The 56,497-nt window shown below is 64.9% G+C and carries 56 protein-coding genes and 4 pseudogenes (2 of these 60 only partly in view); 37 read left to right on the top strand and 23 right to left on the bottom strand.

Going from position 1 to position 56,497, the window contains the following annotated elements; all coding sequences use genetic code 11:
* The 4 genes from ACOOHC_RS18300 to ACOOHC_RS18285 form a co-directional block, all read left to right on the top strand.
* Positions 1-453, top strand: the 3' portion of a protein-coding gene (locus ACOOHC_RS18300) for a DUF3618 domain-containing protein (RefSeq protein ID WP_420451798.1). It extends 165 nt beyond the left edge of the window; 453 of the gene's 618 nt are visible here — the last part of the coding sequence; its start codon lies off the left edge, out of view; the stop codon is at positions 451-453.
* Positions 454-858: 405 nt separating this feature from the next.
* Complete coding sequence (locus ACOOHC_RS18295) at positions 859-1,263, top strand: helix-turn-helix domain-containing protein (protein WP_420451797.1); 405 nt, start codon at positions 859-861, stop codon at positions 1,261-1,263.
* Between the two features lie 80 nt (positions 1,264-1,343).
* Positions 1,344-2,483, top strand: a complete 1,140-nt coding sequence (locus ACOOHC_RS18290; protein WP_420451796.1) for a tyrosine-type recombinase/integrase — start codon at positions 1,344-1,346, stop codon at positions 2,481-2,483.
* A 612-nt stretch (positions 2,484-3,095) separates the two neighbouring features.
* Positions 3,096-3,272, top strand: coding sequence for a hypothetical protein (locus ACOOHC_RS18285; protein ID WP_420451795.1), 177 nt, complete (start codon positions 3,096-3,098; stop codon positions 3,270-3,272).
* Positions 3,273-3,840: 568 nt separating this feature from the next.
* Here the strand turns inward: ACOOHC_RS18285 and ACOOHC_RS18280 are convergent.
* Positions 3,841-4,320, bottom strand: a complete 480-nt coding sequence (locus ACOOHC_RS18280) for a hypothetical protein (RefSeq protein WP_420451794.1) — start codon at positions 4,318-4,320, stop codon at positions 3,841-3,843.
* A 310-nt stretch (positions 4,321-4,630) separates the two neighbouring features.
* Here ACOOHC_RS18280 and ACOOHC_RS18275 point away from each other — a divergent pair, with 310 nt between their 5' ends.
* The 5 genes and pseudogenes from ACOOHC_RS18275 to ACOOHC_RS18255 form a co-directional block, all read left to right on the top strand.
* Positions 4,631-5,050, top strand: a complete 420-nt coding sequence (locus ACOOHC_RS18275) for a hypothetical protein (protein ID WP_420451793.1) — start codon at positions 4,631-4,633, stop codon at positions 5,048-5,050.
* A 112-nt stretch (positions 5,051-5,162) separates the two neighbouring features.
* A complete protein-coding gene (locus ACOOHC_RS18270) occupies positions 5,163-6,458 on the top strand; it encodes a diguanylate cyclase (protein WP_420451792.1) in 1,296 nt (431 codons plus the stop codon).
* Entirely contained in the window at positions 6,352-6,594 is a 243-nt protein-coding gene (locus ACOOHC_RS18265) for a transposase (RefSeq protein ID WP_420451791.1), read from the top strand. The genes ACOOHC_RS18270 and ACOOHC_RS18265 overlap by 107 nt, the downstream gene beginning before the upstream one ends.
* A pseudogene (locus ACOOHC_RS18260) lies at positions 6,585-7,169 on the top strand (IS3 family transposase); the annotation flags it as partial. The gene ACOOHC_RS18265 and the pseudogene ACOOHC_RS18260, both read left to right, overlap by 10 nt.
* Before the next feature lie 59 nt (positions 7,170-7,228).
* Positions 7,229-7,399 (top strand): annotated as a pseudogene (locus ACOOHC_RS18255) (IS30 family transposase); the annotation flags it as partial.
* On the opposite strand, the gene ACOOHC_RS18250 reads toward ACOOHC_RS18255, so the two are convergent.
* Positions 7,374-8,506, bottom strand: a protein-coding gene (locus ACOOHC_RS18250) for an IS3 family transposase (RefSeq protein WP_420451790.1) whose coding sequence is annotated in 2 segments (ribosomal slippage) — positions 7,374-8,245 and positions 8,245-8,506 — 1,134 coding nt in all. Because the reading frame shifts where the segments join, the coding sequence is not laid out codon by codon here. The pseudogene ACOOHC_RS18255 and the gene ACOOHC_RS18250 sit on opposite strands and share 26 nt — an antisense overlap.
* Before the next feature lie 26 nt (positions 8,507-8,532).
* On the opposite strand from ACOOHC_RS18250, the gene ACOOHC_RS18245 reads away from it, so the two are divergent.
* The 6 genes and pseudogenes from ACOOHC_RS18245 to ACOOHC_RS18220 all read left to right on the top strand — a co-directional run bounded on the left by ACOOHC_RS18245 (position 8,533) and on the right by ACOOHC_RS18220 (position 16,516).
* The gene (locus tag ACOOHC_RS18245) at positions 8,533-10,056 is read left to right on the top strand and encodes a helicase-related protein (RefSeq protein ID WP_420451789.1); all 1,524 of its coding nucleotides are present in this window, start codon (positions 8,533-8,535) and stop codon (positions 10,054-10,056) included.
* A 60-nt stretch (positions 10,057-10,116) separates the two neighbouring features.
* Complete coding sequence (locus ACOOHC_RS18240) at positions 10,117-11,415, top strand: ISL3 family transposase (RefSeq protein WP_420450218.1); 1,299 nt, start codon at positions 10,117-10,119, stop codon at positions 11,413-11,415.
* 14 nt (positions 11,416-11,429) lie between these two features.
* Positions 11,430-12,935, top strand: a pseudogene (locus tag ACOOHC_RS18235) (type ISP restriction/modification enzyme); the annotation flags it as partial.
* A gap of 70 nt (positions 12,936-13,005) precedes the next feature.
* Positions 13,006-13,890 (top strand): type ISP restriction/modification enzyme, encoded by an 885-nt coding sequence (locus ACOOHC_RS18230; RefSeq protein WP_420451788.1) that lies wholly within the window; start codon positions 13,006-13,008, stop codon positions 13,888-13,890.
* A gap of 152 nt (positions 13,891-14,042) precedes the next feature.
* Positions 14,043-16,076 carry a GNAT family N-acetyltransferase gene (locus tag ACOOHC_RS18225; protein WP_420451787.1) on the top strand — a complete coding sequence of 678 codons (2,034 nt, stop codon included), beginning with the start codon at positions 14,043-14,045 and terminating at the stop codon, positions 16,074-16,076.
* Positions 16,073-16,516 (top strand): transcriptional regulator, encoded by a 444-nt coding sequence (locus ACOOHC_RS18220; RefSeq protein WP_420451786.1) that lies wholly within the window; start codon positions 16,073-16,075, stop codon positions 16,514-16,516. Before ACOOHC_RS18225 ends, ACOOHC_RS18220 begins: the two co-directional genes overlap by 4 nt.
* 11 nt (positions 16,517-16,527) lie before the next feature.
* Here the strand turns inward: ACOOHC_RS18220 and ACOOHC_RS18215 are convergent, their stop codons facing one another.
* Complete coding sequence (locus ACOOHC_RS18215) at positions 16,528-17,505, bottom strand: hypothetical protein (protein ID WP_420451785.1); 978 nt, start codon at positions 17,503-17,505, stop codon at positions 16,528-16,530.
* Between the two features lie 81 nt (positions 17,506-17,586).
* On the opposite strand from ACOOHC_RS18215, the gene ACOOHC_RS18210 reads away from it, so the two are divergent.
* The 14 genes from ACOOHC_RS18210 (at position 17,587) to ACOOHC_RS18145 (ending at position 29,582) form a co-directional block, all read left to right on the top strand.
* Complete coding sequence (locus ACOOHC_RS18210; RefSeq protein WP_420451784.1) at positions 17,587-17,919, top strand: hypothetical protein; 333 nt, start codon at positions 17,587-17,589, stop codon at positions 17,917-17,919.
* A 214-nt stretch (positions 17,920-18,133) separates the two neighbouring features.
* Complete coding sequence (locus tag ACOOHC_RS18205) at positions 18,134-19,342, top strand: GNAT family N-acetyltransferase (RefSeq protein ID WP_420451783.1); 1,209 nt, start codon at positions 18,134-18,136, stop codon at positions 19,340-19,342.
* On the top strand, positions 19,339-20,172 hold the full coding sequence (locus tag ACOOHC_RS18200; RefSeq protein WP_420451782.1) for a hypothetical protein: 834 nt from the start codon (positions 19,339-19,341) through the stop codon (positions 20,170-20,172). The genes ACOOHC_RS18205 and ACOOHC_RS18200 overlap by 4 nt, the downstream gene beginning before the upstream one ends.
* Positions 20,163-21,188: a hypothetical protein gene (locus ACOOHC_RS18195; protein ID WP_420451781.1), complete on the top strand. Its 1,026-nt coding sequence runs from the start codon at positions 20,163-20,165 to the stop codon at positions 21,186-21,188. Before ACOOHC_RS18200 ends, ACOOHC_RS18195 begins: the two co-directional genes overlap by 10 nt.
* 81 nt (positions 21,189-21,269) lie before the next feature.
* Positions 21,270-21,845 carry a hypothetical protein gene (locus ACOOHC_RS18190; protein WP_420451780.1) on the top strand — a complete coding sequence of 192 codons (576 nt, stop codon included), beginning with the start codon at positions 21,270-21,272 and terminating at the stop codon, positions 21,843-21,845.
* Positions 21,842-22,609: a MinD/ParA family ATP-binding protein gene (locus ACOOHC_RS18185; protein ID WP_420451779.1), complete on the top strand. Its 768-nt coding sequence runs from the start codon at positions 21,842-21,844 to the stop codon at positions 22,607-22,609. The genes ACOOHC_RS18190 and ACOOHC_RS18185 overlap by 4 nt, the downstream gene beginning before the upstream one ends.
* Positions 22,606-23,949, top strand: coding sequence for an ATPase, T2SS/T4P/T4SS family (locus ACOOHC_RS18180; protein WP_420451778.1), 1,344 nt, complete (start codon positions 22,606-22,608; stop codon positions 23,947-23,949). Before ACOOHC_RS18185 ends, ACOOHC_RS18180 begins: the two co-directional genes overlap by 4 nt.
* Positions 23,949-24,803: a type II secretion system F family protein gene (locus ACOOHC_RS18175; RefSeq protein ID WP_420451777.1), complete on the top strand. Its 855-nt coding sequence runs from the start codon at positions 23,949-23,951 to the stop codon at positions 24,801-24,803. Before ACOOHC_RS18180 ends, ACOOHC_RS18175 begins: the two co-directional genes overlap by 1 nt.
* Positions 24,800-25,690: a type II secretion system F family protein gene (locus ACOOHC_RS18170; RefSeq protein ID WP_420451776.1), complete on the top strand. Its 891-nt coding sequence runs from the start codon at positions 24,800-24,802 to the stop codon at positions 25,688-25,690. Before ACOOHC_RS18175 ends, ACOOHC_RS18170 begins: the two co-directional genes overlap by 4 nt.
* A gap of 72 nt (positions 25,691-25,762) precedes the next feature.
* Positions 25,763-26,023, top strand: coding sequence for a hypothetical protein (locus ACOOHC_RS18165; RefSeq protein ID WP_420451775.1), 261 nt, complete (start codon positions 25,763-25,765; stop codon positions 26,021-26,023).
* A 10-nt stretch (positions 26,024-26,033) separates the two neighbouring features.
* Positions 26,034-26,459 (top strand): hypothetical protein, encoded by a 426-nt coding sequence (locus ACOOHC_RS18160; RefSeq protein WP_420451774.1) that lies wholly within the window; start codon positions 26,034-26,036, stop codon positions 26,457-26,459.
* On the top strand, positions 26,456-26,884 hold the full coding sequence (locus ACOOHC_RS18155) for a hypothetical protein (protein ID WP_420451773.1): 429 nt from the start codon (positions 26,456-26,458) through the stop codon (positions 26,882-26,884). Before ACOOHC_RS18160 ends, ACOOHC_RS18155 begins: the two co-directional genes overlap by 4 nt.
* Positions 26,881-27,279: a pilus assembly protein TadG-related protein gene (locus ACOOHC_RS18150; RefSeq protein ID WP_420451772.1), complete on the top strand. Its 399-nt coding sequence runs from the start codon at positions 26,881-26,883 to the stop codon at positions 27,277-27,279. The genes ACOOHC_RS18155 and ACOOHC_RS18150 overlap by 4 nt, the downstream gene beginning before the upstream one ends.
* Entirely contained in the window at positions 27,276-29,582 is a 2,307-nt protein-coding gene (locus ACOOHC_RS18145) for a LysM peptidoglycan-binding domain-containing protein (RefSeq protein ID WP_420451771.1), read from the top strand. The genes ACOOHC_RS18150 and ACOOHC_RS18145 overlap by 4 nt, the downstream gene beginning before the upstream one ends.
* A 28-nt stretch (positions 29,583-29,610) precedes the next feature.
* Here ACOOHC_RS18145 and ACOOHC_RS18140 read toward each other — a convergent pair.
* Positions 29,611-30,857, bottom strand: a protein-coding gene (locus tag ACOOHC_RS18140; protein WP_420451160.1) for an IS3 family transposase whose coding sequence is annotated in 2 segments (ribosomal slippage) — positions 29,611-30,584 and positions 30,584-30,857 — 1,248 coding nt in all. Because the reading frame shifts where the segments join, the coding sequence is not laid out codon by codon here.
* Positions 30,858-30,979: 122 nt separating this feature from the next.
* Between ACOOHC_RS18140 and ACOOHC_RS18135 the strand changes: the two genes are divergently transcribed.
* The gene (locus ACOOHC_RS18135; protein WP_420451770.1) at positions 30,980-31,885 is read left to right on the top strand and encodes a hypothetical protein; all 906 of its coding nucleotides are present in this window, start codon (positions 30,980-30,982) and stop codon (positions 31,883-31,885) included.
* 280 nt (positions 31,886-32,165) lie between these two features.
* On the opposite strand, the gene ACOOHC_RS18130 is transcribed toward ACOOHC_RS18135, so the two are convergent.
* Positions 32,166-34,553 carry a patatin-like phospholipase family protein gene (locus ACOOHC_RS18130; RefSeq protein ID WP_420453828.1) on the bottom strand — a complete coding sequence of 796 codons (2,388 nt, stop codon included), beginning with the start codon at positions 34,551-34,553 and terminating at the stop codon, positions 32,166-32,168.
* A gap of 15 nt (positions 34,554-34,568) precedes the next feature.
* Here ACOOHC_RS18130 and ACOOHC_RS18125 point away from each other — a divergent pair, with 15 nt between their 5' ends.
* Positions 34,569-34,919 (top strand): hypothetical protein, encoded by a 351-nt coding sequence (locus tag ACOOHC_RS18125; protein ID WP_420453872.1) that lies wholly within the window; start codon positions 34,569-34,571, stop codon positions 34,917-34,919.
* Here the strand turns inward: ACOOHC_RS18125 and ACOOHC_RS18120 are convergent.
* From ACOOHC_RS18120 to ACOOHC_RS18095, 6 genes are all read right to left on the bottom strand, one after another.
* Positions 34,908-36,206 carry an ISL3 family transposase gene (locus ACOOHC_RS18120; RefSeq protein ID WP_420450218.1) on the bottom strand — a complete coding sequence of 433 codons (1,299 nt, stop codon included), beginning with the start codon at positions 36,204-36,206 and terminating at the stop codon, positions 34,908-34,910. The two genes, ACOOHC_RS18125 and ACOOHC_RS18120, sit on opposite strands and share 12 nt — an antisense overlap.
* A gap of 74 nt (positions 36,207-36,280) precedes the next feature.
* Positions 36,281-37,015 (bottom strand): hypothetical protein, encoded by a 735-nt coding sequence (locus ACOOHC_RS18115; RefSeq protein ID WP_420451769.1) that lies wholly within the window; start codon positions 37,013-37,015, stop codon positions 36,281-36,283.
* A complete protein-coding gene (locus ACOOHC_RS18110) occupies positions 37,012-38,088 on the bottom strand; it encodes a hypothetical protein (RefSeq protein WP_420451768.1) in 1,077 nt (358 codons plus the stop codon). Before ACOOHC_RS18110 ends, ACOOHC_RS18115 begins: the two co-directional genes overlap by 4 nt.
* A gap of 172 nt (positions 38,089-38,260) precedes the next feature.
* The gene (locus ACOOHC_RS18105; RefSeq protein WP_420451767.1) at positions 38,261-38,677 is read right to left on the bottom strand and encodes a hypothetical protein; all 417 of its coding nucleotides are present in this window, start codon (positions 38,675-38,677) and stop codon (positions 38,261-38,263) included.
* Between the two features lie 36 nt (positions 38,678-38,713).
* Positions 38,714-39,385, bottom strand: coding sequence for an MBL fold metallo-hydrolase (locus tag ACOOHC_RS18100; protein WP_420451766.1), 672 nt, complete (start codon positions 39,383-39,385; stop codon positions 38,714-38,716).
* Between the two features lie 3 nt (positions 39,386-39,388).
* Entirely contained in the window at positions 39,389-40,297 is a 909-nt protein-coding gene (locus tag ACOOHC_RS18095) for a hypothetical protein (RefSeq protein ID WP_420451765.1), read from the bottom strand.
* A gap of 56 nt (positions 40,298-40,353) precedes the next feature.
* On the opposite strand from ACOOHC_RS18095, the gene ACOOHC_RS18090 reads away from it, so the two are divergent.
* Positions 40,354-41,516 (top strand): IS3 family transposase gene (locus ACOOHC_RS18090; RefSeq protein ID WP_420451764.1). Its coding sequence is split into 2 segments (ribosomal slippage): positions 40,354-40,638 and positions 40,641-41,516, totalling 1,161 coding nucleotides; the frame shifts between segments, so codons are not numbered across the junction.
* Positions 41,517-41,565: 49 nt separating this feature from the next.
* Here the strand turns inward: ACOOHC_RS18090 and ACOOHC_RS18085 are convergent.
* The 8 genes and pseudogenes from ACOOHC_RS18085 to ACOOHC_RS18050 all read right to left on the bottom strand — a co-directional run bounded on the left by ACOOHC_RS18085 (position 41,566) and on the right by ACOOHC_RS18050 (position 48,495).
* Positions 41,566-41,874, bottom strand: coding sequence for an IS3 family transposase (locus ACOOHC_RS18085; protein WP_420451763.1), 309 nt, complete (start codon positions 41,872-41,874; stop codon positions 41,566-41,568).
* Complete coding sequence (locus ACOOHC_RS18080) at positions 41,858-43,255, bottom strand: IS30 family transposase (protein ID WP_420451762.1); 1,398 nt, start codon at positions 43,253-43,255, stop codon at positions 41,858-41,860. The genes ACOOHC_RS18085 and ACOOHC_RS18080 overlap by 17 nt, the downstream gene beginning before the upstream one ends.
* A 107-nt stretch (positions 43,256-43,362) precedes the next feature.
* Positions 43,363-43,893: pseudogene (locus ACOOHC_RS18075) on the bottom strand (IS3 family transposase); the annotation flags it as partial.
* The gene (locus ACOOHC_RS18070; protein ID WP_420451761.1) at positions 43,890-44,213 is read right to left on the bottom strand and encodes a transposase; all 324 of its coding nucleotides are present in this window, start codon (positions 44,211-44,213) and stop codon (positions 43,890-43,892) included. The gene ACOOHC_RS18070 and the pseudogene ACOOHC_RS18075, both read right to left, overlap by 4 nt.
* Before the next feature lie 24 nt (positions 44,214-44,237).
* Entirely contained in the window at positions 44,238-45,347 is a 1,110-nt protein-coding gene (locus tag ACOOHC_RS18065; protein ID WP_420451760.1) for a hypothetical protein, read from the bottom strand.
* Between the two features lie 134 nt (positions 45,348-45,481).
* On the bottom strand, positions 45,482-46,747 hold the full coding sequence (locus tag ACOOHC_RS18060; RefSeq protein ID WP_420451759.1) for an ISL3 family transposase: 1,266 nt from the start codon (positions 46,745-46,747) through the stop codon (positions 45,482-45,484).
* Between the two features lie 408 nt (positions 46,748-47,155).
* Positions 47,156-47,464, bottom strand: coding sequence for a hypothetical protein (locus ACOOHC_RS18055; RefSeq protein WP_420451758.1), 309 nt, complete (start codon positions 47,462-47,464; stop codon positions 47,156-47,158).
* Positions 47,464-48,495, bottom strand: coding sequence for a M23 family metallopeptidase (locus tag ACOOHC_RS18050; protein ID WP_420451757.1), 1,032 nt, complete (start codon positions 48,493-48,495; stop codon positions 47,464-47,466). The genes ACOOHC_RS18055 and ACOOHC_RS18050 overlap by 1 nt, the downstream gene beginning before the upstream one ends.
* Before the next feature lie 126 nt (positions 48,496-48,621).
* Between ACOOHC_RS18050 and ACOOHC_RS18045 the strand changes: the two genes are divergently transcribed.
* Genes ACOOHC_RS18045 through ACOOHC_RS18025 form a run of 5 tightly spaced genes read left to right on the top strand, consistent with a single transcriptional unit; the run spans position 48,622 to position 53,961 of the window.
* Positions 48,622-49,011, top strand: coding sequence for a hypothetical protein (locus tag ACOOHC_RS18045; RefSeq protein ID WP_420451756.1), 390 nt, complete (start codon positions 48,622-48,624; stop codon positions 49,009-49,011).
* A gap of 9 nt (positions 49,012-49,020) precedes the next feature.
* Positions 49,021-49,746 carry a hypothetical protein gene (locus ACOOHC_RS18040; RefSeq protein WP_420451755.1) on the top strand — a complete coding sequence of 242 codons (726 nt, stop codon included), beginning with the start codon at positions 49,021-49,023 and terminating at the stop codon, positions 49,744-49,746.
* On the top strand, positions 49,746-51,065 hold the full coding sequence (locus tag ACOOHC_RS18035) for a hypothetical protein (protein WP_420451754.1): 1,320 nt from the start codon (positions 49,746-49,748) through the stop codon (positions 51,063-51,065). Before ACOOHC_RS18040 ends, ACOOHC_RS18035 begins: the two co-directional genes overlap by 1 nt.
* A complete protein-coding gene (locus ACOOHC_RS18030) occupies positions 51,065-52,570 on the top strand; it encodes an SCO6880 family protein (protein WP_420451753.1) in 1,506 nt (501 codons plus the stop codon). Before ACOOHC_RS18035 ends, ACOOHC_RS18030 begins: the two co-directional genes overlap by 1 nt.
* Positions 52,570-53,961 carry a hypothetical protein gene (locus tag ACOOHC_RS18025; protein ID WP_420451752.1) on the top strand — a complete coding sequence of 464 codons (1,392 nt, stop codon included), beginning with the start codon at positions 52,570-52,572 and terminating at the stop codon, positions 53,959-53,961. Before ACOOHC_RS18030 ends, ACOOHC_RS18025 begins: the two co-directional genes overlap by 1 nt.
* A gap of 104 nt (positions 53,962-54,065) precedes the next feature.
* Here the strand turns inward: ACOOHC_RS18025 and ACOOHC_RS18020 are convergent, their stop codons facing one another.
* The 4 genes in view from ACOOHC_RS18020 to ACOOHC_RS18005 are tightly spaced (at most 57 nt apart) and all read right to left on the bottom strand, a layout consistent with a single transcriptional unit that may run on beyond the window.
* Positions 54,066-54,554, bottom strand: a complete 489-nt coding sequence (locus ACOOHC_RS18020) for a signal peptidase II (RefSeq protein ID WP_409923385.1) — start codon at positions 54,552-54,554, stop codon at positions 54,066-54,068.
* On the bottom strand, positions 54,551-55,339 hold the full coding sequence (locus tag ACOOHC_RS18015; protein WP_409923384.1) for a cation transporter: 789 nt from the start codon (positions 55,337-55,339) through the stop codon (positions 54,551-54,553). The genes ACOOHC_RS18020 and ACOOHC_RS18015 overlap by 4 nt, the downstream gene beginning before the upstream one ends.
* A complete protein-coding gene (locus ACOOHC_RS18010) occupies positions 55,336-55,788 on the bottom strand; it encodes an ArsR/SmtB family transcription factor (protein WP_420451751.1) in 453 nt (150 codons plus the stop codon). Before ACOOHC_RS18010 ends, ACOOHC_RS18015 begins: the two co-directional genes overlap by 4 nt.
* Before the next feature lie 57 nt (positions 55,789-55,845).
* Positions 55,846-56,497: the 3' end of a hypothetical protein gene (locus ACOOHC_RS18005; protein WP_420451750.1), read on the bottom strand. The gene runs 1,058 nt beyond the window's last position; 652 of the gene's 1,710 nt are visible here — the last part of the coding sequence; its start codon lies off the right edge, out of view — the gene reads right to left on this strand; its stop codon occupies positions 55,846-55,848.

The raw sequence follows: 56,497 nt of genomic DNA, 5'->3' as shown, positions 1-56,497 counted from the left end.
GTCTTCGGCACCCCCGACCGGCGGCGAGGGAGCGCCGAACCGTCGACGTCGGACGATTCGTCGATGTCGGCGCGAGCCGGTGGGGCGCTCGACTCGGTGAAGGACTCAGCGCCCGATTCGGTCGCGGACTTCACCGAGGGGAACCCGTTGGCCGCAGGACTGATCGGTCTGGGCGTCGGGCTGCTCGCCGCTGCGCTGATCCCCGAGACCCGAGAGGAGCAGCGCATCGCCCGCGAGGTGCAGACCAACATCGACGACGCCGCAGCTGAGCTTTCTCAGGCCGGCCAGCAAGTCGCCGAGAACGTACGCCCGGCCGCCGACGACGCCGTCGCGAACGTGAAGGGATCGGCGACCGATTCGGCCAAGAACGTCAAGGACGACGCCACCGGCGCAGCATCCGACGTCGCCGACACGGCCAAGAGCGAAGCAGACCGCGCGAAGCCATCCAGCTGACATCGGCGACACCCTGGGCCGGCTCCGGCATCGAGGCCGCGTCGTGAGCGAGGCGCGTGCTCGACTCGGGTCCGTCGACGATGGTGCACCCGTCCGCTCGGCGGCGCCGCCTCGGCGCCTCATGTTCGCCTGCCGTCGGGTCCCGCCGACGGGTCGGCGACCGACGCCTGCTCGAATCCTCTCCGTTGCGGAACGGGGGGATTCGAACCCTTTCGGGAGCGCTTCTGAGAGCCGCCGGTGACCGCTGAAACCCGTGGCGGCAAGCCCCTGAGCTGGTGTAATGTCCGCACATGGCTTCTCGTGACCACGACGCCCCAGAGCGGCTCGGACGAGAGATAGGCCAGGTTAGGCCACCTCCGAGAATCCTTGTAACGAGCCGCTCACTCGTGAGGCCTTCGTACAAGTATGGAGAAGTCGACCGTCTCGACTGCCGAGGCAGCGTTGCTGCTCGGGGTCAGTGAGCAGGTCGTGCGCCAGCAGATCAAAAATGACGCTTTGACCGGTGTAGAGATGCACGGAGGGTGCTGGCGAATCCCACGCAGCTCGCTCCGGCCGATCGGTGACGTTGAGCGATTGGAGAATCGTCCAACGCCACCGTATGTCCTGCGTCTGGTCGAGCGACTGGACTCGTACGACTCGGGCATGATCCCGTGTGCCGATGCCGCGAAGATCGCAGGGGTCGGGGTGAAGGCGATGCGAAACGGTCTGCGCTCCGGTCGGATTCCCGGTGGACGCTTGGTTGGTGGTTGCTGGCTTGTCACCGTCGCGGACCTTGGTCGCTGGTTGGGTGTGTCGGGAGCAGGGGCATGACGTCAAGGCGAGGACGAGCCGCCCGAGGAACCGGCGTTGTCGAGGAACGCGCGACCGGCTGGTTCGTGCGACGCTCGGAGATGGTTGACGGACATCGTCGTCGGTGGTTCGACGGACCGTTCGAGACCAAACGTGATGCGTTGCGATCGTCACCAGTGCTGGCATCGCACCGTCAGACCATCGACGCCGGCGAGTGGATCACCGACTGGGCGCGCACCCGATCAGAGCAGCTTCGATCGCGGGATCGGTACTCGTCGGCCAAAATCGTCGAGCGTCACGTGCGGCTCCACCTTGCGCCGCACCTCTCTGGAATCAAGCTGGGGGAACTCCGGCCGAGTCATGTCTCGGCGATCGCCGAGGCGCTGCACTCGACAGGACGCATTCATCGAGCGGGCGCAGCCCTCGGCGCCGGAGGCCGAGCGGCCACCCGATATCCGTCGACAGGTCGTAATGCCCGGACACTCTCGCCGAAGACTGTTCGGAACATCCTGTCGACGTTGTCGTCGGCGATGAAGACTGCTGTGAACGACGACCTGCTTCGCTCGAATCCGGTTCGTGATGCTGAGATCATCGCCCGCCCGCGCGACGAGGGCGTCGAGGAGCTTGTCGTGTTCGACACCGATCAGGCGGACGCCCTTGCAGATTGGTGCCTGTCGAACATCGAGGCCGAGCCGTGGGCCCTGCCGGTCTTGATCGGACTTGACTGCGGGTTGCGGCGCGGAGAGATCATGGCGGTGAAGTCGACCATGATCGACGAGCAGACGAATCGCCTCAGGGTGAATACCGGCATCACCGAAGAAGGAGATCTGCTCGTCGACAAGCGGCTCAAGACGAAGCGCTCCCGACGAACGGTGGTTATCCTCGATCGGACGATCGCGGCCGTGAAGCGCTACCGCCAGTACCATGGCGTGACGCCCATCAACGGTCTGCTGTTCGTGGGTCGAGACGGGGGACTCGCCAACCCGGACACGTTCACCCAGGCGGTCACACGCTACCTCCGCCCGCAACTTGCCGAACTGCTTGGCGAGATCGCGTGGACACCCCACACCCTCCGACATACCTTCGCGACGCGACTGCTGTCTGAGAACGTCGCCCCGCAGACCGTGAGCGGACTGCTCGGCCACGAGTCGACGGCCTTCACCCTGTCGCGATATTCGCACTGGGTGGACAGTGACCCGCCGCTGCTGACGAGCCAAGTCACTGCCGCATTGGGAGCCTGATCAAATCGAACTTAGCTTGGGAAGCTTCCGATCAGTTCGCGCCGGCAGGGCGCTGACCAGGTGAAACGGGCGTCGAACGACGTGGTGGAAGATGGCCGTGCGTCATTCATGCAACTACGGTGAGACGTGTCCGGGGGCTGACGCGCTCTGCTCGCTGACGGCTGTCTACCGTTGCCTGCAAGATGTCTTTCATTTACAGTTAAATATGCGATGCGTGCTCCCGCCCCCACCCTGGCGCCAATGTTCCGTTCCGGCGCGCAGCTCGCAATCCTCGGCGAGTTGTAGCAAAAGAGCTACACGCTGACCGAACTCGCTTCGGTCGCAGGTACGTCGGCGGCGACGGCCGGACGGGAAGTCGAGCGGCTCCGAGAGAACGGCATCGTCGTCGTATCATCTGGTCCCGGTCGCTCGAAGCGGGTGTCGGCGAATTGGGACCTGCCGTGGGCTGGAGACCTGCGCCGAATCCTCGCCCACACCGGAGGGCTCGTCCCAACGCTCGAGCGGGCACTCGGACGAGACCCACGGATTCTTGCCGCCTGCATCTCTGGGTCGTGGGCTCGCCGGTATCACGGCGAGCCCGGACACTTCCCCCGTGACATCGACCTCGTCGTAGTGACCGACGCCTCGCAGTTCGACCTCGAGATCTCGTGGCGGAACGTCGCCCGCAACCTGGGCATCGAGCTGAATCCGATCTACCGACCGAGCGGATTTGATCCGGCGACCGACAGTCTCGTCGCCGGATCACCGATCGTCGAGCTCTCGATCAAAGAGGGAACCGAGTCCTCATGACGGCGTCGGACGACGGGTGGCTTGATGACCTCGTCGACGTGGGAGTGGTTGCAGCGCCCGGTCGCCCGGACGCAACAGCGAGGGATTCGCTGAGGGCTGCAGCTCGAACGTCGCTCGAAGACGCAACTCGTGATCCGCAACGCACTCCCGGCGGCGTCATCCGCGACACCGAGAACGCAGTCCGCCAAGCGATCACGGCGCTCGCCGCCCACCACGAACCCGGATCGTCGGACCGAACAAGCACGCAGCCGTCGTCCGGTTCGCAGAAGCCCATCCCGGGTTCGACGACGCCACAGTCGACAGGATCGATCAGATCCGAGTTGCGCGGAACGCAGGGACGTACGGCGAAGGGCACCAAGACGCCCCCGCCGAGTACACCCTAACCGACGCCGAACATCTCTTCCGTTCCGGCACGGGAGTGGTGAATCGAGTCTCCACGCTGCTGAACGCAGGTCGGCCGATTCCCCGCCACCCTCAGCGGGATGAGGCCGTAGTAGTATGGTCCGGCGACGGTCTGCTGTCCCGTCCCACGTCTGCCCGGTCGGCGAGTCCGGGAGCAACGTAGACGTCATCCGCCCACGATGGTGGCGAGGTAGTCGGTCGGGTCGGGCGTCCAGCCGGGGTTTGAGCGGATCAGGCTGCGCGGGTCCGCCTCGAGGAGACCGACGGAGGTCTCGGCGACGATCCTCGCTCCCACTGGCCCGAGGTGGGCGCCCGCGGTCACGAGCTGGGCTTCGGCAAGGATCCACCTCCAGAGTGGAGTGATGGGAGGAGCGCCGGCGACGTCGTTCCAGAACGCGGCGCGGACCTGGTCCTTCACGGTCGCGAGGTCGGTGTTGTCGCCAAGGACGTTGTAGTCGTCGGCGGAAACGAGGTTGCGGGGCTCGGAGGCCATAGCGTTGAGGATCGCTTCGCCGCTGGGCAGACCCAGGACGACACCACGACGCAGATTTCGCGCAGCAAGGTTTGCTCCGACCTTGGCCGGGAGGTCCGGTGGCGTCGTTGCTTCGTCGCCGGTCCCGAACAGGTTGAACAGCGCGGGAGCCAACTCGAGGCCGATCCTTGAACGACGGGCTGCGGGCGGGATCGGTGAGCAGCGTCCAGTCGACAATGCGGTCGGCAGTCGTGTTGGGCTGGCCGCCGAAAAGGTCGTTGCCGGGCTCACCGAACACGGGTCGAGGTGTCTGGCCGTCGGCGATGACGTATTCGGAGCGGACCTGGCTGTGTCCGTACGGGCATGCGGCACCGGAGAACTCGACCGGGATGAATTGGCCGAACGGCCAGTGAAGGAGGACGAGTCGGCGGCCGTAGAGGACGTCGTCGCAGACGGCGTCGCGGCACTGCTTTCGCATTAGGTCGTGAACGACGACCCACTGATACTGGAAGCGGGTGATGCGCTGTGCCTCTTCGAAGGTCATGCCGGCTTCGACGTGGCGGTTGTGAAGGCGCATGATGCCAATTTGGACCTGGGAGACGAGCACGTTCTCGTCGTTGCGCGGATCCGGGATGATCGCAGTGCCGTCGGTAGCCCTCGGCGAATCGTCATCGACGATCCTGAGCGTCTTGCTGTCGGCTTCGTACAGGAACGGGTCCGAGTCTGGGCCACGCCCGTACACCGAGTCCAAGTCGAACCGTGGGGTGCGGAAGTTGAACGGAGCGACCGCAGGATCGACAGCGGAGCGATCAAGGCGGGAGCCGGGTCTGCTGACGATTCAAGTGGGCCCGGGAGGACACCCAGGAACGACTCTGTCTCCAGCGTGACCGGCCTCGCATCCTGAACAGCCGGCTCTTCGGACGAGTCGCTTCCCGGACCCACCCGGGACGCATCCCTCAGCCGCAAAGCGCCGCCAGTCCGATTCAAGATGCGTCGCTCGTTTCCGATGTACATCCATGGGAGCGGACGAGATCGAGGGCGTCGACGAACGACGCTTCGTCGAGATCGACGCTGCATTGAAGCGGTTGAATATGACGGTTGCCATTGCGGTGGCCGGAGCTGCCGTGCTGTTCCTTGGTCGTTTCGGTGCAGGATTCTTAGCCTTCGCATCCGTTCCTCTGCTGTGGTGGATTGGGCGGCGCTTCCTCCGGTTGCAACGCCGAATGGGATTGCGCAGGTGGAACGCTGCGTTGATCATTACGATCACCGTGTCGGTCGTGGGTGGCGCGGCGACGTCGGGCGGGCTTGGGAGTCCCGTCGTCTACTTCACCGGTCTGATCGGGCTGTTCGCGCAAGCCACGTTTCCCAATGTCCTGTTCTCCAAGGTCGGTGGTCTTGCGTCGTTGACGATCATCGCCTGTATCGACCTCGGCCGCGGCGAGGCGATCGAACCGTTCGGTTTCACTGCTGCAGTCGTGATCGCCGGATACCTGCCGCTGATGGTTCGGCAACTGGTCCAGGTCGAGCAGATCCAGCGTCGCAGCGCCGTACTGGACGTTCTCACTGGCTGTCTCAACCGGCGTTCATTCGAAGATCACGCGGCTGAGCTCGATGCGCAGGCGCGCCTGACCGGTGCAGCGGTGGCGATCATCAGCTTCGACATCGATCACTTCAAAGCGGTGAACGATGAATGGGGCCACGCTGCGGGCGATCAGGTTCTGGAGAACGTCGCGTACGTAGCTCGTAAACAACTTCGACGGTTCGAGCTGATGTTCAGGGTCGGCGGCGAGGAGTTCGTCGTTGTGCTGCCCGATATGGGGTCCGCCGCTGCACTGACGGTCGCGGAGAAGCTTCGGAGCAGCATTGAAACGACCTCGGCAGGTGGAATCAGCGTCACCGCTTCCTTTGGTGTTGCCGTCGGATCAGACGGGATCGATGAGGTGCTCGCCCGGGCCGACGCTTGGCTCTACAACGCCAAGAAGTTAGGTCGGAACCGTGTGATCGGACCGGACCCGAGGGAGCGAAGCGAAAGCATCGAGACCTTGAATCGGCCGCACGGGCGACGAATCAGCGACATTGGGCCGAGTGGAGTTGACCTGATTCGTTGGACACTTGATTCTGGGGGTGACCCCTCAGAGGAAGGAGGCCCGGATGGGTCGTCCAGCGAAGTATCCAGCAGAGTTCCGACGAGAAGCGTTGGCGCTCGTGAAGTCATCAGGTCGTCCTATCGCGGAGGTCGCGAGATCTCTGTCGATTGCGGAGGGCACCTTGTGGAACTGGGTGAGAGCCGATCGAGAACAGTCCGAGCGTGACGCCGACCCTGACGCTCTGTCGGAGTCCGAACGCGCCGAGCTGAAACGGCTCCGCAAGGAAAACGTGCAGCTCGCGACCGACATGGAGATCTTGCGCAAGGCTGCGGCGTTTTTCGCCAGGGAGACGAACAGGTGACCGGCTTCCGGTTCGTCGACGAGCACCAAGCCGAGCACCGCATCATCGACCTGTGTCGAGTCGCCGGGGTCGCGAGGTCGAGCTACTACGCGTGGCGCACCCGAACACCATGCGCACGCCAGCGAGCGAACGCGGCGCTGCTGGTCGAGATTCGCGAGATCCACGAACAATCCCGACGCACCTATGGGGCGCCTCGCGTCACCGGCCAGCTCCGTCGACGCGGACATCGTGTCGGCCACAACCGCGTTGCCCGGCTGATGGCCGACAACCACCTGGTCGGAGCACACGCACGCCGAAAGTTCCGGCGCGGCAGGCACCCCAAGATCGTGCCGGCACCGGATCTGTTGCAACGCAACTTCACCGCGGAGCGGCCCGACACCCGGTGGGTTGCGGACATCTCAGAGTTCAAGTGCTGGGACGGCAAGCTCTACCTCGCCGGCATACGAGACCTCCACGACCACAGCCTCGTGGGCTGGTCAATGGGCGAACGCCAGACCACCGACCTCGTCATCGCCGCGTTGGTGATGGCGCTCGGACGCCGCAACCCCAGCCGCGATCTGGTCCATCACGCCGATCACGGCACCCAAGGTGGATTCAACTGGTCGTCGCAACACCTCGTCCCCGGAGGTGTTTCATGGTTCGTCGACAGCAGGCATCAGATCGAGCGATTCGTCCGAAGTTGCGGTCGCCTGGTCATCCGAAGTTCCAACGTGGAGTCGAGGTCGTGTTCTGGGCTCAGATCGCCAAGGGTGAGCGGGTCCCGATGAGTGGTCCAGGTGTTACGCGGGTTGGGGTTGGTGTCGGCTGATCCAGGCCTTGGCGAACTCGCTCGGGGTGAGGTCGCCGTGGGCCGTGTGGGGTCGGTTGATGTTGTAGTCGATGCGCCAGTCCTCGATGATCACTCGGGCCTCGAGGAGGCTGTCGAACTGCCAGAGGTTCAACAGTTCGTCGCGTAGGCGGCTGTTGAAGCTCTCGATCCAGGCGTTCTGCCACGGTGAGCCGGGATCGATGAACACGCACTCGGTGCCGTTCGCTGCGCACCACTCGGCGACCACGACAGCGACGAACTCGGGGCCGTTATCGAAGCGCACGAACGCTGGCGGCCGCCCGCGTTCGATGGCGAGGCGGTCGAGGCAGGCAACGACGTCGTCGGCGGTGATCGAGTGCGCGACATCGATCGCAAGTGCTTCTCGGGTGTATTCGTCGATGACGTTGAGGATTTTGACTTGGCGGTGGTCGATGAGGTGATCGAACTGGAAGTCGAGCGCCCACAAGGCGTTCGGCGCGATCAGCGACATGGGCCCAACGTGCGCGCCGACTCCGGTGAGGCGCTTCTTGCGGGACTTGGTCGGCACCTGCAGGCCCTCGTCACGCCACAGGCGCCGAACCCGCTTGTTGTTGACCTTCCAGCCGCCCCGGCGGAGTTCCTTCGCGGCACGTCGCCACCCCCACCGGGGTCGCCGCTTCGCGAACGCCCGGAGGAACTCGCGTAGCTCGGCCTCGTCATCGGGGACCGGTGGCGGGTCGAGGCGCTGAGTTGAGCGGTGCTGACCCACGATCCGGCACGCCCGACGCTGCGAGACCCCGAACCGATCCTCCAGCTCGCGCACGGCGTCACGGCGGCGGTTCGGGGTCACCATTTTCCCTCGGCGAGATGCTTCAACATCTCCTTGTCCAGCTCCGCCTCGGCCAGCAGCTTCTTCAACCGGGCGTTCTCGGACTCGAGCTCACGAAGTCGTTTCGCGTCATCGGCTTTCATGCCGCCGTATTGGTTCAGCCAGCGCGCCCAGGTCGATTCGGCGATGCCGAAGTGTCGGCACACCTCCTCGACCGTCTGACCGCCAGCGAGGAGCTTGTGGCCCTCGGCGAGCTTGCGGATGATCTGTTCCGGCGTGTGTCGTCGTCGAGACATCGTCGGTCCTTTCTGCCCCGACCACCATGGCCGGGACGATCAGACCGCACAACTACTGGACCACTCCCAGGGGGTCACCGCACCACGACGATGCGATCGTCGGCAGCGACAAGCGGTTGTACATGACGGCGACACCGCGGATCTATGGCGATCAGACGAAGGCGAAGGGCAGGCAGCACGAAGTGGTGCTGTACTCGATGGACGACGAGACCCAGTTCGGGCCGGTGTTCCACGAGTTGCCGTTCGGAAAAGCGGTGGCGGACAAGTTGCTCACCGACTACAAGGTTCTCGTCCTCGCCGTGAACGAGGACGCGGTGTCCGATGCGTTCCAACGCCAGTTGGCGAGCGAGTCGGGCGGCGAACTGCAACTCAACGACGTTGCCCGCATGGTCGGCTGCTGGCACGGGCTGTCGAAGCGCGGTCCGCAGTTCAGGGATTCGGGCGACCTGAACCCGATGCGACGGGCGGTGGCGTTCTCGTCGACGATCAAGCGGTCGAAGCGGTTCACCGACGCACTCCCGAACGTGATCGCGGCAGCGTTGGAAGAACGCAGCGACAGGAACTCGGTGCGGGTCGAGGCCGATCACGTCGATGGCCAGACGAACGTCAAGTTGCGCCAGGAGTCGATTGCCTGGTTGGAGGAGTCGCCGGGGCAGGGCGTGTGCCGGGTGCTGTCGAATGCGAAGTGTCTCACCGAGGGCGTTGATGTGCCTGCGCTCGATGCAGTGATGTTCCTGAACCCGCGCAAGTCGATCGTCGACGTGGTGCAGGCCGTGGGGCGGGTGATGCGTCGAGCCGAGGGCAAGGACTTCGGCTACGTGATCCTCCCGATCGCCGTGCCCGGTGGTGTGTCACCCGAAGAAGCGCTGCGGGACAACGAGCGCTACGCCGTGGTGTGGGAAGTGCTCCAAGCGCTGCGGTCGCATGACGAACGTTTGCGGGCCGAGATCAACAAGATCGACATCAACAAGACGTCCTCGAAGGTGAACGTGATCGGGATCGGCCTGGCCGGTGGTGACGACGCCGACGAACCGGGTGTGACGACAACAGTCGAGGGTGGCGCGGGGCAGATGAGCCTCGACCTCCCGGACCTGACCGAGTGGCGTGACGCGCTCTATGCGCGCATCGTCGACAAGGTCGGTGACCGCCAGTACATGGAGCACTGGGCGAAGGACATCGCCGACATCGCCGCCGCGCAGGAGACCCGCATCCGATCGGTGCTCGATCATGCGGATCAGAACCCGGAGGCGGTGGAGCGGTTCGAGGTGTTCCATTCGGCGTTGAAGGACAACTTGAACGACGGGGTCACCGCCGATGATGCGATCGGAATGTTGTCCCAGCATCTGATCACTCGCCCGGTGTTCGAGGCGCTGTTCGGTGGTGACGACTTCACGAAGGCAAACCCGGTGAGCCAGGTGATGCAGGCGATGATCGACGAACTCGATGCCACGAACATCGGCTCGGAGACCGCGACGCTCGACGCGTTCTACGAACACATCCGGCTCTTCGCGCTTGAGCGTGGTGGTGGTTTCTTGAGCATCCACTGTTGAGGTCCCGTGGCCTCGCAAGTCTTGCGGTCTTCCACAACTGCGAGACGAGGAGACCACGGGATGATTGAAGGTAGCAACGCGGACGCGCTGCTCGGGCTGATTGGTGTGCGGATCTGCGCTGTCGAGGTCGGCGTCGAGGTGACGATCACGATCGAGACAACCAACGACCGGGTCGGGTGCCGCTCGTGCGGAGTGATCGCGAAAGCGCACGGCCGTCGGCGTGTCAGGGTGCGCGATCTGGCGACGTGGGGACGAGCGACGGTGCTCGTTTGGGTGAAGCGGATCTGGCGCTGCCGCGAGCCGCTGTGTGCGACGGTGACGTGGACCGAGACCCTCGACGCGATCGCGTCTCGGGCGTCGCTGACCGAGCGGGCCGGGTTCGAGATCTGTCGCCGGGTCGGCGAGGACGGCGACTCGGTCGCGGCGGTCGGCCGCGACTTCGGTGTCGGCTGGGCGTGCGCGATGAACGCCGTCAACGTGCACGGCCGACGCCTCGTCAACGACCCCGATCGAATCGGCCATGTCACCAAGCTCGGCCTGGACGAGACAGCGTTCCAGCGGCCATCGAAGCATCGCGGTCACACGAGCTACATCACTGGTTTCGTCGACCTCGCCCGACCGCGACTCCTCGACGTCGTGTTGGACCGGACCGGTGCTGCTGTTGATTCCTGGCTCGCACAACAACCCGCTGGTTGGCTGGCCGGGATCGACCAGGTCGCTCTCGATCCGCACCGCGGTTACGCCAACGGGCTCACCGCGACCTTGCCCGACGTGGTCGTCGTTGTCGACCGGTTCCATGCTGTCGGGCTCGCCAACCGCGCTGTTGACGACGTGCGCAGACGGGTGCAACAAGACACCCTCGGGCACCGAGGCCGCACCGGTGATCCGCTCTACGGCATTCGCCGACTGTTGCTACGCGGCTACGAACGCCTCACCGAACGCCAGCTCGAACGCGTCGAGGCGGGACTGGTCGGTGACCGCTACGGCGAGGTCGGAGCAGCCTGGCTGGGCAAGGAACTCGTTCGGGAGATCTACACCGCCGGCACCCTCGCTGAGGCCCGCCAACGACTCCACGTCTTCTACACGTTCGTGGCTGACGCCGAGGTCGGCGAACTCGTCCGCCTCGCCAAGACAATCAGTTCGTGGGAGACCGAGATCCTCGCGTTCCACACCACCGGCGGACTCTCCAACGGGCCGACCGAGGGCATCAACTTGCTGATCAAGAAGATCAAACGAGTCGGCCACGGCTTCGCCAGCTTCGACAACTACCGACTCCGCCTCTTGCTCCACGCAGGCGTCGACTGGCACACTCACCCCACCGCACGACTGCGAAGCCACCCACCACGCTCAGCCGCGTAGAGCCACACATCCGCATGCTCGTCGGCGGCATCAACTCCGCCGAGGGCCGCCAGAAGGTGATTGCGGAGCTGTACGAGAAGTTCTTCAAGAAGGTCGTCCCGAAGACCGCGTCGAGCTTGGGGATCGTCTACACGCCTGTCGAGATCGTCGACTTCATCAACCGTGCGGTCAACGACCTACTGCACGAGCATTTCGACGGTGCGTCACTGTCGGACGAGGGCGTGCACGTGCTCGACCCGTTCACGGGCACCGGAACGTTCATCGCTCGAATGATCCAGTCGGGTCTCATCGAGCCGGATGCGTTGGCCCGCAAGTTCCATCAGGAACTCCATGCGAACGAGATCATGCTGCTGGCGTACTACATCGCGGCGATCAACATCGAGACCGCATTCCGGGGTGCGATGGCCGATGCCGGCACGGAGCTCAAGTTCTACGAGTCGTTCCCCGGCATCGTGCTCACCGACACGTTCCAGATGACCGAAGAAGACGACTCGATGGACACCGTCTTCTTCCCCCGCAACAACGCACGAGCCGACCGCCAGAAGAACCTCGACATCCGCGTCATCGTCGGCAACCCGCCCTACTCCGTCGGCCAGTCCAGCCAGAACGACGACAACGCCAACCTTGCGTATCCCACCCTCGACAAGTCGATCGGCGACACCTACGCAGCTCGGTCGACGGCGACGCTGAAGAACTCGCTCTACGACTCCTACGTGCGTGCGCTCCGGTGGGCGAGCAACCGGGTAACTGAATCGCCTGACGGTGGGATCGTCGGCTTCGTCACCAATGGCGGATGGATCGACGGCAACACCGCCGACGGCATCCGCCACACCCTCGCCGACGAGTTCCATCACGTCTACGTCTTCAATCTCCGCGGCAATCAGCGGACCAGTGGCGAGGAGAGCCGAAAGGAAGGCGGCAAGGTCTTCGGGTCCGGCAGCCGCAACACCGTCGCCATCACCCTGCTGGTTCGCAATCCGGGCGCACCTTCGTTCGGCGGAGCCGAGATCCACTACCGAGACATCGGCGACTACCTCAGCCGCGACGAGAAACTCGCCATCGTGGACGTTGCAGCGGTCGAGACGGTGGCGTGGAAGAGCGTCGCGCCGAACGAACACGCCGACTGGGTCGATCAGCGCAGCGCTGCGTACGACGAACTCATCCCCCTTGTCGATGGGCCTGATGCCGTTTTCGGTCTCGGGTCGAATGGCCTGAAGACCAACAGAGATGCATGGGTCTACAGCGCGTCTTCGAGAACGCTCGGCACGAACGTGAGATCGATGTCGAGCTTCTTCAATTCCGAAATCGACCGCCTTGCTGCTCATAGCGGCGGCCTTGAGCGTGCGGTCGACGCAGATCCGACCAAGTTCAGTTGGGTGGCGATGGACTACAGGCGGCTTGAGCGCAGAGATCGTCTCGACGTATCCGAGGACTTATTCACCGAAGCGCTGTATCGGCCGTTCTTTCGGCAGGCTGTTGCGTTGTCGGCGCAGGTAGCTGCACGGACTAGCAATCTCCTGCAGATCTTCGGGCCTTCCCGCACGAACGTCAGACTCGCATTGGACAACAGGCCCCAACGACTTCTCGACAATGGCGTCGTTGGGCGTTCCCGACCTCAACCTGATGGGCGCCGGCAACGCTTCGGCCGTCCTCGCTCGCTGGAAGTATGTTCCCTGCGGGGCGGAGTCGCTGCTCGACGAAGGTCAGCGTGCGGGAGCGAGCGACCGAGTCTCCTATCTGAGTACTGCCGCGGTCACCAAGTTTCGCAATGCGCTTGGCGACGACGTCACGGACGACGACGTGTTCCACTACGTGTACGGGGTGCTGCACTCGCCGGAGTTCCGGTCGGAGTTCGAGGTCAACCTGAAGAAGGAGGCGACGCGGGTTCCATTCGTGACCGATCGGGCTGCGTTCGATGCGTTCGTCGCCGCCGGGGCTGAGTTGATGGAGATTCACATCGGCTACGACGACCATGACGTCGTCGAGCCGTACCCGCTCGTCGAGGAGTGGTCCGACGACGTCGGCCCCGACCATCCCAATTTCGACTCCGCCCGTCTCCTCGTCGGCGACAAGAAGATGAAGTACCCGAAGGTCACCGACACCGACCCCGAGTCGGAAACGCACGGCAAGAAGGTCGCCGACAAGACCCGGCTGATCTACAACGATTACCTCACGCTGTCGGGCATTCCCGAACGGACGCACGACTACGTGCTCGGCACACGATCGGGGGTCGACTGGATCATCGACCGCTGGTACGTCAAGACGGACAAGGCGTCGGGCATCGTCAACGACGTCAACCAATGGGGCCTCGAACAAGGCAAACCCCGCTACATCGTCGACCTCATCGGCCAGGTCGTCGCCGTGTCGCTGCGCACCGTCGACATCGTCGACTCACTCCCCACGCTCCGCTTCGACGAACACGGCACCCACGTCGTCTCGTCGGGCAGGGTCGAAGGCTGGCGGCCGCCACTGTGATCCCACTGGTGCCCGTCCGAGAGCTGTTCGATCTATCACCACGGTCCTGGTGGTTGCCCTCCGCCGTTTCAGACGGTGCGATCGTCTTGGAACCCGCCCGGCGCTCCGAGGTGGTTCGTTCGCGGGTCCGCGTCGAGGCGTAGCGTTCGATGGTGGAAGGTGAGGAGGTCGTCGTTCGCGAGAGCACCGGTTCCGACCTGGCCTCCGTTCTTGCTCTGTTGAAGCAGGCGAAGTCGACGGTGGGCTTCCTGCGTGACCAGGCTGTTGAAGAACGGATGCTCAAGGGCACGCTGCTCGTCGCAGACGCTGACGGGATCGTCGGCTACGTCCTCTACGACATCGTCTCCGGAACGATTGCGATCCGCCAGCTCGTCGTTGACCAAGCCGCACGCAAACTCGGAACCGGAAGGCTTCTGATCGAAGCCGTCGTCGCTCGACACGAGGAGTCGACCCGAGGGATGCGTCTCTGGTGTCGGAGGGACTACGCCGCAAACGACTTCTGGCATCGACTCGGGTTCGCGCCGCGGAACGAGCGAAGCGGGAAGAGCGAAGGCCGAATACTGACGTTGTGGTGGCGGGGGTTCGGGCAGCCCGACTTGTTCAGCGTCGCACGAGACCTTGACGAACGACCCATCGCTGCGCTCGATACGAACATTCTGATTCGTGGATCCGACGGCGATCTCGAAGTCGTGGAGGACCTCCTTTCGGATTGGGTGCGGGCCGAGGTGGCGTTCGAAGTGGTGGATCACTCGCTCGTTGAGATCAACCAACACGACGATCTTGTCGTGCGCCGGAGACACATCGAGTATGCGTCGTCCTTCGACGAGCTTCGCTACGAGGCAGACCTCGCCGTCGCCCTGTTCGAAGCCGTCTCGGAGTTACTCGGCACCGGTGCAAGCCCTCACATCGAAGACCTTCGGATTGCAGCGCGTGCGGCTGCCGGCGGGGCAACGTGGATAGTGACCGAGGATGACTCGTTTCGACGTTCGTGTAGGAAAGCGCTCCTCGATGTCGCTGACCTTGAGGTCGTGTCGATCTCGGAGATGCTGCTGGTTGCGGATCAGATCGCTCGCCACGAAACGTACAGCGGACAACTTCTGCAGGGAACGGAGATCGAGGTCCGGGAAGTCGGTGTCGGAGACCTCGACGAGATTGCTCGGAGTTTCGTCAATCCGCAAGCGGGCGAGGGCTTCAAGTCGTGGCGGAAGCGGCTCAGTGAGCTCGTCTCCAAGGTCGACGACGTTGAGTTGCTTCCGTTCGTTGATGGTGAAGGCCTCGTCGCGGTTGCGGCGCTCAGGCGAGGCGACGTCATGGAAGTCCCTGTCTGTCGCGTTCGCCGTGGCGCAGGCGAGCCGACACTCGCACGACAGCTGCTCGGCTGGCTTCGGTATCGCTGTGCGCAGCGGGGCTTCTCGGCCGTCGTGATTACCGACCCGAATCCGGGAACGTGGATCGAGCGCCACTATTCGGCGGAAGGGTTCTTTCTGGCTCCCCGCCCGACTGCCGTACCGATCTCGTGCAGCTTGACCATTCAGGAAGTCGTGGACCGTCTGATGTTCGAGCCGTTTACGACACCCGAGTGGGGCGCTCGGTCCGACGAACTTCTCGCACTGTCCGCCGCACCAGCGACGGCGCACTCGATCGAGCGGGCGTTCCACCCAGTCGTGATTACCGGTTGCGGCTTGCCGACTATTCGGATGCCCATCAATCCTCGGTTCGCCGCAGAACTCTTTGATTACGTGCTGAGCGATGCACAATTGTTTCGGCGCGACAGGGCTCTTGCGCTGCGTCGTGAGCACGTCTACTTCAGGTCGCCGACGTCCGCGGCGCTGCTGCGGGCGCCAGCTCGTTTGCTGTGGCAGGTGACTGGAGATCAGGCTCGTGGGGGAAGATCACTGCGGGCCAAGTCACTGCTCGACGAGATGGTGATCGGGGACGTGGATCAGTTGGTCAGCCGCTTCTCGCACCTTGGTGTGCTCGACCGAGACCAGATTCAAGCGATGGCATCTGACGGGAAGGTGATGGCCCTTCGCTTCTCGCATACCTGGGTGTTCCCGACTCCGATCACCCTTGCCCAGTACCGTGAGGTCATGCGCCGACTGGAGCCGGGAAAGGGTCTAGCTCACGCCGGACCACAACCCGTGAGCGAACATGTGTTCGTTGAACTCGCTAGACTTGCCGGATGACGCTCCCGACAGTGCTCATGTCTGTGAGGTCGCCACATGTCGAGCGCCTGCTATCCGGCGAGAAGACAGTGGAGTTGCGGCGGCGGCGATGGCGCGTTCCTGATGGGTCCTCGGTGTTGCTCTATGGATCTCGAAAGGAACGAGCGATAGTCGGCTCACTTGTCGTCAAGGCGACCACGGATGGCTCGCCTACGGCAATTTGGAACGCGCACGGACGTGCATCTGGTCTCACTCGAAGCGAGTTTCGGCGCTACTTCGACGGAGCGGAGAACGCAGTCGCGATTGAAGTGTGCGACGTCCGGTCGCTCGAGGATCCGCTCACCCTCGACGAGCTTCGCCGGCGCAATCCCCGCTTCCACGTCCCTCAAAGTTACCGCTTCGTGCCGCCCGACGAGCTGGCCATCGTCCTCAATGGCGAGCGAGCCCAGCTGTTGCCGTAGGGCGGCGCCGGTTACCCGACGACTCCGATCGTCCGGAGGCGTGCCTTCAGCACTCGATCTGATATGCCGGAGCGGTCGCGAGCCATCCAGTGAGTCGCTGCATCGAGAAGCAAGTCGCCAGCCCGCTGAGCGATGAGGAGTTCGAAGAGGCCCATCGTTGCGTTCGTAACCGAGCGGACGGCCGTCAGGTATGCGGCACTGCGGGCGTCGGTGAGGTGGCCCATGTAGAACATCGATGGATCGCCGTAGTTTGCGCGAGCGCGGGATCGATACATGAAGTCGAACACCGTGGTCGGCTCGGTTCGGTGGTCGATCGCTGCGCGTTCTCCGTTTCGAGCGCGTCCGACGCTTCGGCGGCGCTTCTGCTCGGTGAGGAGGTCATCGATGCGCTTTCCTCTCGTTGTCTTGAGCATCTTCGCAACAAGGTCGTAGCAGTCGACGTCAGAAGCCAGGTTGCTGACCTCGGTTGGCGTCGCCGTGAATCCCGAGAAATTCAGAGGACGATGGCTCTCGCACCGACGGTCCCAGGGCGCAGGGATCAGAGAAGATCGGGTGAGGGCGGCGAGCGACTTCAGCAAGGCACGATGCGACGTCGGTGCCGAACCGTTCTGGACGAGCAACCATGCGAGCGCTGCTCTTCCGCTGCTGTAGTAGGCGAAGACGTTGATCCACTGCGTCTGAATGGAGGCTCGGGGATCGTCAGGATCAACGAGGTAGAGGTTCTGCTCGCTGTTCCAGCCGTTGAGGAGTAGCCCCTTGAGGACTTCGGATGAGCCTGCAAAGGCTCGGTTCTGCAGTTTCTGGAATGCGGACCGAGATGCGACGTCGCTGACCAGTTGAGGGATTGGATCAGAACCGAACTCCGCTTCGACGGCACGGGCCAAGCAGTCCCAGTATCCCAGGTACGTGGTGAACGCCCTCGCCTCGTCACTGTCGGAGTCGACAAGCGCGTACACATCGAGACCGCGGGTGAAGTTGATCTCGACCACTTGTCAATCGTGCCGGGCTCGGCGTTGGTCCCCAACTCGGTTTCGGTACGCGCTATCCAAGGCTGACTACGATCGTCGACAATGACGGGCGCGACGGTTGGGAGTGGTCTTGTCGACATGCGTCAGTCCAGCATCGACTTCGTGGCGGCTCGTCGTCAGGTTGAAGCACTGACGGAGGTGCCGGCGACGGTGCGGGCTCGCGCGTTCTCGATCTACGTCGGTCTCTTCGAGTACGCCGACGACGAGGGTGCGGTGCAGACGCTTGCGGCTGACTTCATGGCGCAGTTCGAGATCAATCGCGGCTCGTGGTCGACATACCGTCGAGTGCTCGAAGCGGCGTCGTTGATCAGCATTGAGCGCGCCGACGGCGACGGTCGCGCCCGGCCTGTTCGCCTTCTTGCGCCTGAGGTCTGACGCCGAGCGAAGAATCCTTGTAACGCCTCGGCGGTTTGTGAGGCCTTCTTGTGGGTGTGAGAGCACCGAACCGGACTGCCCGGGCACCCCTTGCGCAACGCGTACGATCGTTGTACGTTGATGAGATGACACTGCGTGGCCGAGGGCCATCGCAGGGTCCGGGGTCGTCGGGGCGGCACCGAGTTCGGGTCTTGCGGGAGACGCCGTGAGTGCCGTGCGCGCCGACGAGTTGCAGGCGACCACCGCGTCGACTGCGTCGAGAGTCGGGTTCGAACACTCACTCGCGGACTTGCAACGCTTGACGAGTCGCCGGCTCGTGGCTGCGTCGAGGATCCACTCGCGGGACTTCGGGATGAGTCGATTCAGGTCCGTCCTCCATCTGGCTTCGGGCGAGCGAACTCTCCTTCGGGATAGCGCGGTCTGTTCGCTCTCGCGTGTCCCAACTGGTCGGTTCGTCGCGGCGATCGCAGCCGCTCTTGCAGGGCTGATCTGCTTGCCAGGGTTGGCCCTCGCGTTGATCGTCGGTGATGAGGGGAACCGGACGGCGAGGTTGCTCTTGCTCGCGACGGTCTGCGTCTTTGCGGCCGTCGGGATTTTCTCGTGCGTCCGGCAACTCGTCGATGCACGGAAGTGGTGGGGACTGAACGGTCGAATCGTCGTGCTGTCGAACGTGGCTGTTGCTCGCCGAGGGGAAGGCCTCGGACGAGCGTTGCTCGACGACGTCGTGCGACTCGCCGATCGCAACGGTTGGCGACTCGCCCTGGCAGTCGATGACGACGCCCTGGCCGCGAGACATCTCTACGGCTCGGTCGGATTCGTCGAGGTCCAGCGCCACGGCCAGCCGTCCAGTCGTACCGCGATGTCGCGGCCTTCTGCCCAAGTCGACGATCGTTCTTCCGGCACGACCTTCATCGACGGCGCTCTGCTCCTACTACTCGTCAGCACGACGGCGTTCGTTATCTCGTCGTCCTCGCTGTCCTGGTCGTCTCGAATCGCCGTCGGGTGTGCGCTGTGGCTTCTCTGTTCGGCGTCGCGTGTCGATCTTCGTAGTCACCGGCTGCCGAATCGTCTGCTTGCAACGGCCGCTCTGCTCGCAGGGCTCGCGGTCGCGCTGACCGACACGTTCGACGTCGTGCTGATCGCTGCAGGGATGGGGGCCGCTCCGTTCTTGCTCGTCCATCTCGTCGATCCTGCAGCGCTCGGGTTCGGGGACGTCAAGTACGCAACGGTCGCCGGCGCGCTGATGGCGGTCTGGTGGTGGCCCGGGGCCGTGGCGATGAGTGTGGCCACGCTCGCTACGACCTGTCTCGTTCGCGTGCTGCGACCGACGGGTCCGCTCCCGATGGGGCCGACGCTCTTCGTCGGAACGACGACGGCAGTCGTCGCCTCGATCCTCCTGGCCCAGAAGGGACTCCTGCCATGAACCACGTTCGAACTCTTCTCGCCGGAGTTGTTGCACTATCCGCGGTTGCCTGTTCGGGGTCGGACAGCGCGACTCCCGACGCCACTGCACCGCCGCCAACCCCAGCGCCAGCGTCGACGAACACGACGGCAGCGGATACGACGACCGTCGCCCAAGAAACGACTCCACCTCCCACCGAGGCGGCTACGACGTCGACATCGCCATCGTCATCGACGACGACCACCGAGGTGACCGACGAGACGACCACGACGACGCAAGAACCGACCGGGTTCATCCCGGACGGCCTCGGAACGCCGGTCGACAGCGCTCCCGGCGTCAGTTCGCCGGGAGAGGTTGTCGAACTCATCGAGAACGTTTGGATCTTCATCCCCAGCGAAGCAGATGAGAACGACGCCAACGTCGTCCCGCCGCTCGCCGAGGACGAGCACATCATCGTGGCGTACGCGGAGGCGCAAGCTGCCTACCACGAGCAGGCGTCGATGAGCCCGATCCCCGTCGAACCCAGTGAACGACTTGCAGCCTCGGTCGCCGACGGCGGGGCACGCCTGGCGGAGAACATCTTCGTACCGAGCGCGGCGGCGGAGCAGCACCTGGACCTCAGCGACGGAATTATTCTTCGACCCGTCGTCATCGCCGATCCACGATCGGACACCGAGGCGTTCATCTTCGATTGCCAGCTCGACGGGACCGTGTTCGTCAACGCCGACGGAAGCCTCGCAGATGGCCAAACGCCAGGCGTGAAGGAGTTCCCGCAGATTGCTTCGATCGTGAAGGTGGGCGACGACTGGATCGTCGAGCGGCTGACCCGAGACGAGAGGGCATGCGCCTGACATCTGTGCTCGTCGCAGCGGCCGCACTCGGGTTGTCGAGCGCGTCCGTCGCACACGCCGGGCCCGACGACGGCGGTGGACCACCCTTGATCCCGGGCGCACGTCAGGTGCACATCAGAAACTCGTCGGGTGGATTGGGTGTGTACACGTCGATCCCGAGTGGTTCGACGTTCCGTACTCACGGCGGCGGAGCGGCGGCCGAGTGCACTGGCGTCGCCGCCGGCGATGACCCGGACACGCTCGACATCGTGGAGGACCAGCGTCCGATCCGGTCGACGAAGTGGATCTTCATCGAAGGTGTCGCCGTCGTCATCCCGATTCCGGTCGACCTCGACGTGTACGACCCGTCTTCTGGTCCGTCGCTGGACGACACAGTGCGGACCTTCTCGGTCTATTGCGCGGACACGTTCTTCAGCTCGAACTTCAAGGGCTTCATCGACGTAGCGGCAACCGATCCGATGCTCGATCCGCGGACGCAACTGACGGATCTCTACAACGGGCTGGAGCTCGAAGCGTTGGCGGTGTACGAGAACAAGGTGGTCGGTGAGTGGGGCGGCCTGGTGGTCCGTAACCCGGCGTGGTTGGCGATCAACGGCTCGGCGTGGCGGACTCAGACGTCGAATGCGCAGTACTACCGAGGTTGGGAGTTGTACCTCATCACCCAACCGGTCGGTCTGGATTTCACGGTCGACTTCGTCCCCGACCCGGATCGACCGTCACCGCCGTTTTCCGGTGTCGTGCCCTGCATCTCCACCGACGACGACTTCCCGGTCGGCGAGACGATCGAGTTCCCGCAGCGGCCGAGCGACTTGGCCGACTTCGCGGAGCCGGGGAGCAACCGAGCGTGCGAGTGGACACCGCCCGGTCCTGGCGAGGTGACGATCACGGCACGCCAGACGTTCGCTGTGACGTTCTGGGCATCGGGATCGGTCGAGCCGCAACCGGACTACGTGTGGACCTCGGAGCCGGTCACGTTCCGAGTGGGCGAGTTGGTGGCGGTGAACGTCAATGAGTGAGGAGACCAGACCATGTCGCTGACCGACACGATCCGACCCACAACGTCGTCCACGTCGAAGCCGTCGTCGCCGCGCCCGAAGGTGAAGCTGCCGTGGCTACTCGGCGCGGCAGGGGTGTTCGTGTTGAGCGTGATGCTCGTGCTGTTGGCGGTGTCGAACGCGTCGGATCGCACCCAGGTCCTGATGGTGGTCGAGCCGGTCGCCGCCGGCGAGCAGATCCCGGACTCGGCCATCGGCGTCACCGGAGTTTCGAACGACAACGGGTTCGGGCGCATCTACCTCGAATCCCAACGGTTCGAGATCGTCGGGGCCGTCGCCGTCGGCGACCTTGCGCCCGGCGACTTGTTGGGCCCGTCGATGGTCACCGGTGAGCCGGACACGTTCGACGGCGAGCGACTTGTCGGTGCGGTGCTGCGGGCGGGGCGCTACCCCGAGGGGATCCAACGTGGTGACACGGGCCTGGCGGTGTCCACTCTCGATCGGTCGACCGATGTCCCGTCGGCGATCCCGGTGAGGGTCGTTGCGGTGTCGTTCTCGGAGACTGCCGAAGCTTCGGTCACCCTGGCCGTCGCGGATGCTGATGCGCCGCTGGTTGGCACGTGGGCTGGCACCGACGAACTGGTCATCGTGATCCAACCGCTCGGAGCCGAACAGTGAGCTTGATCGCGGTCGGGTCGTGGCGTGGCGTTGGAACGACGACATCGGCGTTGGTGCTTGCTGCTGCTGCGGCGAGCCGTGGTGAGCGGTCGTGGCTGGTCGAGGCCGATCCGGCAGGCGGTGTACTGGCCAGTCGCGCCCCCGGGTTGGGTGGCGTCAATTCGCTTGGCAGGGTCGCGTTCGAGTCCGCCGGCGAGACCGCGGCCCGCTCGCTGGACTTCTCCGCTCGACCGCTGGGTCGGGTCGATGTCATCACCGGGCCGTGGGATTCGTTCCAGGCATGGTCAGCTATCGCGACCCCGCGCACGCCGTGGGTCGACGCGTTGCGCCGGCTCGACGGGACGGTGATCGTCGATGTGGGTTCGCTACGCGGAGGCTCGGTGCCTTCGTGGCCGATCATCGAGCGTGCCGATGCACTCGTGATGGTGACATCGCCGGAACCGGCCACGCTCACGAGCACGGTCGCCTGGATGGATGCGAAGGGCCAGTCAGCACCCGGAGTCGCTGGGCTGTCGCTCGACACCGCTCGCCTGCTCGTCGTCGATGCGCCGACAGCGTCGGGGGAGCGCTTCGACGCATCGGTGTCAACAGAACTCGGGTCGCGTCTCGTCGGATGGTGGCCCTGGGAACCCAAGGTCATCGACCACCTCCATCGGGGCGGGTCACTCGACCACAAGTCGATCCGTCGATTCGCGCTCGTCCGCTCCGCCGACAGCACGCTCGGCGAGTTGCTCGGCAATCGGCCGACGGGGGTCGTGGCATGACGATCGAGCATGTCAACGTCGAGCTGGAGGGACTCGCTCGTCAGATCCGTCGCGAGTTCGGTGAGCGGCTGCCACTGAAAGGGCGCGACGAGAGGCCCGAGGAGACCCAGCTGCGAGAAGAACGCACGCGGTTGGTTCTCGAGCGAGACGTGTTGCCCGAGGTCGCAGCGCAGCGACGGGAGCAACGCCGCCCGGTGCTGTCGCAGGCCGAGGAGATCGAGGTCGTCGACCAGATCATCGCCGGGTTGTTCACGATCCCGAAGCTGATGGGCGCGCTGCGGAACCCGAACGTGACCGACATCTTGGTGTTCGGGTCAGCTCCGGTCCGCGTCGAGGAACTGGACGGCTCGGTCACCGAGTGGCCGCCGCTCGTGTCGAGGGACCGGGACTTGGAGCGGATCATCTACGACGTGTCGGTCCAGTCGGGGCGACCGTTCAACATCGAGAACCACGAAGTCGACTTCGAACTCGAACCCGGCGTCCGCTTCCACGCCGGGGGCTTCGACCCGGTGCAACGCCCGTACATCGCGATCCGACGAGCTGCGCTGTTCGGTGCATCGCTCGACGAGTTGTACGACCGCGGTGCCGCCGACGCCGGCATCGTCGAGCTACTTCGGGCTGCGGTGGCGTCGGGGCTCGGGATGTTGTTCGTCGGTCCGATGGGGTCGGGCAAGACCACGTGGCTGCGAGCGACAATCGCCGAGATCGACGCCTCGCAGGTGATCACCACGATCGAGTCGGACTTCGAACTCAACGTGTTGCAGATGGGCAAGCACCCCTACGTGATCGCCTACCAGGAACGGCTGCCGACCACGATCGACTCGAAGGGGTACACCCCGGCCGAGGCGATGCGCCCGGCGATGCGCACCCGTGCACACTGGATCATCGTCGGCGAGGTGCGCGGCGGCGAGGGAGCACCGCTGGTTCGGGCGATGCAGACCGGACAGGGAGCAATGGGAACCGTGCACGGCGGCGACGCCGAGGACGCGCTCGACAACCTCGTCAACCTCATCGCCTCCGACAGCGGCCAGGCGACACCGGACGTCAAGACACAGGTGTACCGGGCGATCGACCTCGTCGTCGCGCTCGACGGCTCGAACACCGAGGGCCGGTGGGTCTCCGAGATCGTCGCACCGTCGGTCGAGAACGCCGGCGAACGATTCGTCCTGCACCGCATCTACGGCGACATCGACAGCGCACCAGACCAACGAGCCCGGGCATTGAACGAACCACAGGCGACGATGATGCGCCAACTCCGACGCCACGACCGCGACTTCTCGAACCGCTGGTGGGCCCATCCCGAAGACACCTACAAGCCACTCGACGTGAGCGCCGGCTGATGAGCGACGCACTCCCTGTCGCGCTTTTCGCCGGCGTCCTGGCGGCTGCGGGTGTCGGTGCGCTGTACATGGCGGTGACCCCGACTGCTCCAAGAATCGCTGCACCTGGCTTCGTCGACGAGTCGTCGTCAACGTTGCTGCTCGGAGGCGTGCTTGCCGGTTTCGGTGTTCTCGCCGTGACGCGATGGCCGGTCGCAGCGGTCGCGGCGGCCGTGTTCGTCGGGTCGTGGCGATGGCTGTTCCAATCGACCGACAACGCAGATGATCGGGCGACGATCGAGGCGGTCGCACAGTGGCTCGAGGATCTCCGCGACGTCGTGCGCCGGTCGAGCGTCGCGATCGAGAACGCCGTGGAACTCGTGGCCGAGGATGCCACCGGGCACCTCGCCGAACCGATGCACCGGTTCGTGCTCCGTCGCCGTCAGGGCCGACCGTTGCCCGATTCGCTCGCCGGGTTGGCCGACGACATCGGCCACCCCACCGCCGACGCCGCAGTCGCCGCCATCATGCTCGTCGTCGGCGGAGGGGGCGCGGGTGGTCGCATCTACGACACGCTCGACGAACTGTCGATGGCCGCACGCGACGAGATGCGCGCCCGTGACGAGATCGACCGCACCCGCCGCATCTTCCAACGAGCTATGCGCCGCCTCGTCATCCTCACGCTGCTGTTCGTGTTAGGCCTCGCCGTGTTCGCCGCCGACCTCCTCGACCCCTACCGCACCGTGCCCGGCCAGATCTGGTTGCTCGTACCGATCGGGTTGTGGGCGACGTGTCTCGTGATGCTGCGACGCCTCACCCGATACGACCTCGGAACCCGCTACCGGCTCCGCCTCCCTAGCGAGGTCAACCCGTGAGCCCGACGACGACAGCGCTCATCTGCGGCGTCTTGATCCCGGTCGCTGGGTGGATGGCGTGGCGAGCAATTCGCCCGGCCCCGCTCACGTTGCGCGCCGTCCAGGCCAGGGTCGCACCACGGATGGTCGCCGCCGATTCGCCGATCTCGACTGCGACCAGGATCGGCGGGTTCCTGTCGGCTGGAGCGTTCGGGCGCCTCGTCGATCAGCGACTTGCAAGCTCGTTGCGACTGACGGGCCACACGGTCCCCACCGTCATCGGCCAGATCGTCGTGACCGCAGCCGTCGCCGGATTCACCGTGTTCGTCGTCCTCGCCGGCCTGGTCGCCACCGGGACCACGTCGGCATCACCGATCCTGTGGCTGCTCGTCCCGATCGTCGCCGCACTGTTCGGCTGGCGCGTCGTGCTCGACATCAGAGCCCGAGCGGCCCGCCGCCGAACCGAACTCCGACGCGTCGTCAACGACTTCGTCCAACTCCTCGCCGTCGCACTCACCACGAACCGATCCATCGAAGACGCGCTCACCTTCGCGGCCGACGCAGGCGAAGGCGACGGCTTCGACCTCCTCCGCCAGACCGTCGCCACCGCGCAGCCGATGGGGATCACGGTGTGGGACGCCCTCAATGCCATGGCCGACACCTACGACCTCCCTGAACTGCGAGGGCTCACCACCTCACTGCAACGCCAAGCCGGAGTCGGCGTGTCCGTCGCCGCGACCATCCGCACCGAAGCCAAGTCGCTGCGCGCCAAACAACTGACCGAGCTGACCGACCGAGCCGACCAGGCAAACGCCAACCTCTCGCTCCCGACGATGGGGATGGTCATCGGCATGGTCCTGTTCCTCGCCTACCCGATCATGCGACAGATCTCGGAGGCCTTCACCTGAGCACACCCAACCAAACCCGCCCCGCCTACGACATCACCATCCGCCCAGACCCAGCACACGAAGGAGACCGACATGACCACCGAATCCAACCACCCACTACCGATCCACGCCACCGTCGGCATCTGGCTCGCCCTCACCTACACCATTATCGTCGACCAGACCAGAACGCTCGGACGCCGCCTCGCGGATGAGTCCGGCGTCGAGGACTCACCGTCGAAACTGCTGTACCTCGCCGTCGCGGTCGCCATAGCGATCGCTGCCGGGTTGTTCATCATCGACGTGTTCAACGACGCCAGAGACGGCGTACCAGACCCCGTCGCCCCTGCCCCCTGACCCGACCGTCGTGCCCGCCGAACCCGACCTCCTCGCCGACGCGGACACCGGTGTTCGGCCGCGCCGGTTGCGAGGCGACCGAGGCGCGGCCGACGGCGGACTGGAGATCATGTTCGGCGCCGTCGCCATGATCTGCTTCGTTCTGCTGATCGTCGAGACCGTCAGCTACTGGCATTCTCGCAACGTCTTCGACGAGGCCGCCGCTGAAGGCGCGCGCGTCGCCGCTGCTTTCGATGGCACCTGCTCGGCGGGGGCCTCGACCGCCCGGTCGTTGCTCGAACGACGCGCCGGCGGATGGTCATCGGGCGTCGCGGTCGGCTGCGACGAGGCGGACGGGATCGTCACGATCACGATCTCGGGGAGCACACCGGGTGTGCTGTTCGACTCCGCCGGATTTACCGCGTCGGTCACCCAGTCCGCGCCGAGGGAACGATGACCACCCGGCCCACTCACCGTGACGCCGGGTTCGTGACGGCTATCGAGGTCGTCTACCTCGGCATCGCCGCGCTTGTGCTGGTCACGTTCCTCGGCTTCCTCGGTCGGCTTTCTGCAGCCGGGGTCCAGGTCACCAACTCCGCTCAGGACGCCGCTCGCGCAGCTGCGATCGCCGGTGATCCGGACGAGGCCCGAGCGGCTGCGCAGACGGCGGTGTCCAGGTCTGGTTTGCCCGGGCGCTGTCAGGGCGATCCGACCGCAGCCTTCTCGTGGCAACCTTCCGAACTGGGCACCTGGCAGGGAAGCGTGGTCACCGTCACCGTGTCGTGCACGGTCTCGAATCAGACGCTCACCGGCGTCTGGACACCCGGATCGAGGACGGTCAGTGTCAGCGACAGCCAAATCGTCGAACGGTTCCGGCGATGAGTCCTGGCGACGTTCGTGACGACCGAGGCTCCGCGTCGGTCGGACTCGTCCTCCTCGTCGTGATCGTGATCGCGGGGTCGGGACTCATCTTCGACGGCGCCCGCTACCTGTCGGCCGAACGCCACGTCAGCAACACAGCCGAAGGCGCAGCCCGAGCGGCCATCGCCACCGGGTCACCCGCTGACGGTCTCGATGCCGACATCGCCCGACAAGCCGCCGTCGAACACGCGACCGCGCTCGGCGTCCCTGCCGCCGACATCGCGGTCACGTTCCCTGCCCGCGATCTCGTCGTGGTCGTCATCACCGAGCGTCGGCCTGCCACCTTCACCCGCTTCGCCGGCTCGACGAGCCTCGTCGCGCGAGCAGAAGGCCGCGCCCGACTGGAGTACTCGTGAACAACACCAAGACCCTCGCGCTCCGAATCGGAGCGGCCGCACTCCTCCTCGTCATCGTCGTCGCGCCACCCGTCGGCGTTGCAGCTCTCGTCGGACGCCCCTATCCCGAGTGGGCCACGCTGAGCAACGAGATCGAAGCCGGCCAGGTCTCCGTCGACACCGTCATGCGAATCGCCGCAGCGCTCTTCATCGGGCTCTGGGTATGGCTCGTCGCGACGATCGCCGGCGAGGTGTTCCGCATCATCAACACCCGCCGAGCCAACTCCACGGCGCCGATTCGTGCACGCCAAGAACCCGTCGGCTCGGCCGGCGTAGGAGCTCTGCACCGACTCGTCCGGGTCGCACTCCTCGGAACAGTCACCACCGCAGCCACCGTCTCCACCTGGTCGAGCGCCGTCGTGGCCACCTCGCCGACGCTGGCGAGCCTGACCCGAACCGACACGCCGATCTCGGCACCCGCCGACCCCGCCGACGCAGTTCCCGCAGCACCGTCCACGACGACGATCGTCGCCGACGGGCGCAGCACGCCGTTGTCCGTCGCCGTCGACCTCGGCGACGAGAACCTGCGCGACGACATCGTCGCCATGAACCGATCGTCTCAATGGGCCAGCGGCGTCTTCCCCGCCGGCATGCTCATCACGATCCCCATCGTGGAAACCGAGATCGCAACCGCCCCACCCGCCGAGGACGCGGCGACTCGGTACGTCGTCCAAGACAACGACGGCATGTGGAACGTCGCCGAAGCACTGCTCGGCGACGGAACACGCCACCACGAACTCCGACTCCAACTCATCGGCCAAGAAGTCGCCCCCGGAGTGATCTTCACCGCCGACACCCACGTCATCCATCCCGGGTGGGAGTTCTCGATCCCCGAGTCGCCGCCCGCCACGAACCTCACGTCGGTCGAAGTCCAGCGAGGCGACTCGCTCTCTCGCCTCGCCGATCAACACCTGGGCGACCCCGACCGCTGGCCCGAGATCTGGGAACTCAACGCCAACCGCACGATGACCGACGGACGCACCTTCGACGACCCCGACCTCATCCTCCCGGGATGGCAACTCACACTCTCGCAACCGACACCGGACGTTGAACCACCGGCCGCGCCGGCGAGCGAGGCTCCCGATGATCCTCCGACCTCGCGCGAGACGCCAGCTCCCGCGGAGTCGCCGGAGCCTGACGATGCCACGCCTTCGCCCACACCGGTCGTCCCACGATCGTCCGCCGAACCCACCGGTACGCCAGTCGTCGCAGAGCCGTCGATCAACGGGCAAGTGCCCGCACCCACATCTCCGCCCACGACACTTCCACCGCCGAGCACCGCCCCGACGACATCGGACTCGAACAGCGCCGAGAAGTCAGCGACATCGGTGTGGTCGACGACCGACCGATCCATCTGGCCACACCTGACCGTCGGAGCGCTCCTCGTCGCCGGGCTTGCCGAGACCATCCGCCGCCTGCGCAACCGACGCCTCAGTCGCCTCACCCCGGGCCACCGACTCACCGATCCTTCCGGCGTGGCCGCCGGAACGGAACACGCCATCCGACGCGCCGACACCACACCGATCCGCACCACGATCCACGGACTCCTGCGCTCACTGACCCCGTACGCCGCCGAACAATCCGACCCGCCCGCCGTCAGAGCAGTCCAGATCGGGACCGACCGCGTCGAAGTGCTCTTCTCCAAGCCCGCCCCGATGCCACCGACCGGATGGTCGACCATCGATGGCGGCAACTCGTGGACCCACCGAATCGAAGACTCGACCGGCGAATCCCGACAACTCCTCACGCCCGCCCTCGTCACCATCGGCGTCCGCACCGACGAAGCAAACGACGAAGTCCTCCTCGACCTCGAGACAGCCGGCAGCCTCACCATCGCCGGCGACCGAGACTCATCGCTCGGTCTCGCACGATCCGTCGCACTCGAACTCGCCACCTACCCACTCGGCGTCTCCATGGACGTCTGCCTCATCGGGCTCTCGGTCGACGGCACCGAACTCTGCGATCGCGTCTGGCACGACACGACGATGACCCGCGCCGTCCGCGTCGCCAAACAACGACTCGACCGCTCGGCCACCGAAGGCACAACCAACATCGTCGCGACCCGAGGCGGCCTTGACGAGGACGACGGGGCCCACGACCCACACGTGTTCGTCGTCGACCTCGACGCACTCGATGACGACGACCGCTCGCTCGTCGACGACCTCGTACGACTCTGCCAACCATCGACCGGAACAGTCGCCGTCGTCGTCGGTGACCACGACGACGCTCACGAGCGAATCCACGTCTATGCGGACGGCACCTGAAGCGCCCCGGGTTTGGTAGAGGCCGGGGTTATTGAGTCCCGGCCGGGTTGGCGGGGACGATTTGACTGTAGTGGGCGGTCTCGAATGCGGTCGGGGTGGTGAAGCCGGGGCCGGGTTCGATCTCGCCGTGGAGACGTCGGTGGTTGAACCAGTCGACGTAGGTGAGGGTGGCGAACTCGACATCGTCGAGACCGCGCCAGGGACCCTGCTTGTAGATCAGCTCCCACTTGTAGAGCCCGTTGAACGACTCGACGAGGGCATTGTCGTAGCTGTCGCCCTTGGAGCCGACCGACGCGACGATGGTGTTGTCGGCGAGGCGGTCGGAGTAGCGAACGGACAAATATTGGACTCCGCGGTCGCTGTGATGGATCAGCTCCGACAGGTCCGCGCCCTGGCGTTTCCGGTTGAACACGGCCATCTCGAGAGCGTCGATCGCCAGATCCGACTTGAGTGATCGGCTGGCCTGCCACCCGACGACCATGCGGGAGAACACGTCGACGATGAACGCGACGTAGACCCAGCCCGAGTGCGTTTTGACGTAGGTCAAGTCCGCCACCCAGAGCCGGTTCGGTGCCGGCGCTACGAACTTGCGATCCACCAGATCCGCCGGCCGATCGAGTGCATCGTCGCCTTCGGTGGTGCGGATCCACACCCGTCCCCGCCGGCAGCCCTGCAAGCCCATGTCGCGCATCAGGCGCTCGACGGTGCAGCGAGCGACTCGGACCTCGTCTTTGTTCAGTTGGTCCCAGATCTTGTCGGCGCCGTAGACCGCAAGGTTCTCCTCCCACACCCGCAGGATCTGCGGGCGCAGCTCCGCATCACGAACCGCACGTGCCGACAGCGGGCGCTTCTTGGCGGCGTGATACGTCGACGGGGCGATCCCAACCGTGTTGGCGATCGACTCGATACCCCACCGCAACTGTCCGCTGCGGTTGTTCTTGTGTTCGTCGATGAACCGGATCACTTCGTTGATCGGCGGTCGAGTTCCGCCCCGAAGAAATGCGCCGCCGCCTTCAAGATGTCGTTGGCGCGCTTCAGCTCAGCGTTCTCGCGCTTCAGGCGTTTCAGCTCCGCGAGCTCGTCGGTGGTGGCGCCGGGCCGGCGACCGGTGTCGGTCTCAGCTCGTCGGACCCACAGCCGGACCGTCTCGGCCTTCGGGCCCAGCTTCTCGGCGACCGAACAGATCGCCTCCCACTGGGATCCGTACTCGTGCTCGTGATCGAGCACCATCCGAACGGCACGCTCGCGCAGCTCGTCGGGATACTTGCTTGGCATCACTCCATCCTCTCAAGGAACAGAGCCTCCACGAATCCCGGGGCGCTTCAACCGCTCGATGGTCCGGTGTCGAACTCCACGCACCCAACGTCACCCGTGAAGCGGCAGGTGAGGTCGCCGTCATGCTCGACCACGTCGCCAACGCCGGCAGCGAACCGATCGAACCCAACGAATTCGTCGTCGCCCAACTCGAACCGCTGGAAGCGCACGGTGACGGTGAGTCGACAGACGGTCTGGATACCGACGAACCCGACCAGGACGAGCCGACGGACGACGACACCTGCGTCGAGCCGTACGAGTACGAGCCTCAACACCACGACGTCGTCGTCCAAGTGATGGGCAACGTCCAGACCCACGGCGCCGACCTCACCGCGGACGAGACCGAACTCCTCGCGCTGCTCTCCTGTCTCCGCCACCAGACCGAGATCCACATCGGGCTCGTCCACGAATCGGTCGCACCCGAGCGCGCCAAGAAGACCGTCGAGAACCGGATCTCTCGCCTGCGAGGTCGACTCGGCGTCGGCAGCGACGGCCACGACCTCCTCCCCGAGGCCTCGTCGGGACGCAACGGGCGCAGTCACTACCTCGTCAGCCCACTCGTGGTCACCGACGTCGATCTCCTGGAGCACCGCTACCACACGGCCGGGAAACTCAGTTCGAGCGACGCGCTCGACGTCATGCGCGACGGACTCGAACTCATGAAGGGACCACTCTTCCGTGCCCGGAAGGGATTCGACGGCTGGCCGCAGAGCGAAGGTGTTGCGGTCGCCATGACCGCCGTCGTTCAGAGCTACGCCACCCGCCTCATCGAACTGGCCGTCGACGTCGACGACATCGCCCTCGTCATCCGCACAACCGCGACCGCCGGCCGCGTACTCGACAACCCGCTCTCGGAGTTCCCGATGCGTCAAGCCGAACAGGCCTACGCCGACGCCTGCGGCGACACCGAACTCCTCGCCTCCGTGGAGGGAGCAAGACAACGTCTCATCGAATACATCGACGCAGACGATGCGCTCGCCGATGTGTAACGACAGTTCGGCTGACAAACCGATTGAGTCGGAGCAGCGACTGCAAGACTCTGGCACGACAGCAGGCGCTTCACCCGTCTACCAGAATTGTGTGATGTGACTTGGCTTTGCGTCGAGAATGCCTTTCGGGTGTCCGTCGGACTCTCGCTCCGGCCTCGTCGATGTCACCGGCCTCGGGTCGTTCTTAGTTGCAACGACTATTTCAACCCCTGGATCGGAGCGGCGGGCAAGTGAGCACCGTTTCGAGCACAGCCATCTACGGTCGACGTCAGTGGAGTTGTCAGGCGATGTCTGCAGCGTGTGCCTCGATCATGAGGCGTGTCAACTGCTCACCCCGGGTGGCGATGAGATCGATCTTGTCCTGAGACATCTTGGAGAAGTTCGTGGGGTAGCCGACGACGTCGTCGCGTCGGATCAGGTTGGCCGGGACGATGGTCCGGAGTTGGGCGTCGTTCTGGCCGAGGAACGGCAGAACAAATCCGCGAAGCGCCCCGCTGGTGGCGTGCTGATGTAGGAGGGCTTTGCCGTTGTCTTGGACTTTGCGGTACACGGCCTCGAAGGATCGTTTCATTCGCGTGGGCCACCAGGTCGGGTATCGATCGGCTAGTTGTCCGTGTCCGGCGTCGGCCGAGACGATGAAGTCGACCGGGTGGACGTTGGTGCTATGTCGGGGATCCCGGTCTGGGAGGAGACACGACGTGCCGAGGTTGTCAAAGACACCGCCGTCGGTGATGAGGAGTCGTTCTGTGGAGGCGTTGCCGCGTCGATCGACGAAATTCCAGGTGACGTCGAGCGGGGGAAGGGCGACAGGGTAGGCGGCCGAGGCCGCGACCGCTGTGGCGACGTCGACGTCGTTCTTGGCAAGAGTGCCGTAGCGGGTGCAGCCGGACTCGGCCGAGCCGAATCGGAACGCGGAGCCCGAGCGAAGGTCACAGGCGTTGATGATGACGTGCAGCTTCCGCCTTGGTTCGGTGATCTTGGTGTTGCCCAGCAGGTCGTGGATGACGCTTTCGAGCGCGGAGGTTCGGTTGTGACGACGACGCAAAGAACCCGCCGATCCGCGATCGCGTCCTGACTTCTTGCTGGCGGTCCTGCGTCGAAGGGGCGAGACGATCCTCGAGACAATGCCCGTGACGGGGGATCGGAGGGTGCCGAGTGCTATTGGTGGTGTGTGGCGGGATGCCAACAGCGATCTAGCGAGGCGTCTATTGAGGCCGGATCGGAGCAGTGTGGTGATTGTGTCGTCGAAGGTTTCGAAATCCTCGTCGCTGTACGCCCAGAGCGCTCCGATGAGTGATCCGCCCGACACGGTGGAGAGGACTTCGATGTGGTCGAGCGCGCGTCGGTCATGCAGGGCGCGGAGGACTCCGAGGTGAAACGCGACGGCGCGGAACCCTCCTCCGGACAGCGCAAGGCCGATTCGATGATCGGGCGGCGATGGCAATGGGACGATCTTCGGTTGCGCTAGAACCATGGCGGAAAGGGCCCGGTGGCGGTCATAGAGGTAGGCGCCGACGCTGAGGTTCTCGTCATTGCCTCCGAAGATGACGAGGAGCTGTTTGGGAAGCGACCGTTCGTTGTTCGTGATGATGTGATGCATTCCAGCGAAGTCGGTCGGGCTCGGAACCGGAGCTGTTTCAGGATGCGTGTGCCACATGCCCACGGGCTGTGAAGCGTGCCGTGATCGCTCGGCGATCGTGCGGGCTGCAGAGTCGATGCCGGCGGTGCCGCAGACAAAGCCTTGCGGTGAGGCTTGACTGTCTGGTGGTGGACCGAGTACGTCGGTGATCCACAGTGTGCGCAGGGCGTCGTCTCGTTCGCCGAACAAGACGCCCCCGGTCTCGCTGCCGGGGGCGAGGCGCTCCGACCGCCGGATCCATGCTCGGGTCTCGGCCAGTGCTGCCGGTGAGATGCGCACCTCGTAACCGCTGAGCGGATCATCCACGATGAGATCGGGCTGAAACACAGCGTGATGGATTAGGGGCGCCGGCTCAACGGGGGTCGATACGAAAGTGGCGGCCATTTCTGCGCTCTCGTCGGCAAGGTGACGAGTGCTGCAAAGCAGCATTGATGTGGCCAGCATGGCGACGTCGGTCGCCGAACCGGTGAAGGTGGGGCTTGAGCATCCCGGTTCGGGGAAGAACAGGTCCGCTCGCGCGGGGTCAGGCCAGAACTCGCAGGCGTACCGGCGCAGCTCAGGCCGGCGCGCTGCGACGACCTTGGCTTTGCGTACCGCGTCAGCCGCACCGCCGGTGGCGTCCGCCTTGGCCATAGCGGTGAGCCCATGTTGGGCGTCGTGGCCGATCATCATCACGACAATTGAGGTCGAGCATGGATGTGTGGCGCGGAGGTGCTCGAGGCGTTTCGCGACGGTGGGTGATGCGGTGAGGTCGATGATGACGTCCGCGTCGCCGCTCCATCCAGCTTCAACCGAAGGTATTCGTGCGAGATTGCCCGTCTCGCTGGTCACGTCGAAGTCGGGTCGGATCCGACGCAACCGGGCGGCGAGAGCGATCGCTTTCGCGTCGCCGATGTCATCGTCTTCGAAGTTCTGACGTACGAGGATGCCCGGTGCGACCGTCGAATGGTCTCGCAACGTGAGCCGCCCAACACGGGATCGACAGAGTTGCTCAGCGACGACCCCGCCGAGCGCACCACATCCCCAGATCTCGACTGACTTCCCGTGCCACCACTGCAGTATCGATTCCTCGTCGCGTGGGCGGGTGACTTCGGGTCGAGCTTCGCGTACTGGGCACCATTCGACGGGCGCAACCTCGGCCCAGCGCTGGAGAGCATCGCGAAGCGATGTGCGGAGTTCTTCGAGTTCGGCGCTGTCGGATTCTTTGGGAATCGCGGTCCGGAAGCTGTCGACGTGTTCATGTTCGATGCGCCAGACGGCGAGGTGTTGCCGACGGTCCTCGGAGCGGCCGCGCATCGGTGTGCCGATCGCGATGTGTACATGGCTGCCTTCGTCGATGTCGGCGATAAGGGCGAGAAGTCTGATGACTTGATCAATGTGGCTCTACGCGGCTGAGCGTGGTGGGTGGCTTCGCAGTCGTGCGGTGGGGTGAGTGTGCCAGTCGACGCCTGCGTGGAGCAAGAGGCGGAGTCGGTAGTTGTCGAAGCTGGCGAAGCCGTGGCCGACTCGTTTGATCTTCTTGATCAGCAAGTTGATGCCCTCGGTCGGCCCGTTGGAGAGTCCGCCGGTGGTGTGGAACGCGAGGATCTCGGTCTCCCACGAACTGATTGTCTTGGCGAGGCGGACGAGTTCGCCGACCTCGGCGTCAGCCACGAACGTGTAGAAGACGTGGAGTCGTTGGCGGGCCTCAGCGAGGGTGCCGGCGGTGTAGATCTCCCGAACGAGTTCCTTGCCCAGCCAGGCTGCTCCGACCTCGCCGTAGCGGTCACCGACCAGTCCCGCCTCGACGCGTTCGAGCTGGCGTTCGGTGAGGCGTTCGTAGCCGCGTAGCAACAGTCGGCGAATGCCGTAGAGCGGATCACCGGTGCGGCCTCGGTGCCCGAGGGTGTCTTGTTGCACCCGTCTGCGCACGTCGTCAACAGCGCGGTTGGCGAGCCCGACAGCATGGAACCGGTCGACAACGACGACCACGTCGGGCAAGGTCGCGGTGAGCCCGTTGGCGTAACCGCGGTGCGGATCGAGAGCGACCTGGTCGATCCCGGCCAGCCAACCAGCGGGTTGTTGTGCGAGCCAGGAATCAACAGCAGCACCGGTCCGGTCCAACACGACGTCGAGGAGTCGCGGTCGGGCGAGGTCGACGAAACCAGTGATGTAGCTCGTGTGACCGCGATGCTTCGATGGCCGCTGGAACGCTGTCTCGTCCAGGCCGAGCTTGGTGACATGGCCGATTCGATCGGGGTCGTTGACGAGGCGTCGGCCGTGCACGTTGACGGCGTTCATCGCGCACGCCCAGCCGACACCGAAGTCGCGGCCGACCGCCGCGACCGAGTCGCCGTCCTCGCCGACCCGGCGACAGATCTCGAACCCGGCCCGCTCGGTCAGCGACGCCCGAGACGCGATCGCGTCGAGGGTCTCGGTCCACGTCACCGTCGCACACAGCGGCTCGCGGCAGCGCCAGATCCGCTTCACCCAAACGAGCACCGTCGCTCGTCCCCACGTCGCCAGATCGCGCACCCTGACACGCCGACGGCCGTGCGCTTTCGCGATCACTCCGCACGAGCGGCACCCGACCCGGTCGTTGGTTGTCTCGATCGTGATCGTCACCTCGACGCCGACCTCGACAGCGCAGATCCGCACACCAATCAGCCCGAGCAGCGCGTCCGCGTTGCTACCTTCAATCATCCCGTGGTCTCCTCGTCTCGCAGTTGTGGAAGACCGCAAGACTTGCGAGGCCACGGGACCTCAACAGTGGATGCTCAAGAAACCACCACCACGCTCAAGCGCGAAGAGCCATCAATGTCGACGTTCGCGGCGGCGAGTTCATCCAGGAGCGCCTTCAGGCGGTTCGGGAACTCCATCGGGAGTGGGGTGTTGAACAGGATCGCTAGCGCGACGGGCTGAGTGAAATCGTCGGCGGTAATGGCTCCGAGTTGTCTCCACCCCACGATGTCGAAGCGTCGGTCCCCGTGTTGTTCGAGCAGTGCGACGCCAAGCCACGCTTGGTCTCCTGTATCGGGGGTGTCGGCGCGCGGGATGAACATGGCGGTGTGCGCCGTCGTGTAGGCAACCGGTGGATGAATCGGGGCCCCGTCTGGGTCGAGTTCGCCTTTCGCGGCGGCGTCGAGCCAGTCGAGCAGCCGACGCAGGAAGCTGAACATGCCACCAGATGGGTTCCATTCGGCCTCAAGGGACTGGTACAGGCACAGCGAGTTGCCCCATTGGACGTGAGGCGTTCCCTTCCAGCGCGTGTGACCCGAGTACACCGAGGGATGGGCAAACGGGAAATCCTTCGGAACGATGATGCGGAACCGTTCGCGTGATCTGATCGTGATCCCGCCCGGACTGTGCTCGATGCCGCGACAGTCGATGGACACCTCGATACGGATAGCGCCCGAGTCTTGTTCTGACGCCGAAACAACCGAGAGGGCACCGGGTCGAGCAGAGGCGACCGCTTCGAGGTCGCTGAGGGCTTGTGCCTGCCCCGGTGTCACCGACGCCCGAAACCGACAGTCGTAGCGACCGGTTCGGCTCCGCCGCGAGCTGCGTCGATTGCCGCTGCTGCCTGCGAAGCCTCCACCGGAGCGGCGCTGCTGCAGAGCGCGATTCCGTCGGCGTCGACTTGGAAGGCGATCGGTTCGTCGCTGTCTTCGTCATCGCCGGTGCACAGAAAACCGGTTGGAGCGATCTCTTCGTATCTTTCTCTCGCGATTGCGTGCGGTGGGTTGTCGCCCTTCTTGTTTGTGGAGGGCACCTTCGTCGCTGACGCGACGATCCATCCGTCGTCGCCGCCGGCGACCTCTATCAGGTTGAGCAGGTCTTGTTTGAGAACGGGCTCGTCGTCGTCCGCTTCTCGGAAGTACATCGCCGACTTCGCGCAGTGGTGCGGCGTCAAGAACACATCCCAGGCCTTGTCGTCGTCGTCGGAGTATTCGAAGATCCGCTTGAGCGGCGGGTAGTCGAGGTCCCCGAACAGCATCAGGCGCCCGATGCCTTCGCCCTCGGTGAGCGTGAGCTGCATCGCCAGGCTGGTTCGGTTTCGTTCGTCAGTGTCGCTGTCATCACCAAACGGCGCGTGAAAGAACGCTCGAAACGTCCCGTCCAGGTCGACGCCGTCGAGGACGGTCGTGGACTCACCCGGCCGACTCTTGCGCTCGTCGGGGATGTGGGTGAAGTCGTCTTCGGCGAGGATGTCGTCGTTGCCGATGATGCGGATTCGATCCCCGGTTTCGACGTCGCCGTCTTCGTACTCGTCGATGCGGCGTTGCGCCTCGTCGCAGAACGCTTGCGCGTCATCGGAGAGTCCATCGTCGGTGTCGAACTCGCGAATGATCCGGGGAGAGAACCAGAGTTCGCCGATCGTGCAGCGTTCAAGGAGTTCGGCGAAGCCCTTGCAGTGATCCTTGTCCGGGTGGGTCAGAGCAAAGACCGCCAGGTACGGCTCGTCGTCGATTGTGGGAAGAACATCGTCGATGAGCGTGTCGATGACGGGGTGATAGGGCTCGGTGTCGTCGTCCGCGGATTCGTGATGCTGAAGGTCGACCTGTATCACGATGTTGTCGTTCACCTTGATCGTTGTGCAGTCCCCGCAGCCCACTGGCCAGAACACGAACCCACGATCTGGAAGCCCTACACCCATCGCCTACTCCTTGTCCGCAGTGAGCGTCATCGACCGGCGGTCGAACTCACACTGGTGTGATTCTACCGACCCGGTGTTGCCGTCGCGGCGAGAAGCTCATCTACGTGGTCGGCTGTTTGACGGCGAAGGTGCCGTCGGCTTGATGCCAACCGGACACGAACTTCCAACTGCCGCTCGGTGCGTTGATGGCGTGCCGGGCGGTGAGGCGTTGGGTGTGCTTGTCGCCACGGAGCGCCGTGAGGCCGAGTTCGCTGTGGCTTCCGAGCACCACGTTGGCCGAGCTACAGGGCACGATCGCCTCATTCCAGAATGTGCTATCTGGTAGGTCTGAACCGGAGTTGGTGGTGGCGACTGCAATCGGGTCGTGACACCACCGATCGAGTTGTTCAGCGAAGGTTGTGTTGATGCTGCCGTGGTGTGGGATCTTGACGAAAGTTGCGCCGGCGCGGTGCCGGTTCGGTTGTGCATCCTGCTCCTCGAGCACTCCTTGCCATCCGAACTGATGGTGATCGTCCATGTCGGCACCGAGCAGCGCTCGAATACCATCACCGGCTTAGAGCCAGATCACGACGCTCGACAGGTTGGCGTGGACGCCGGTGAGGGCGACGGTCAGCTCACGACCGTCGTCGACCGTTGGATCTTCGCTGAGGACATGGGCGCGGTGGGCCAGCCCGCCGATCGGGGCGATCGCGGTCAATTTGGCGAGAGCTCCGTCTGCGTCAAGCACGGACATGTCCGGTCCGTGCGCTGGTCGGTTCATCGCTCCGGGGCGCCTGGCCGAGCGTCGCCAGGCGTTCACGACGGACTCGACGCCGCGCAGTTCGAGCTCCCCGCGATCGGATTGCCCAAACGCCTCGAGTGCCTGCAGGCCCCGTTCACCGGCGTGTTCGATATAGGGTACGTAGAACGGTGCGCGCTTACAGCGGCGTACGAGTTCACCGATGCCTGCAAAGTGGTCGTTGTGGAGATGGGTGAGGACGATCGAGACGACGACGTCCTCGACGTTGAGGTGCAGTGCGTGTTCCAAGTACCTCGAGGCGGATGGCTCGCGGTTGCGTACCGTCGGGTCGCCGGGATGCGCCCCTCGGATCTCTGCTTCGATGAAGCTGTCGATGACCGTCCACATCCCGTTGCCGACGTGTACGACGATGGACTCGCCGATCCCGCGTCCGAGCACGGTGATTTCGATCTCATCGGTCGCCGGCGGCGACGTCCACCACGTCACTTGCTAGTCGTCGCTTAACAGGTCGTGCAGTGTCAGCTTGGGCCCGATGACGTAAGCGCAATTGGCTAGTTCGGGTTTCTCGTCAGTGGATGCTGGAGTGTCGTAGACGTACCAGTTGATGATCGAGCCTTCGTTGAGACTGTCATGTTGGCTTGCTGGCACGATCTTGAATGGCAGCGCTGCGGCGTCGCGTTCACCTACGTGGACATCCGAGGTGACCTGGGCGCGGAACGTGCCTCGGCGACGGTCGACGCGTGTCAGCTCTCCCACCCACTTTTGTTCGACGAAGCCCCGGACGGGCGATTCTTCGACCTTGTGGCTGACCGTGGCGTGCCACTTCCGGACGGCAGCTTGGATGGCATCGTGGCCAGATGAGTGAGTGCTGGCGACGATGCCGTCTCGCGTCACGTCGTCGAGGCGATCCGTTGTGACGTCATCGGGCTCGTGCCAACCGAGTCGGCTATGAGAGGCACTGCTCAACACTGCGTTCTCACCGGTGCGGTAGATCCTGTACACCAACTGGTCGGGGCCCTCCGTCACGGTGCTCGGGACTGCCACGCCGAGATCGTTCCCGACGTCCAGTGCCAGCGAGGTGATCATTCGGAGCGTCCGTTCGTCAAGGCCGTCATCGTTGACCGCCAGAATGTAGGCGAGTTCGTTGGTCGTGAAGCCAAGATCCAACACTCGTCTCCCGATCCGTGCTGAGTCTCTTCCCTCGGCGTAGTCGACGATTTCGCTCCACGCGAGGAGACGGATCTGGTCCTCTTGGTGCCGCTCGCTTGTGTTGGCGACAACCCAGAACAGGTGCAGGAGCAGTTGGGCCCACACCTGATCGGCGATCGCGACATCTGCGCCCGCCGGAAGCTCTTTGGAGTTGACCCGATCTGATGGACACGGGGGGGTCTGCTGCACGTTTCGGTGACATCTGATCTGGCTTGCCCTCGGGGTGGGCCTGGAAGGATGTTGCTATGCCGAAGCCATACCCGAAGGAGTTCCGCGACGATGTCGTGAGAGTCGCCCAAACCCGTGAGGAGGGGGTGACGTTGGAGCAGATCGCGAAGGACTTCGGGATCCACCCGATGACCCTGTCGAACTGGCTCTCCCAGACCGCGGTCGATGCCGGCATTAAGCCTGGCAAGACAACGGCCGACAACGCCGAGCTACGCGAGGCGAACAAGCGGATCCGGTTGTTGGAGGAGGAGAACGAGGTGCTCCGTCGAGCTGCTGCGTATCTGTCGCAGGCGAATCTGCCGGGAAAAGGATCTACCCGCTCGTGAGCGAGCTTGCTGCTGACGGGATTCCCGTCACGGTGACGTGTCGGGTGTTGAAGCTCTGCCGCCAGGACTACTACCGCTGGCGCAACCACCCGGTCACCGACGCGCTGCTCGATGAGGCGTATCGCACCAACGCGATCTTCGACGCACACGCCGATGACCCCGAGTTCGGGTATCGGTTCCTTGCGGACGAGATCCGCGCTGCTGGGTTTGACGCGTGCGACCGGACCGTGTGGCGGATCTGTCGTGACAACGCCTGGTGGTCGGTGTTCGGCAAGAAGAAGAGCAAAGCGTCCAAGCCCGGCGCGCCCGCTCACGACGACCTAGTGAAACGCGACTTCACCGCAGCCGGACCCGACGAGTTGTGGCTCACGGACATCACGGAGCACTGGACGCGCGAAGGAAAGCTCTACCTGTGCGCGATCAAAGACGTCTGGTCGAACCGCATCGTTGGCTACTCGATCGACTCGAGGATGAAGGCCCGCCTCGCCGTCAACGCGATCGACAACGCGGCTGCTCGACGAGGCGGTGACGTGGCCGGCTGCATCCTGCATTCCGACAGGGGATCGCAATTTCGTTCCCGCAAAGCCCAGCGGGCGTTGGTCCGTCATGAGATGGTCGGATCGATGGGCCAAGTCGGCTCAGCGGGCGACAACGCCGCCATGGAATCGTTCTTCTCGCTACTCCAGAAGAACGTGTTGAACAGGCGCACCTGGACCACCCGAGAAGAGCTCCGGATCGAGATCGTCACCTGGATCGAACGCACCTACCACCGACGCCGGCGACAGCCCCGCCTCGGCCGATTGACCCCGATCGAATACGAGACCATCATGAGCCCGACCACCAAGGCCGCCTAACAAACCCAACCTGTCACCAGATCGTGCAGCAGACCCGGGTTTTGGTAGATCAGCCTGTCAGGGCTTGAGCGTAGACCTCGGCGGGGGTGCGGTGGCCGAGGGCTTGTTGGTGGCGGGTGCGGTTGTAGAACGTCTCGATGTAGTCGAACAGGATCGTGCGCATCTCGGATCTGGTTCGCTCGCCGAACGGTCCCCAGATGTGGCGGATCTCGGTCTTCATGGTTGCCCAGTAGCCCTCGATGGCCGAGTTGTCGAAGCAGTCGCCAACCGAGCCGTAGCTCCCGACGAGGCCCCAGTCGTGGAGCCGGTTGGTGAACTCGAGTGACGTGTATTGTGTGAGTTCAACCAGTCGTTGCAACACCGGCTTGTTGGAGGGAGCGTAGGTGCTCGTCGAATGCTTCGGCTGGTGTCTTCCAGGCGAGGGTCTTTCGGGGCCGGGTGTTGAGCGCGTGCGCGACTGCTTCGATGTCTGCGGCGGTCCATCTCGCCAGGTCGGTGCCCTTCGGGAAGTATTGGCGCAAGAGGCCGTTGGTGTTCTCGTTCGTGCCGCGCTGCCAGGGCGATTTGGGATCAGCGAAGAAGACGGGGATGTCGGTCTCGACGGTGAACTGAGCGTGGGCGGATAGCTCCTTGCCTCGGTCCCACGTCAGTGATCGGCGGAGTTGTTCGGGAAGCGTGCTCATCGACGTGGCGAGCGCGTTTTTCATCGTGGTCGCGCCGTAGCCGGCGAGGGCGGGCCCGTTCTTCGGGGTGTTCTTGTGTCGATAGCCGGGCTCTCGCGGCAGAGGGACAAGGATCGTGAATCTGGTGGTTCGCTCGACAACGGTCCCGATCGCAGAACGTTCGAGCCCGATGATGAGATCGCCCTCCCAATGGCCAGGGACGGCGCGGTCCTCGGCTTCGGCGGGCCGTTCGCTGATCAACGTCTCTGGCGTGACGTGGGCCCAGGTCTTGCGACGTGATCGTTCTCGCGGTGCGCGTAGTGCTCGGCCGGTTCGCAGACACCAGACCAGCTCCCGCTTCAATGCGCCGCGTCCTTCGATGTAGAGCGCCTGGTAGATGGCCTCGTGACTGATTCGCATGGACTCATCTTCGGGGAAGTCGACCTTGATCCGATTCGCGATCTGCTCTGGGCTCCACGCTCGCGTCCAGGCCCGGTGCTTGCGGTGGGGCTTGTTCATCCCTGTCCATCTCGGCGACGGTGGCCCTTCGATCGTGGCGCCGTCCAATCCGCTGATCCGCCCGGCTAAGCGCTCCTCGACGTAGGCGTGCAGTCGCTCGTCTGCGACGAGCTTGGCGACCTTCGGGCGTCGCGAAGCGAGGTCGGCCTTCCATTGAGCGACCGATGTCCGATACTCGTTCTTGCCGCTGCGCGTCGCTGCGTTGCGGCGCAACTCACGCGAGATCGTTCCTGGGTCCCGGCCGACAGCGCGGGCGATCTGGCGCACGCCGTTTCCCTGGGCGCGCAGCACAGCAATTTCCTCGCGCTCGGCAAAGCAGAGGTATCGACCCGAGGGTTGGGAGGTGATGTCGAACGGTGCCATGCCGCCAGCGTTGCGGAACCAACGGGACCCGACGGCAGGAGCAACCCCAGCGGCCGACGATGCCTCCTCGGGCAACATGCCCTTGGCGATCTGAGCCCAGAACACGACCTCGACTCCACGTTGGAACTTCGGATGACCAGGCGACCGCAACTTCGGACGAATCGCTCGATCTGATGCCTGCTGTCGACGAACCATGAAACACCTCCGGGGACGAGGTGTTGCGACGACCAGTTGAATCCACCTTGGGTGCCGTGATCGGCGTGATGGACCAGATCGCGGCTGGGGTTGCGGCGTCCGAGCGCCATCACCAACGCGGCGATGACGAGGTCGGTGGTCTGGCGTTCGCCCATTGACCAGCCCACGAGGCTGTGGTCGTGGAGGTCTCGTATGCCGGCGAGGTAGAGCTTGCCGTCCCAGCACTTGAACTCTGAGATGTCCGCAACCCACCGGGTGTCGGGCCGCTCCGCGGTGAAGTTGCGTTGCAACAGATCCGGTGCCGGCACGATCTTGGGGTGCCTGCCGCGCCGGAACTTTCGGCGTGCGTGTGCTCCGACCAGGTGGTTGTCGGCCATCAGCCGGGCAACGCGGTTGTGGCCGACACGATGTCCGCGTCGACGGAGCTGGCCGGTGACGCGAGGCGCCCCATAGGTGCGTCGGGATTGTTCGTGGATCTCGCGAATCTCGACCAGCAGCGCCGCGTTCGCTCGCTGGCGTGCGCATGGTGTTCGGGTGCGCCACGCGTAGTAGCTCGACCTCGCGACCCCGGCGACTCGACACAGGTCGATGATGCGGTGCTCGGCTTGGTGCTCGTCGACGAACCGGAAGCCGGTCACCTGTTCGTCTCCCTGGCGAAAAACGCCGCAGCCTTGCGCAAGATCTCCATGTCGGTCGCGAGCTGCACGTTTTCCTTGCGGAGCCGTTTCAGCTCGGCGCGTTCGGACTCCGACAGAGCGTCAGGGTCGGCGTCACGCTCGGACTGTTCTCGATCGGCTCTCACCCAGTTCCACAAGGTGCCCTCCGCAATCGACAGAGATCTCGCGACCTCCGCGATAGGACGACCTGATGACTTCACGAGCGCCAACGCTTCTCGTCGGAACTCTGCTGGATACTTCGCTGGACGACCCATCCGGGCCTCCTTCCTCTGAGGGGTCACCCCCAGAATCAAGTGTCCAACGAATCAGGTCAACTCCACTTTCGCTTCGATCAGACGTGCGAGGGTCGTATCCAACGTGGTGCGACGGACGTCGGGGTCCTCCCACAGGGTTTCGGTTGGACGCACCCGAGGCGTCGGTTTCACGGGCTCGTGCAGCGTGGCTGTTGAATAGTGTTCGAGCGCGTAGCTGAACGATCGCTCAACGCTGCCGAACTGAGAGCCGAAGTAGGCCCGGAGTGGATGGGTGTCGAGTTCGTCTAGCGTCAGCGGGCGCGGGCAGCCCGCCTCCTCAAAGTCCTTCCAGAACTCTGCGAGCAGGCAGCTCGACAGGTACATCTGAACCAGCCGGTGCTGCGCTTGAGGCTTCCAGCCTGTCCATCGCAACAACGCCCTAGATTTGGGTTTGAGTTCGGCTGCGAGTCGGCTCATGACCTCCGACAACTCGTCGGCGTCGGTTGGCCCGGGCACCACGATCGGCACAACGCGCACCGTGACGTGGTCGTCGCCGTCGAAGGTGCAATACAGGCGCACCTTCGACAACTCCACCAGTTCGAGGGCAGCGGATGCCGCGTGCTTCCGGTACATCAGGTCGGTCGCAGGTGCCGGCATCAGCGTGTATGCGCGTTGGTTGGGCGCTGCGAGCGTGCTCGCCGTGACGTCGAAGGCGTGCCAACGCTCGCTCGCGAGGAGCCGATCAAAGCTTGACCCGTCGAGTGAAATGGGAATCGTTGTCGGGAAGTCGGTGAAGTACGGCGTGCCGCTCCGGTACAAACTGACTGCGATCTCACGCGAGAACTTGTACACCTCGTTGGTGGGCTTTTCGACAGGAAAACCCTCGCGGTTCCCGAGCACTCGAAGGCCGTTCACGATCTCGTCTGATCGACGCTCTCGATCGATGCACGCGACGTGAACGGTGACGAGCTTCGGATCGAGGGGGTCGTCACCCACTGCGCGCGCAAGCTCGACGAAGCGGCGGGCGAGAGTCGACCCCAACACGAGAGTGTCGTCGACGAGGACCGCTCGACGGCCAACGAGTTCATCGGGCTCGCCGTCGAGCATCCGGTCAGAGATGACGTCGCACCACGTGAACCGCTCAATTAGCTTCGCAGCCACAAGCATCTCGTAGAGGCACACCGCGCGCCGCGACACCAAGACGAGGACAGCTCGCGGTTGACCAGCTCGAGTTCGGGTGTCTCGCCCAGCGCGTTCGAACATCGCAACGAGCGCGCGGCGAAGCGCAGCGTCTTCGATATGAGGCTCTTCGGATTTCAGCGTGGGGTCGGGTGGAGAAGCGACCAGTTGGGGTGCCCGGCGTAGAGCAGTGCTCGGGTGCGGTAGTTCGTCCAGTTGCTGATCCCGAACGCTACGCGCTTGATCCTCTTGACAAGGTTGTTGATGGCCTCGGTCGGGCCGTTCGTGAACCGTGCTCGATGCCATGCAGCGATCTGGTGCCGCCAGCGGGTGATCGTGCGCCCGAAGCGCTGCACCTCGGGCGGACACGAGTCGTCTTGGAGATCGATGCCGAGCTGCGTCACGAACTCCGCAGCGAGGTCGGCGTCGGTGATCTCGTAGATCGACCGGACGACCTCCTTCGAATGCCAGGCCATGCGGACCTCGCCTCGCGGGTCGCCGGCTTCGAGCAGGCCGCGCAGTTTCGCGTCGGCGTCGCCGTCGAGGCGTTCATGGGCGATGGTCATCAGCTTGCGGATCCGATAGAGCGGGTCGTCCTTGCGGCCCCGATGGCCGAGCGTCTCGTTCTGCACCCGGCGGCGACACTCGTCAAGCACGTGGTTGGCCAACTTGACGACGTGGAAGGGGTCGGCGATCTGGACGGCGTGCGGGATCATCGTGTCGAACACGGCCCGATACGGCCCGGACAGATCGAGCGTCGCCCACTCGATCGCCTCGCACCACTCGACGGGCCGAGCAGCGAACCACGCGCACCCCGCGGCAGCGTCGCGACCAGGAACGACATCAAGAAGTTGGCCTCGGGCGACGTCGACGACCTGGGTCGACCAGGCTCGATGTCGGAACTTGCCGACACGACAGAACAGCACCTCATCCAACCCGACAGCAGTCGTGATGCCGATCCGCTTCGGGTCGTCGATCAACGCCCGACCATGGTGCACGACAGCGTCCATCACCGTGTGCCAGTCGCAGCCGAGATCCTTCGCGACCTCCGACACAGCACGGCCGTGATTGCCGACCTGAAACGTCGCCCACCGCCCGGCGCGATCGGTGATCGCAGCCCGCACGGCGGCGATGCGCTCATCGTGCTCGACGAAAGTGATGACACCGCATGTGGGGTTCGGGCAACGACACCGCTGCTTCGACCACACCAGGCGGGTCGGCCGGCCGAAGCATGGAAGATCGACCAGTTCGACCTCGGCCCGGCCATGCAGCCACACCTTGCCACCACAGCCCGGACACCTCCGACGTTCGGCTCGCGAGGTGATCGCGATCCGCAGCCAGTGCGGCCAGTCGCCCACTCCGTTCACGTTGACGTCGGGCAGGCCGACGAGCAGTTCGCACATGCGCGTAGGGTCGGTGATCAACAGGGGCTCCTCGGATTCCGGATGCGTAAGACACACCCAGATTCGTGGAGCCCCTGCCCCAGCCCGCGGACCCTCCCAGCTACCTCAACCCACACTCAGATCCGAAGCGCCCGATATGAAGGAGTGGGTCGAGTGTCTCGTGGTCAGCGCGGGCGGTTTTCATCGTTCTTCGATCTGATATCGGCCGGACGGCGGAGCGACACGAGCCCGCGAGTGTATCGAGATGAACCTCCCCATCGCCCCCGCACAGTAGTGGCCGTCACCAGCCGTTGGTGCGATCCATTGCACCAAGGTGGACTCTCGGCGCAACCGCTCTCGCGTTGGAGAGCATTCTTCGTCAGTTCGATTCCGACGCGACCGGTTGCGGCTACGAAACAGTCGCCCGCTCTACTCGAACAATCGGCCTTGCTCCCAGAGTCCCGTGGCCCTTCGACGGGAAGGGAGCTTGAAGTGTTCGGCGAGGCGGTTCACGGCACCTACGACGTCTTCGCAGCTTGAGGCATGCGAGAGCGATTCGAGGTAGTCGCTGATCCACTGTGCAACGACTGCGGGAGCGCTGTGCCCGAACTCGATGATGGCGAGGTGCGCGCTTGTGACGGCTTCGCCGGTCGCGTCGGCGTCACCAATCGCGCTGTGCAGTGCGTGGACCGCGGCACGCAGCGTGGACGCGTCGTACGGCGCTCGTGCCACTTCCATCAGAAGCTGCATCCAGTAGCGGGGAGTTCGCGGGGCTTAGGGATGGCGGTGCCGTTGTAGAGGGCGGCGAGGAGGGGTTGGGGGCAGTGGCGAATGCCGTTGATGCGGAGTTCGAGGTGGAGGTGGGGTGTGCCGGAGCGGCCTGTGTCGCCGGAGTCGCCGATGTGTTGGCCGGGGGCGATGGTGTCGCCTTCGGCGACGTGGGCGTGGACGTTGTGGCAGTAGGTGTGGCGGAGGCCGTCGGGGTGTTGGATCGTGATGCCGACTCCGCATGACGTGCAGGCGGCGGGTGCGTTGTTGCCGCCGCAGCCGGCGCGCCACCAGTTGCCGGTCCAGGTACCGACGTTTGTGACGGTGCCACCGGTGATCGCGTAGATCGGTGTGCCGGTGGGGATCTCGACGTCCCATGCCGGGTAGGTGTGGTGCGGATCGTCGAGATCGGAGATGTCGATCACCTCCCGCGGCACGGGGAGGGCCCATTCGCCGGTGACGTCGGTGGACGCGCAGGTGACGGTCGCGTCGTCGTCGGTGGCGGCGAGCTTCTCGTTGTAGATGTCGAGCCACTTCGTCTGGTACTCGCGCACCGTGAGCGTGTTGCCGGCCGAGGGCACGGGGACTTGGTCCATGATCGTGTCGTTGCCGAGGGCGGCGGGGTAGTACCAGATGACGGGGACGGTCTCGATCTGGTTGTCGTTGTCGGCGAGGATCGAGGTGACGTTGACGCCGGCGACTTGGTCTTGGACGTGTGGCGGGGCGGTGTCGGCGGTCGGGTAGGTGTCGGTGGAGACGTCGGCTTGCTCGGCCCAATGGCGCCAGGTCGCCGTGATGTATTGGTAGGCGCCGGCGGCTGATGCGTTGGCGTTTCGGATCGTGTAGTCGCCGCCGGATTCGAGGGTTCGGATCGTGTCGAGGATGACGCCGAGCCGCCCGCACGCGTAGGGCGTGGTGGCGGGTCCGCCGTTGGCGAACACCATCGGGATGGCCAGCAGAAACATGGTGGTCGCGCCGAGGACGCCGAAGATCGCTTTCACATCTCTACGAAGGCGTCACGAGCGGCGAATCGTTACACGAGTTGTGTAACGCGAGGCGGGTTCGTGAGGCCTTCGGTCAGGTAGCCGATCCGACTCCACGGGTCGGGACACCATCTGGAGGCAGAGATGACCGACGTCCACCCGAAACCGCCGAAGCGGATCCGCAGCGCGATCCAGACCGCTGTGGCCGTGTTTACGCCGCTGACCGCTGCCGTGCTGTTCGCATCACCCGACCCGGCTTCGGCGTCGCCGCTCGATGACGTGTCACCGTCGTCGGAGGGGCTGCCGGGCGCCGGTCTGTTCACACAGATCCTGAGTTGGGGGTTCTGGATCGCGCTCGGGGTGTGCGGCCTGGCGATCCTGTACGGCGCTGCGACCTGGCGGGGCATGAACGGCAACTCGGGGCGCGGTGTCGAGGGAAAGATGTACGTGGCCGCGGGAGCGATCGGGGCGATGATCATCGGTCTCGCACCGACGATCGTCAGTGTCCTGTTCGACGCCGGCCAGGCCGGTTGAGGTTCGGTCGTGTCGCGCATCAAGTTCGTCGGCGTCGCCTTGCTGGTGGCGATGGTCGGTGTGTGGGTCGTCCGCTCGTTCGTTCTCGACGACAGCGACTCGACCGCTCCGACTCAGCCCCCGCCCGCCTCGAGCACGCCCGGAGACGAATCGAGCACACTCGAACAGCAGAGCGAGCCGATCGCGGTCGTCGCTGCGAGTGATCTGGCGGGTGTGCCGGTCGGCTATCCCCGGTCGGAGCGGGGTGCGGCGACTGCGGCGGTGAACTGGGTGGCGTCGTTCCCGACGGTGGTGCGGATGGGTCCGCTGCGTCTCGACGACATGATGTCGCAATTGCTGTCGGCCGAGCGCGCAGCGTCGGGCTCCGACGAGGTCGTCAGCGACTACTTCGCTTTGTTCGACGAGCTCGGCCCGGACTTCGCCGAGCGGGTGTGGATGGAGTCGCCACTCCAGGTCGTCACGACGCAGAGCACGGAGTCGGCGGCACAGGTGTCGGTGTGGGCGATGCTCGTCACCGGCGACCCGGTCGACGGTCCGATCGAGGTGCTGTGGCGAACCCATCATGTCTCGCTGGTGTGGGAACGCGACGACTGGCGCATCGACGACGTCGCGATTACCGAAGGACCGACACCGGCACCGACCGACACGGCGTTGCCGTCCGCGCCGTCGGAGTTCGTCGAGGTCGACGGCTGGGAGCCGGCCGTATTCGCCGACACCACGGCGGGAGGCGAGTGATGCTGGGCATCCCGACTATCGGCGACATCCTCGGCTTCATCACCACGCCGTTCACCGCAGCAGCGGGTTGGGCGTGGGACACCGTGGTCGGTGGCATCACCGATTGGATCGTCAAGGGCGTCCTCGCGCTGCTCACGGCGATGTGGAACTTCATGGACACCGCCTCGTCACCGAGCTTGCAGTCGGAGTGGTTCTACTCGTCGGAGTCGTCACCGTTCCGAATCGCATTCGGGATCGGGCTGAGCATGGTCGCCCTGCTCGTGGTCTTCGCCCTGATCCGGGGAGTGGCAGCCGGGTCGCCGGGAGCGATCTTCCGCTCCGTCGGCCACGACCTGCCTATCGCGATCTTCTCGATGGTGTCACTGGTGGCCGTGTCTGCTGCGGCGATCGATATCGCGGACGGGTTGTCGGACATCATCTGGGATCAGACCCGCGATGACGCGATTACTGCGATGGACAACCTCGGCGTGACGTTGATGACCCAGATGCCGAACCTGCACTTCCTCGGCATCTTCGTCGCTCTGGTGTTGATGGCGGCGATGTTGTTCATGTGGGTGACGCTTTTCGTACGCGAGTCGCTGATCTACCTGGTCGTGATCTACGCCGTGTCGTTCGGGCTGCCGGCGATGATCTTCCCGCCGCTGCGTGACACCTCGAAGAAGGTCCTCGAACTCCTCGTCGCGTTGATCATCGCAAAGCCGGTGATGATCCTCGCGTTGTCAGTCGGGATCTCGGCCCTCGGCGGCGTCGGAGCGACCGGCGAACCCGGTGATGCGGTAGGTGACAACCTGGCGCGGGAGTTGGGCACGTTGATCACGGGGGTAATCACGTTCGGGTTGGCGGCGTTCATGCCGTTCCTGGTGTGGAAGCTGATGCCGATCGTCGCTGCCGCCGTGGTGGCGCAAGGGATCGCGTCGGCACCGATGCGCGGCGGCACGCAGGCAATGCAGTTGCAGTACTACGGCCAGTCGACGATGAAGCGCCTGTCGGGCAGCGGTGGTGGCCGGACGGCGGGCGGCTCGACGGTTGGTGCGGGTTCGGCTGGGCCTGTCGGTGGTGGGGCGGGTCCAGCCGGGGGAGGAGGTGCAGGGGCAGGGTTCGCCCGTGCCGGAGCCGGAGTTGCGACGGCCGGAGGTGGCGGTGCTGCCGGGTCGGCTGCAGCTGCACCAGCAGCAGGACCGCTTGCGCCGGCCGTGCTCGCAGCCAGCGCAGCGAAGTCCACGGCCGCGGCGACCAAGCACGCAGCAACCTCGACGGCTGACGCCGCCACCACTTCGCCACCGAGCACGAGTGGTCGCGATCCCGGAGGGAGTCGGTGATGTCCGATTCGTCGAAGTTGCGTGGCTACCGGTTCGGTGAGCGCCGCCGATCCGGGATGTTCGGGACGATCCCACCATCGCTCGCGTTCGTCGGTGGGACGGCGCTGCTGGCGGGATGGCTGGCGATCGCCGGATACGTCCCGGTCCCGATCTCGCTCGTCGTTGTTGCGTTGTGTGGCTGGCTGTGGTTCGGCAAAGTTCGCGAGCGGCCGGCGCACGAGATCCTGCCGGCGCTCGCGACGTGGTGGTGGCGTCGACTCCGCTCCCGGAACCTCTGGTATCGGCCCGTCGCTCTCGTCACCGACGGCGAGCAACCCGCCGCACTGCCACCCGCACTCGCAGGTCTGGATCTGTTCGAGATCGACGTCGCCTGGCTCACACCGGGAAGCGACATCGCGATCGGCGTCGTGCGTGACCGCCAAGCCGGGACCCTCACCGCCGTGTTGAAGGTGTGCGGCGACGGGCAGTTCGGTCTCGTCGACCCCGCCTCACAAGACATGCGGATCGACGAATGGGGAGCAGCGATCGCAGGCTTCGCACGCGAACACTCACCCGTGACTCGGGTGACGTTCCACGACTGGACATCGCCGGTACCGATCCGCAACACCGTCGCCCAACTCGAAGACCAATGGGCCGACGAAGCCGAACACCCCGCACGCTCCGGCTACCTCCAACTCCTCCGCGACACCTCGGCGTCGGTCGTCGACCACGAGGTCCTCATCGAGGTCACCGTCGCACTCGACAGCGTCGCCAAGACCAAGGGCGAGTCGAACCTCTCGGCCGGGCTCCGCCTGACCGGCGAACAAGCCCGCCTGTTCGCCGGTCGCCTCAACGCGGCCGGACTGCGCGTCGAGGCGGTGCTGTCGGCCCACGACCTGGTGACCGCAACCCGGGTCCGGTCCGATCCGTCGATCCTCGAACAACTCGCCACGCTGCGCAACTCGCTGGCATCGGCGACCGGAGCATCAGCGCCGACGTTCGGACCGATGTTCGTCGACGACCAACTCGCCTCGGTGACCGTCGACTCCGCACAGCACCGGTCGTGGTGGTTCGCCCGCTGGCCACGACGAGAAGTCGCCGCGTCGTGGCTCGACACACTGATGTTCGAGTCCGGCTGCACCCGATCGCTGACCACGGTGTTCGAACCGGTGGCGCCGTCTCGATCCGACAACGACGTCGACCGCGAACGAACCCAACGCGAAGCCAACATCGAGACCCGTCGCCGCAAAGGCTTCATCATCCGACGGGCCGACGAGAAGGCCGTTGCCGAAGTCGAGTCCCGCGAGATCGAACTCGCCAGCGGCTACGTCGAATGTCTCTACACCGGCCTCCTCACACTCACTGCCCCGACCGTCGAACAACTCGACATCCAAGCGGCCGACCTCGAACAGGCCGCAGCGAACGTCGGCGTCGAACTCCAACCACTGTGGGGACGTCAGGCCGACGGATGGGTCGCGTCACTGCCGCTCGGTAGGACCCTCGCCCGCCGGATCGGAGACCGCTGATGCTCCCGCTACGGCGACGTTGCAGCCAACACAGCGACGAGCACGAACTCGTCCCTGCGGTCTCCGGCGTTCCACCGATCTCCGGTTCGGGCGGTGGACTCCGACTCCCTCGACACCGCGGCACCACCGCGCACGTCGCGTCGATCTACCCGTTCCACGGCGGCCGAGCACTGCACGACGCACAATCGCCGTACGTCGGGGTCAATGTCACCAACGGCTACTCGGCATGGTCCTACGACCCCTTCGAACTGTACGGACGCGACCTCGGCGGCGGCACCGTTCTCACCAACTCGAACATGCTCGTCCTCGGCGAGCCAGGCAACGGCAAGTCGTCCGCGGTCAAGACGATGCTCTACCGGCAAGCGGCGTTCTACGGGCATCGACGGTTCATCTCGATCTCCGATCCCAAAGGTGAGTACGGACCGCTTGCTCGAGCGCTCGGTATGCCTGTCATCAAGCTGCACCCCGGTGGTACCGATCGCCTGAACCTGCTCGAACCCGGTCCCGGCGACCCGGTCCGGGCGCTGCAGAACCGCCAAGAACTGATGACCGGGATGCTCTCGACCGTCATGCGACGAGATCTCGATCCCGTCGAGGAGACCATCCTCAACACCTCCATCGAAGTTCTCGACGCACGCCACCGTGCCGGCGCATCGACACCGACGCTTCTCGACCTTGCCGCCGTCCTCGGCGACCTCCCTGCCGAGGTGCGCGACATGGACGAACTCAAGCTGCTCGAGGAACGCGACATCTCAGCCGCTGTCACGGCCATCCGGCTCGCACTGTCCAAGTTGCTCCGCACGACGTTGCGAGGGATGTTCGACGGTGCGTCCACGGTGTCGATCGAGGAGATGTCGGGCCAGGGCGTCGTCATCGACCTGTCGTCGGTGTTCTCCAACCCCGACGCGCTGCCACTGGTCCAGATGGCCACCGCCTCGACCCTCGCCGGTCAGATGGCCGCACTCCCCGAACAAGGGCGGCGGGGCATCCTCGTCGACGACGAGGTCTGGGCGACGATGGCGTCCGAACGAGCCGCCAAGACACTCCAGGGTCGCCTGAAGCTGTGTCGCCTGTGGGGGATCTGGAACATCCTCGTCACCCACCGCCTCTCCGACCTCCAAGCCCAAGCCGACTCGGGCACCTCGGCCTCCAAGGTCGCCGGAGGTCTTCTCGCCGACGTCCAGACCCGCGTCGTGTTCCGCCAAGCAACCGACCAACTCGCCGCCACCGGCGAGCTGCTCCGGATGAACGAACGCATGGTCGATCTCCTCCCGCGACTGACCCGCGGCCGCTCGGTGTGGACCGTGGCTGGCCGAGCCGCCGTCGTGCAACACGTCATTGCCGCCCACGAGTTTGACATCTGCAACACAGACCAGGGGATGAAGCCATGACCGGGGTCGTAGGGGCCGAACTCCGGGGTGCTTGTCGGTCTGGTCTGGCTGACTGGTCCGGGGTTGGTGAACTGGGGGTCACCGTAGCGGATGAGTGTGCCGTGTCAGGTCTGGGGTTGCTGTGTGGCGCTGGTTGCTTCGATGGTCGGCGAGATCGAATGGTCGGCGGTCGTGGCGGTGATTGCCCACCAAGCGATGCCGGTGGTGATGTAGATGTCGGCGATGTTGAAGGTGGGCCACCAGCCGGTGTGCAGCATGTCGACCACGGAGCCGGCTTCGAGCCGATCGATGGTGTTCGCGAGCGCTCCGGCGATGATGAGCGTGGCGGGCCCGGTGGGTGTCCGGTTGTTCCATGCGGCTCGGAGGATTGCGAGCGCGATCGTGAGGGTTGCGGCGGTGATCAGCAGGGGTGGGATGTTGGTGAACAGCCCGAATGCGGTGCCGCTGTTGTAGCTGAGTTGCAGGTCGATGGGTCCGGGAAGCGTGGTGGGTGCGTCGTCGAGTGTGGCGGTGGCCCAGATCTTGGTGGCGAGATCGATCGTGATGAGCGCGGCGATCCAGGCGAGCATGGTGCGACGTCGGGTCGGGTTCATCGGCTGATCTTGAGGATGCGTCGGGCGCCGTTGGCGACGACGGCGAAGATCACGGCGCCGGCGATGAGGTCGGGGATGCCGGAGTCGGTGAGTGTGACGCCGATCGCTGCAGCGATGACGAGTCCGTTGACCTTGATGTCGTTGGCAGTGAAGATCCAGCTGGCTTGTAGGTGTGCTTCGCCGGACCGGACGCGATGCAGCACGAGCAGTGTGATGATGTTGCCGGCGAGCGCGAGCACGGACATCACGATCATCGAGGTCGGGTCCGGGAGTTCGTTGTCGGCGAAGAATCGTCGTAGGACCTCGGCGAGACCGAGCGCGGCGAGGCCGATCTGGAGGTATCCGCTCGTGCGTGCGAGTTGTTTCTTGCGTGCGGCAGCGGTCCCGACGGCGGCGAGGCTGAGCGCGTACACGCTGGCGTCGGCGCCCATGTCGAGTGCGTCGGCGATGAGTCCCATGGAGCGGCTGATCAAGCCGACGGTGAGTTCGCCGACGAAGAAGCCGGCGTTGATCACGAACGCAACGATCAGCGCGTTGCGTTCGCGTCGGGTGTCGGGGGCGGGCCCGATCTCGCTGGTGTCGTCGACGAACTCGGCGCCAAGGTTGAGGGTTTGGAGTGCGGTGTCGATGGTGTCGGTGTCGGTCGTGTGGTCGATCAGCACGTCACGTTGGTCGAGGTCGACTTCGATGCGGTTGATCTGGTCGATGTCGGACAGTGCCATGCGCACGAGTTGTTCTTCGGCGGCGCAGTCCATGCCGGCGACGTGGAAACGGCTGACGGTCATCGGCTGCTCACGCGTTGGGGTTGGTGGTGTAGTTCGGACAGAGATTGTTCTTCGGCGGCGCAGTCCATGCCGGCGACGTGGAAACGGCTGACGGTCATCGGCTGCTCACGCGTTGGGGTTGGTGGTGTAGTTCGGACAGAGATCGATTCGCCGGTGACTGCGAGGAGTCGTTCGGCCGAGCGGACCACGTCGATGACTTCGTCGTGGGCAATGCGGTAGTGGACCTCGCGGCCGACGCGCCGATCGGTCACGAGTCCGCATTCTCTGAGGCACTTGAGGTGACCGGAGATGTTGCCCTGGGAGCCGTTCAGCGCAGTCACGATGTCGCTCACGCGTTGTTCACCGTCGGCGAGTGTGGTGATGATCGCGAGGCGTGTCGGGTCGCCGAACCCGCAGAACAGTTTCGCTGCGGTCGCGATGGGTGCAGCGTGTTGAATCGTGGCGCTCATGCCGGCGGATTGTATCGGCCTGCGCCGATGTATTGGTCCGGGCCGATGCGTCGTGGGTCAGTCGTGCCCGGCTTGGTCGCTGAGAGCGGCGTGGTGTGCGTGGTTGGCGTAGATGTTGGCTTGGGCGACGGAGAGGCCGAACAGGTCGCTGATCTGTCGGAGGTCGCCGCCGGTCGCGAACGCTTCGTCGAGGATGCGGTCTTGGCGGATCTGTTGGGCGGGTGTGCCGAGCAACCGGGTGTGCCAGGAGCTGTCGACCGGGCGTGTGTGGTGGGCGCTGCGGATGTTGATGAACAGGTGCTCGTTGGCGGTGTTCGGCCAGGTGTAGTGCCGGTGGAAGAGGTAGGTGTCGAGGCGTTCGAGGACGGCGTCGGCCAGCACGATGGTCTGGTCGCCGAGGTGGAGGCGCCGGTCGTAGATGTCGGTGAGTCCGATGTGGCGCAGGTCCTTGACGCGGATGGCGTGGTAGCAGAGCAGCGCTGCGGTGAGTGCCCGGGCGGTGTTCGGCGAGTCGAGCAGGTTGCGGATGGTGGCGAGACCAACGGGGGCGGGGATCGGGTGGTTGGTGTGGGGTTGGCGGATGTGGGTGGTGGGGTTGGTGAACACGACCTTGCGGCCCTTGAGGGTCCGGAAGATCGAGCGGAGTCCTTGGAGCATGTGGGTGCGCTGCCATCCGCTCGCCGGCAGCGCTGTGTAGATGTCGTCGCGG

Source organism: Ilumatobacter sp. (assembly GCF_965215205.1).
Lineage (GTDB): Bacteria > Actinomycetota > Acidimicrobiia > Acidimicrobiales > Ilumatobacteraceae > Ilumatobacter_A.
This window is presented reverse-complemented; position numbering and strand designations above follow the sequence as displayed.

What these genes read in the sequence shown, in the direction of transcription:
- ACOOHC_RS18295 (WP_420451797.1), top strand. Translation starts at nt 859, where the DNA reads ATGGAGAAGTCGACCGTCTCGACTGCCGAGGCAGCGTTGCTGCTCGGG.
- ACOOHC_RS18290 (WP_420451796.1), top strand. Translation starts at nt 1,344, where the DNA reads ATGGTTGACGGACATCGTCGTCGGTGGTTCGACGGACCGTTCGAGACC.
- ACOOHC_RS18270 (WP_420451792.1), top strand. Translation starts at nt 5,163, where the DNA reads ATGGGAGCGGACGAGATCGAGGGCGTCGACGAACGACGCTTCGTCGAG.
- ACOOHC_RS18245 (WP_420451789.1), top strand. Translation starts at nt 8,533, where the DNA reads ATGGCCGGGACGATCAGACCGCACAACTACTGGACCACTCCCAGGGGG.
- ACOOHC_RS18240 (WP_420450218.1), top strand. Translation starts at nt 10,117, where the DNA reads ATGATTGAAGGTAGCAACGCGGACGCGCTGCTCGGGCTGATTGGTGTG.
- ACOOHC_RS18230 (WP_420451788.1), top strand. Translation starts at nt 13,006, where the DNA reads ATGGCGTCGTTGGGCGTTCCCGACCTCAACCTGATGGGCGCCGGCAAC.
- ACOOHC_RS18220 (WP_420451786.1), top strand. Translation starts at nt 16,073, where the DNA reads ATGACGCTCCCGACAGTGCTCATGTCTGTGAGGTCGCCACATGTCGAG.
- ACOOHC_RS18210 (WP_420451784.1), top strand. Translation starts at nt 17,587, where the DNA reads ATGACGGGCGCGACGGTTGGGAGTGGTCTTGTCGACATGCGTCAGTCC.
- ACOOHC_RS18200 (WP_420451782.1), top strand. Translation starts at nt 19,339, where the DNA reads ATGAACCACGTTCGAACTCTTCTCGCCGGAGTTGTTGCACTATCCGCG.
- ACOOHC_RS18195 (WP_420451781.1), top strand. Translation starts at nt 20,163, where the DNA reads ATGCGCCTGACATCTGTGCTCGTCGCAGCGGCCGCACTCGGGTTGTCG.
- ACOOHC_RS18180 (WP_420451778.1), top strand. Translation starts at nt 22,606, where the DNA reads ATGACGATCGAGCATGTCAACGTCGAGCTGGAGGGACTCGCTCGTCAG.
- ACOOHC_RS18175 (WP_420451777.1), top strand. Translation starts at nt 23,949, where the DNA reads ATGAGCGACGCACTCCCTGTCGCGCTTTTCGCCGGCGTCCTGGCGGCT.
- ACOOHC_RS18165 (WP_420451775.1), top strand. Translation starts at nt 25,763, where the DNA reads ATGACCACCGAATCCAACCACCCACTACCGATCCACGCCACCGTCGGC.
- ACOOHC_RS18155 (WP_420451773.1), top strand. Translation starts at nt 26,456, where the DNA reads ATGACCACCCGGCCCACTCACCGTGACGCCGGGTTCGTGACGGCTATC.
- ACOOHC_RS18150 (WP_420451772.1), top strand. Translation starts at nt 26,881, where the DNA reads ATGAGTCCTGGCGACGTTCGTGACGACCGAGGCTCCGCGTCGGTCGGA.
- ACOOHC_RS18135 (WP_420451770.1), top strand. Translation starts at nt 30,980, where the DNA reads ATGCTCGACCACGTCGCCAACGCCGGCAGCGAACCGATCGAACCCAAC.
- ACOOHC_RS18120 (WP_420450218.1), bottom strand. Translation starts at nt 36,206, where the DNA reads ATGATTGAAGGTAGCAACGCGGACGCGCTGCTCGGGCTGATTGGTGTG.
- ACOOHC_RS18105 (WP_420451767.1), bottom strand. Translation starts at nt 38,677, where the DNA reads ATGGACGATCACCATCAGTTCGGATGGCAAGGAGTGCTCGAGGAGCAG.
- ACOOHC_RS18080 (WP_420451762.1), bottom strand. Translation starts at nt 43,255, where the DNA reads ATGGTTCGTCGACAGCAGGCATCAGATCGAGCGATTCGTCCGAAGTTG.
- ACOOHC_RS18060 (WP_420451759.1), bottom strand. Translation starts at nt 46,747, where the DNA reads ATGTGCGAACTGCTCGTCGGCCTGCCCGACGTCAACGTGAACGGAGTG.
- ACOOHC_RS18055 (WP_420451758.1), bottom strand. Translation starts at nt 47,464, where the DNA reads ATGGAAGTGGCACGAGCGCCGTACGACGCGTCCACGCTGCGTGCCGCG.
- ACOOHC_RS18045 (WP_420451756.1), top strand. Translation starts at nt 48,622, where the DNA reads ATGACCGACGTCCACCCGAAACCGCCGAAGCGGATCCGCAGCGCGATC.
- ACOOHC_RS18035 (WP_420451754.1), top strand. Translation starts at nt 49,746, where the DNA reads ATGCTGGGCATCCCGACTATCGGCGACATCCTCGGCTTCATCACCACG.
- ACOOHC_RS18030 (WP_420451753.1), top strand. Translation starts at nt 51,065, where the DNA reads ATGTCCGATTCGTCGAAGTTGCGTGGCTACCGGTTCGGTGAGCGCCGC.
- ACOOHC_RS18025 (WP_420451752.1), top strand. Translation starts at nt 52,570, where the DNA reads ATGCTCCCGCTACGGCGACGTTGCAGCCAACACAGCGACGAGCACGAA.
- ACOOHC_RS18020 (WP_409923385.1), bottom strand. Translation starts at nt 54,554, where the DNA reads ATGAACCCGACCCGACGTCGCACCATGCTCGCCTGGATCGCCGCGCTC.
- ACOOHC_RS18015 (WP_409923384.1), bottom strand. Translation starts at nt 55,339, where the DNA reads ATGACCGTCAGCCGTTTCCACGTCGCCGGCATGGACTGCGCCGCCGAA.
- ACOOHC_RS18010 (WP_420451751.1), bottom strand. Translation starts at nt 55,788, where the DNA reads ATGAGCGCCACGATTCAACACGCTGCACCCATCGCGACCGCAGCGAAA.